This is a genomic window from Acinetobacter sp. YH12132 (assembly GCF_013418645.1).
GTDB lineage: Bacteria > Pseudomonadota > Gammaproteobacteria > Pseudomonadales > Moraxellaceae > Acinetobacter > Acinetobacter indicus.
Genome location: NZ_VPBR01000007.1, coordinates 1 through 57671 on the forward strand (window position 1 = coordinate 1; position 57671 = coordinate 57671).

The following is a 57671-nucleotide window of genomic DNA, read 5'->3' on the forward strand; positions in this document are numbered from 1 at the left end:
TAGAAAGTCAACATGCAATGTTGATTTTATTTCTAAACTTACCACCTAAACCAGAACTCAACCATTTTAGCTAAATCCTTGTTTATCAACAAGTTTTTATCAACATCACCGCCGATGGATGTGCATTTTACAGGATTTCAGAGGGGTTGCAATACCTTTTTTAAAACTTCTGAAACGTGTGTTTATTTTATAATCCAAAAAATTTATAAATAATTGTTTTATTTATAAAAAATATTTTAAGAAAAATATTCGTTATTTTATTTGGAAATATCAATTTATATTAAGCTATTGAAATAAATAAATTTTATAAAATTTTAAAAATAAAAAGCAGGACTTTCGCCCTGCTTTTTGTCTGCATTTCGAGCTAATTAGAATTTAAAGCTCATTCGTGCCCAATAATTACGGCCCACATTATTGAATTGCTCGTTGGCGGCTAAACCAATACCTGCATTCCCCATTTTATTGAGATGCTCGGTATACGTCTTATCCAGAACGTTGTCAATTCCCACAGAAAGATCAACCCCATCGGAAAGATGGTATGTGCCGTTTAAAGATAAGGTGCCGAAACCTGCGCTTTCTTTCAAGTCATAGCCCACAATATTGCCCTGGTTCTGGCTAATCCGGTTTTGACCATCTACGATTCGCCAATAGGCACCCAAGGTATAACGATCCTGGATATAACGTAAGTTTACACGGCCTTCAAGCGGTGCAATCTGTGGTAACGGCGTATTGTCAGTGGTGTTTTCACCCCAGGCATACATTGCGCTAACATCTGCCTGAATCGCATCGCTAAATTGATATGCCAGCCCCGCTTCTGCACCCGCAATCGTGGCATCGACATTCTGGGTATGTGCTTCCAGCATACCCATACGGCCTGTTGGCAGATAATCGGTCAGTACAAAATCCTGAATCAACCCTGCATATGCAGACACCCAGGAGCTAAATGCACCATGCTCATGCTGATAACCAAAATCTAGCTGTAGTGTTTTTTCAGTATCAATGTTTTTAAAGGTATTGGTATTGCCATTTCCTGAAACGGGACTAAACAGTTCCCAATAATCTGGCATCCGTTCTACATAACCTAAACCAATATAGGTTTTAGCATCATGATGAGGATGCTGGTTTTCCAAACGAATAAAACCGCTTGGTAAGGTTTCTTTACGTTGTTGAGCCGTTTGTACTGCGTCTACTTCGACCTGATCAACACGCACACCTGAAACCAACTTATTATGATCGTTGAGTTGATAGCTCAACTCACCAAAACCACCATAAGACTGAAACTCCATATCTGTTTTAACAGGCGAGTTCATACCTGGCATGGTTGCAGAATACATCCCTTTGCCATGTTTATTATTCTGGCTATCCACACCGGTAATAAACTGCAACTTTTCCCATTCATGAGTGACGGCCATTCGGGCATTTAAAGTACGGCGAGTCACATTCATGGCAGATTTAGCTTCTACCAGCTCTTTAGTCATGTGGTGTTCTGCCATTCCCACTTTACGCAGACTATAATTGTCCATCACATGATCATTAAAGTTATAGTTAATCTGCGCTTCAATTTTCTTGATCACATCAGTGATGTTCTGTTTTTCAATGCGTAAACCCAGACTTTCACGGGCAAATTTAGAACCATCCATCATCCGGCCAGCATACACCGCTTCACCATCGGCTTTCCCTCCGGTCAATTCAACCCAGGTGTCTGCATCCGGGGTCCAGCCCAGTGCTACATCAGCATTCCAACGTTCCCAGTCCGATGGCACGGTATTGCCCTCACCATCCTGATAGCTATTCGATACCGAACGGTTGCTATTTAGGCGAATATATTTCTGCTCGTCGCCTGCTGCAACCTCAATATTATGGTCCAGACGGCCAAATGAACCGGCCAGCACACTCAGTTGACCACGATAGTGCTGATCTTCATCAAACTGTTCCGGACGGCGCTCAAAAATCACGGTGGCAGCTGAACCGGTATTGGCATATTGCACGGTTTGTGGGCCTTTAATTACCGAAATCTGGTCATAACTTTCTGGTGAAATATAGGAGGTCGGTGAATCCATACGACTCGGACAGGCACCCAGGTTTTCTGTGCCATCGGTCAGAATTTTAATCCGCGAACCAAACATGCCCCGGAAAGTTACATCGCCATTGGTGCCGGCGCCACTGTTGACCGCGCTAAAACCGACAATACTTTGCAGATAATCTGCACCATCGGTGGCTGGAATCGGTTGAATTGGCTGTTTCGGATCGGCACGGACAATCAGGCCGTTGGCATCATTGCCCTGATGCGCAGTCATCACAATAGGTGCCAGACTTTGGACGGGTGTTGGGGTTTCTGCAAACACAACTGGTGAATAACAAGCAACACAAATCGCAGCCGCAAGAGGCTGTAAAAAGAATTTTGGCTGAGCCATTTTTCATTTCTCACTGGAATACATATAAAACACGGCTTAAGTCATTCAAGACCCAAGCAAAACAAACGCGGTTTTATGCAAACAGTGGCGGTGCCCTACCCTGAGGAATAAGAAATAGTCGTTGCAGTGCAAACCAGACATGCTGGAAAGCTTTTTCAAAAGCGATAAAACGCACTTGAATACGATCAAGCACTTCTTTCACACTGAGTTCTGGCGGTAAAACGAGATTGCCGTACACGGTACAGTACTGGCATTGATGATTGGCATCATGATGATTATGCCCGTCATCTGAAATGACTGGTTGATGCTGACTGTACAGATGTTCGGAATGGGCATGTCCATGCGCTGAATGATCAACCGGCAATAAAAGCGCACGCGTAATGGTTTCACAGACCGGTGCCACCTGATAGGCTTTCGGCAGCAAAGGCTGTAAAAAAACAGCAATCTGTAAAAATACTGCCATCAGTGAGAGCAGTAAACCACTACGAATCAACAAACATATATTCCTGCTTTTGACTGGCCCAAGTATAACAAAGCCCAATCGAAATTGGGCTGTTTTGTCCTGATCTTTTGGTCGCAGGGCTGTTTAGCGTTTAACCGCCACTTTCTGACGCTGACGCACCACTTTTTCGACTTTTTCACGGGCACGCTGGCGCTTTAATGGCGACAGATAATCGACAAAAAGCTTACCATTTAAGTGATCCATTTCATGTTGGATACAGACAGCGAGAAGTCCGTCCGCTTCTAACTCAAATGCTTGACCTTCAAGGTTAATTGCCTCAATTTTTACACGTGACGGACGCTCAACTTTGTCGTATATTTGAGGCACTGACAAGCAGCCTTCTTCATAAGGCTGGGTTTCTTCAGTCAATGGGGTAATTTTGGGGTTAATGAATACCATCGGTTGGTCTTTGTTTTCAGACAGATCCATAACAATCAGCTGAATATGACGGTCAACCTGCGTTGCAGCCAGCCCGATGCCGGGCGCTTCATACATGGTTTCAAACATATCTGCGGCGAGCTGACGAATTTCATCAGTAACTTCTTCGACGGGTTGTGCAATGGTACGAAGACGGGGATCGGGGAAACTTAAAATAGGTAATAAGGCCATATTACGTCCTCAGCTTTGCCATTGGTCAAATAACCGAATGAAGGAATGCTTCATCGAAAAAATGTATGTAAGATCGTTATTATAACGCAACTACATACATAATTTTAGGAATTATGATAATGAAAAAGGTTTTGAAGGGCACATCTTCTTTTCGTGCCTTGGGGTTAAAACAGCAGGCGCTGGCACTTGCTGTCTGTTTCAGTTTTGGGGTGGGCGCAGTCAGTACTGTACAGGCCGCACCGGCACGCAATATCAACCCACCGACCTTACAGGCCAATGCACCAAATGTGTATGTGGTGAAAAAAGGCGATACGCTGTGGGATATTTCCAAGAAGTTTCTGCAAAACCCGCTGCGCTGGCGTGAAATCTGGGCCAGCAACAAGCACGTGAAAAATCCGCACTGGATTTTCCCGGGAGATCGCCTGCTGATGTGTACCTATGATGGCCGCCCGATCATTGGTAAAGATGAAGGTGATGGCTGTGAAGGTATTATCCGTCGTTATACCGGTAACACCACCAGCCTGCAGCCGCAAATCCGGGTCGAGTCACTCAACAATACCATTCCGGTGATTCCACTGGAGTACATCCAGCACTGGCTGGAACGTACCAGCATTATTACCCCTGAATCTTTGCAACAGACGCCTTATATTTTAGGCACGGCGGATCAGCGTGTCCTGGCGGCCAAAGGCCAGAATGTCTATGCCCGCGGTCAGGGTCTGCAAGTTGGCCAGCGTTATGCTGTGTATCGTGAAGGCGAACCGTATATCTTCACCGATGCCAACGGTAAAAAATACAATGCCGGTCTGGAGCTGACTCAGGTTGCATCCGGTATTGCAGTACGCGGTGAAAATGATATTACCACCCTGGAACTGACCGATACCTACAATGCCGAAGTGCGTCGTGGCGATCGTGTGCTGCCAGAATATGACCCGATGTTACCAACCCTATTCTACCCGACCAATGCCGAACACATTGCAGCAGATGGCCAGGTGGTACGCGTGATGGGTTCAATTGGGACCGCGGCTAAACACAGTGTGGTCACCATTGACCGTGGTCAGGCGCACGGCGTGCAATCCGGTCATGTATTTGCTGTAACTCAAAAAGGCGAAGTGGTCACCGATCCGAAAACCCGTGAACGGGTGCAGCTGCCAGGCGAGCGTATTGGCTATGCCATGGTCTTTAAAACCTTTGACCAGCTCAGCTATGCCTATATTCTGGACAGCGAACTACCAATTAAAGTCGGGGCCGGTATTCAGCCACCGATTATGGAAGATTAAGACTGAGGGATGAGCCATGCTGAATACGATATCACCCGGTCATCTCGCAACGATTCGCCTGTGGTATCTGGTTCAGCATTCACTCCCCAGCTTTTATAAATTAATCCGGCACTTCGGTTCGGCGGCTGCGGCCACCGAAGCCGGCAACCTGCAGCGCTGGGCAGAACTGGGACTGCATCAGAACCATCTGCAACGCGCACGGGATTTTCATCAAGCACAGGCACAAGCCGACTTCCAGCACTTGCTGCAGCGCATCCAGCAACATACCGATTTTATTCTTATTCCCGAAGATGTCGGTTACCCCACCCAACTGCTGCCCTATACCGACAAGCCACCAATTTTATTTGGCCAAGGACAGGCACAACCTTTACTTCAGCCGCAAGTGGCAATTGTCGGCAGTCGCAAAGCCAGTCCGCATGGCCGGCAGGTGGCTTATGACTTTGCCTATTATTTAAGTGAAAAAGGCTTTTTTATTAACAGTGGCCTGGCGCAAGGCATTGATGAAGCAGCCCATCAGGGTGGCTTGAAACATCAACGTACCATTGCCGTGATGGGTACTGGTCTCGACCTCACCTACCCGGCCACACACCAGGGTCTGCGTGACCAGATTCTGCAACGGCATGGCACTATTATCAGTGAGTTCCTGCCACAGACCAAACCGCTACAGCAGCATTTTCCACGGCGTAACCGCATTGTCAGTGGACTTAGCCTGGGAGTGATTGTAGCCGAAGCCACGCTGGACAGCGGCTCGCTGATTACCGCCAAACTGGCGGCCGAGCAAGGTAAAACCGTGTTTGCCATTCCCGGTCATATTTACAGTGAATTTCATCAGGGCTGCCATCAACTGATTCGGGAAGGCGCGATTCTGGTTGATCATCCGGAACAGGTCATTGAAGATCTGGCCTTGCCAACCCAATGGCTGAGCCAGCAGCAGGCGACCTTATCCGCTACAGCATCTGCAGCTGCCCACCCGACCTTACCCGAACATCTGTTGGCCCTATACAGCCAGCTGGACTGGGTCGGTAAAAATATGGACCAGCTGGCCAGCGAACTGCAACAGGAAACCGCCCATTTAACCGCGCAGTTAATGGAACTGGAGCTGCTCGGAATGGCAATGCAGCAATCGGGGCTATATCTGCGTTGTCGTCCATCACAATAAGGTTCACAATAGTACACCCCGCATAACCTCGAAAGGTGTACCACATGATTACAACCTCTGTTGCCGAAGCAGCCACTTGTCTACAGCAAGGACAGGTGCTGGCCTATCCTACAGAGGCAGTTTGGGGTCTCGGCTGTGACCCGTATAACCAAGATGCATTCATGCAGATTCTGCAACTAAAACAGCGTCCGATTGAAAAAGGCGTGATTTTATTGGCCGGTCATATTTCCCAGGTAGAACATTTGCTGCACAACCTGGCCGAACCACAGCGTCAACAGGTGATCGACTCCTGGCTCAATCCACCCGCAGAGCGTGCTACCACCTGGTTGTTGCCGGCAGGTGAGCATATTCCCAGCTGGATTAAAGGCCAGCATCCTAAAGTCGCGGTACGTGTAACCACGCATCCGCTCTGTGTCGCGCTATGTCATGCCTTTAGCGGCTTTATTGTATCGACCAGTGCCAATCCGGCCGGACAGGAACCGGCGCGCTCCCTGCAAGAGGCCAGCCAGTATTTTGGCAATCAGCTGAATTATTTAAATGGCGATTTGGGACTCAGCCAGTTACCTAGCCGTATTCTGGATGCTGAAACCGGTGCCGTGATTCGTGACTGAAGATCGGGCCAGAAATGAAAGAAATTTCAGGCAAAAAAAAGCTCAACCATATAGGGATGGTTGAGCATAAAAAAGGATGTGTATCAATCACATCCAGAGGGTATCGAAATCTCTGGGCAAATCAGCAACAGTCGCTGATCTGCGATGGAGCGTATTATGGGTGAATAGTTTAAAAAAAACAAATATATTTTAGCTCTTAAAAAGCAGCTTAAACCTATGATTAATCAACCATTATTTGAAAAAGTTCAAATTATCTTGCTCTTTTTAAAGTGCTTTTTAAAGAAGCTAAAAGCTACTCTCCTCGACTAAAGTCTATTTGCCTTTATTCACGAGATCATTCAAGCAAAAAATTAAGTTTGTTTGTTCGTTTTTTAGGCAATTATTTAGCTTTCAGCAGCACTGGCGCCACAGTTTTTTTCTGGGCCAGCACAATTCCGAACAGAATAATCGCCCCACCAATACTGTGATAAATGGTCCAGGCCTCTTTTAACCAGACAAAGGCAATTAAAGCGGTAAACACCGGCATCAGGTTCATAAAGATACTGGTGCGGTTCGGTCCCAGACGCTGAATCGCCATCATCCACACCAAAGGGGCAATTAATGAAGGAAAAATACTGGCGTAGATCACGCTGCCGGCATTGGCCATATTGATAGCATCAAGACCCAACCAGGCCACAAACGGCAGGTGATACAGCAGTGCAAACAGAATCTGCACATACAGGCTCAGCATTAACGGAATCTGCAGCTGCCATTTTTTCAGAAAAACCCCGTAAAAGGCATAGAAAAACACGGCAATAATCATCAGCAGATCGCCCCACTGACCACCGGCATGCAGCAAGCCCCAAGGATTGCCCTGCCCCATCACATAGATCAGCCCGGCAAAGGACAACAGGCTGCCAATAATGGCGTAGCGATTCGGAATATCGCACAGAATCAGCATCGACACAAAAATGGTAAAAATCGGAATAAAGGCATTAATAATGCCCATATTGGTGGCGGTGGTGTAATGCGCAGCGGTATAGGCCAGTCCCTGATACAGCACCAGTCCAAAGGCACTCAGCACTGCCAGCTGTTTCAGATGCGGTACAATCAGGGCGCGTTCACGGATCACCCGCGGCAAAATAAACGGGGTCAGAATCAGAAAGGCAAAAAACCAGCGATAAAAACTGATGCTCACCGGCGAGATAAAGTCGGTCACATAGCGGGTCACGACAATATTCAGTGACCAGATCAGTACCGCGCTGACCGGTAAAAGAATGGCCCAAGACAGCATTTTTTCTTGCTGTGTCATATTCTGTTCCTTGTTGAGTCGATCGGCCTGAAGCAGACGCTGCTTCCTGCGCTGAATGAATGCCTTTTCACTTTATTTTTAAACTTTCCTTGTGCCCTCATTCTAGTCCAATTTAACTGCTTTGGGGCAGTTCGCGATGGTGAAATCTTGTGCTGCGTTCAAATTGCTCCATCACTCCACTTTGCTGGGATTCCGCACCTGCTTAAAATATGCCGCATTGACACAGCGCTATACAAAAATCTGCCAAAAGCCGCAGCAATAGGTCTTGCGGGATTGGGCAAAGCCCGTTACAACAGAGAACGACAATAAATCACTTTAGGATAAACACATGGCATCTGTATATGACATTCCGGTCGTGACCATTCAGGGTGAAGAAACCACACTGAACCAGTATCAAGGCAAGGTGCTGCTGATTGTAAACGTGGCTTCTAAATGCGGTCTGACGCCGCAATATGAAGGTCTGCAAAAGCTTTATCAGCAGAAAAAAGAACAAGGTCTGGAAATTCTCGGTTTCCCGGCCAATGACTTTCTGGCGCAGGAACCCGGCAGCAATGAAGAAATCCAGCAGTTCTGTTCGCTGAATTATCAGGTAGATTTCCCGTTATTCGCCAAAATTTCAGTGGTGGGTGAAGATAAACATCCGCTATATGCTCGCCTGACTCAAGCCATTCCTGAGCGAATCGGTGAAGGCCCGTGGTGGAAAGATCTGGTGGATTATGGTCTGACCCCAAATGAACCACCTGAAGTGCTATGGAACTTCGAGAAATTCCTGATCAATAAAGAAGGCGAAGTGGTGGCACGTTTTGCCCCAGATATTCAGGCCGATGACCCACGTATTGTCGATGCGATTAATGCCGAACTGGCGCGTTAATTGTTTACAGTAACAAAGAGGGTCGCGGCCCTCTTTTTTTATAGATCTAGACATCCATAAGCCACGCTCATCACACCGCCTGTTTGCCCTGGAAAATTGTTATTGCTTTGCAACAATCTGTTTTTTATTTAATTAAAGCCCCTATATTAAACTGCAAGATAAAAATTGTGATTGATCTTGCCATGAAACGCGCCTTTTCCCATTTTCTCCTGCCCTTTGGCCTGCTGACTTCAGCTCTACTTCTGGTCGGTTGTGACCAGCCCAGCGCTCCGGTTTCGGAAGCCGATCCGGACACTGAAATCACCTCCCAGCAGCAAAGCCCTGCGCCACAAGCCGATTTAAAAAGCGGCAATATGTTTTATATTGTGCGCGATGTGGCCGATATGCAGCTGAAAGCCGGTGAGTATGTCGAGCAGTTACGCCAGACCCAGACCGAGCTGCAACAGGCCGTCAACAGTCAGGATCATCAACAGCTACAAAGCGCAGCCAGCAAATTGCAACAGCAATTACAGGGCTTTAATAGCGCCTTAAACAGTTTGAATTTAAAAAGTCAGGAAATTGACAATATTCGCCAGAACATTCTGCAAGCCAATGAACAGGTTCTGGCTTCGCCATTTTTAAATGGTCAGATTGACCTCAGCAAAGTCGACTTTGCCAAAATTCAGCAGCAGATGGGCACAGTACAATCTGAGATGGTGAAACTGGCCAGCATCCTGTTACAGTCAGAGAATGCTGAAAATACTGAAAGCGCAAACACTGACACTGAAAATCAGGCAGCAACTGAATCCTGATCCTCGGGCTCACTGCCCATCTGGGTGGTGAGCTTGTCTGATTCAGACAGTTTCTGGTCTGATTCTGATAGTTAAAATTTAAAAAAAATAATGAGTTCATTTAAAAAATAAGAGGTCTGCCATGCAGCATCCACTGATTTATTCTGTTGTACCGGTGACATTCCGTTTAGATCTGAAAGATCCATTTATCTTCTGTGCCCATCATCTGGATCATTTTCCGGCTGGCAATGCCCAACTGGGTCCGCAAACGCCACCACAAAATAAAGAATACAATATGTATTATGGCAATGTGGTGCCCGGTTTCCCTGAGCACCCACATACCGGTTTTGAAACCATTACCTTAGTGGAACAAGGTGTGGTCGATCATTTTGATTCACTCGGCAATGCCGGTCGCTATGCCGCTGGAGATGTGCAATGGCTGACCACCGGCAATGGCGTCGAACACTGCGAGATGTTTCCACTCGTGCATGAAGACCAAGCCAACCCAATGGAACTGTTCCAGATCTGGTTTAATTCATCGCCTGAGCAGAAGCAACAGCCAGCTGATTATAAAATGTTATGGCGCGAGCAGATTCCGCATGTAATTGAAGCCAATGCGGCAGGCCAGAAAGCTGATATCCGGGTAATTTCCGGCCAGTTTAAAGAAACCGATGCCCTGCCACGCCCACCCCATTCATGGGCAGCGCCGGCTGAAAACAAGGTGAATATTTACCTGATTACCTTAGCGCCCGAAGCTGAAGTGACCATTCCAGCCACCAGCGCCAGTTCGACCCGCTTCTGTTATTTCTATCAGGGTAAGAGTTTAGAGCTTGAAGGTCAGCAGATGGACGTGAAACATCTGGCCGAATTGAAATCGGATGCCGAGATTCATTTAAAAGGTGGACTACTCGAATCCCGGATTCTATGGCTTGAAGGTGAACCAATTGGTGCACCGGTAGCCATGCGCGGGCCTTTTGTACTAAATAGTGAAGATGAACTGAACGCTGCCTTTAAACGTTACCGCGACACCCATTTCGGTGAATGGCCATGGCCGAGTCCAGCACCGGTGTTTGAACGTAAACAGCCGCGTTTTGCGACTTATCAGGGTGGTGAGCATAAGGAATATCCTGAACAGCTCTAAATTCTATTTTTATGAGAACAGCTTGGCATGTTTCAGGCTATTTTTATGAAAAATTAAACAATGAAATTATCAGGGTTTGGAAAAATGGATATAGAGCTGGGTTAAGTAAAGATGAATGAAGTCTTTAGATCAAAAGCAAGTGTTTGCGATTTACACCTTGCAGCAACCGCAAACACAGATGTGGAAATTATTATTTAGGAAGTTGAATAGAAGGCTTAGAACATTTGCCGCCTACTGCCAAACTGTATTTTTCAATCGCCTGCTGACCTTCAGTCTCATCAACCAATTTTACGTTTGCACCACCAACAAATACACCTGGTTTAATGTATTGTTGAACATAATAGTTTTTCCCACTTTGTGTAGTTACGTTCAGGTGATTAGGAGAAAACTCTGATTCTGTAGACACAATATGTGTTTTACCACCTTCTACCTCTGTATAAAAATAAACACCACGTGCAGTTTCACCCAAGCACTCACCATTAACCCAAATATCTTTCTTGAGTCCTGCACCTACAACGCTATTCGAGCGGTACACATAGATTCCTGCTTGACCTGCTTGTGGCGCTTGAATCTTTTTTTGTTGCTGCACTGCTTGTGGATCTGCTTTCGGAACCGAAGCACAACCAACAAAACCTAATGATAATAATAGCGGTAAAATAATTTTATTTGACACCCCAAATTCCCCTTATTTATTTTTTAAGAGCATGAGATATAACAAATATATAAGTTATTTACTAATATATTCCATTAAATAGTATTCATAAAAAAACCACCCTTTCGGGTGGTTTCTTCAATCTTAAACCAGCAATTACATTGCGCGGTTTTTGATTTTGCGGATCGTTTCCAACTGTGCAGCAGTTTCTGCCAAAGCAGCCAAAGCAGCAGCAGCGTCCAAATCGCTCTTTTGATTCGCCAGCAATTGTTCAGCGTGTTTACGCGCTTCAATAATTGCCGCTTCATCCAAGTTTTCTGCACGGACTGCAGTATCTGCAAGAACCGTAACAACGTGCGGTTGAACTTCTAGAACACCACCAGATACATAGATTAATTCTTCTGTACCATTTTCCAAAATAACGCGGATCGCGCCAGGTTGGAGCAAAGTTACCAGCGGAGCGTGGCCAGGCATAATACCCAACTCACCGCCAGCACCTTTTGCAATTAGCATAGTTACAGTGCCAGAGTACAAAGACTCCTGAACACTTACAACGTCACATTGCATAGTCGCCATGAGAACCTCCTAAATTAGGTAGCTAATTAAAGTTTCTCGGCTTTAGCAATCACTTCGTCAATACCACCAACCATATAGAACGCTTGTTCTGGGATGTGATCGTATTCACCAGCTAGAAGACCTTTAAAGCCACGAATCGTTTCTTTAAGCGGTACAAGTTTACCAGGCGCGCCAGTAAATACTTCAGCTACGTGGAACGGTTGAGAGAAGAAACGTTGGATCTTACGTGCACGGTATACAGTAAGTTTGTCTTCTTCTGACAATTCGTCCATACCAAGAATTGCGATAATGTCTTTCAGTTCTTTATAGCGTTGTAGAACGTTTTGAACTGCACGAGCAATTTCGTAATGCTCAGTACCAACTACCAGTGGATCTAACTGACGTGAAGTTGAGTCAAGTGGATCGATCGCAGGGTAAATACCTTGAGAAGCGATGTCACGGCTCAATACAACAGTTGCATCCAAGTGAGCGAACGTTGTAGCAGGCGATGGATCTGTTAAGTCATCGGCAGGTACGTATACCGCTTGGATAGACGTAATCGAACCAGACTTAGTTGATGTAATACGTTCTTGAAGAACACCCATCTCTTCTGCAAGTGTAGGCTGATAACCTACTGCAGATGGCATACGGCCTAGAAGTGCTGATACTTCAGTACCTGCTAGTGTATAACGGTAGATGTTGTCAACGAACAATAATACGTCACGGCCTTTACCGTTTTCGTCTTTTTGATCACGGAAGTACTCAGCCATCGTCAGACCAGTCAACGCTACGCGTAAACGGTTACCAGGTGGCTCGTTCATCTGACCGTAGACCATTGCTACTTTGTCTAGAACGTTAGAGTCTTTCATCTCGTGATAGAAGTCGTTACCTTCACGAGTACGCTCACCAACACCAGCGAATACAGATAAACCTGAGTGCGCTTTAGCGATGTTGTTGATCAACTCCATCATGTTTACAGTTTTACCAACACCGGCACCACCGAACAGACCAACTTTACCACCTTTCGCGAACGGGCAAAGTAAGTCAATGACTTTAATACCAGTTTCTAGAAGGTCAGTAGAAGCCGCTTGTTCTGCATAAGAAGGCGCTTGACGGTGAATTGGTAAACGCTCTTCAGTTGCAACTGGACCAGCTTCGTCGATAGGGCGACCAAGAACGTCCATGATACGACCAAGTGTCGCTGTACCTACTGGTACAGAGATCGGCGCGTTAGTGTTAGTTACGTTCAAACCACGTTTAAGACCTTCAGTAGATCCCATCGCAATTGTACGTACAACGCCGTCACCAAGTTGTTGCTGAACTTCTAAAGTAGTTTCAGTGCCATCAACGTGAAGAGCGTCATAGATCTTAGGAACGCTGTTGCGTTCAAACTCGACGTCGATAACCGCGCCGATGATCTGAATGATACGACCGCTACTCATTGCTGTCTCCTCAATTCAAAATAATGTTAAACGGCAGCGGCACCACCAACGATCTCAGAAATTTCCTGAGTAATCGCGGCTTGACGCAGCTTGTTATAAATAAGTTGTAGGTTCTTGATAAGCTCACCTGCGTTATCTGTCGCAGCTTTCATTGCGACCATACGTGCAGATTGCTCACAAGCGATGTTTTCAATCACACCTTGATACACCACAGACTCAATATAACGAACCAATAAACCATTCAGCAGTTCTTCTGCTTCTGGTTCATAGATATAGTCCCAACCGTATTGACGGTTCAGGGTCTTGTCTTCTTCAGCAGCTGCTAAAGGAACAAGTTGTTCGATTTTTTGATTTTGAGTCATGGCATTGACAAAGCCGTTGGACACCAGATAAATACGATCTAACTCGCCTTTATCATAAGCGTCTAACATCACCTGTACAGAACCAGATAACTGTTCAAGACTTGGTGTATCACCTACGTTTGTAGTTGCACCTAGTACTTTACCGCCGTAGTTTTTAAAAAACGAAACCGCTTTTTGACCAATTAAAGCAAATTGAACTTCAATTGACTGCTCTTGTTGCTGTTGTACGTGTTTGACCACTTTTTTGAACAGGTTAATGTTCAAACCGCCTGCCAAACCACGATCTGAAGAAACAATGATATAGCCAACGCGCTTCACAGGACGCTCAACCATATAACGGTGTTTATATTCAGGATTCGCTTGTACCAAATGAGCAATTACACGGTGCATATTTTCGGCATACGGACGGCCTTGAGCCATGCGCTCTTGCGCACGACGCATCTTAGAAGCAGCTACCATTTGCATCGCTCGAGTAATCTTCTGCGTGCTCTTGATACTAGCTACTTTGGCGCGAATTTCTTTTAAGTTTGCCATACGCTTAACCTAGTATTCGAAGGCCCTTTCGAGCCCTCGAAGGTTGATCCGTGAACCAAACCAACACTAATTAGCAAAGTGCTAAATTAGTAAGTTTGAGTCGCTTTAAAGCTTTCAATACCTGCTTTGATTGCAGCTTCGATGTCTTTGTTGTAATCACCAGTTTCATCGATTTGTTGCATTAACGCAGCGTGCTCTGAACGGAAGTAAGAAATTAACGCAGCATCAAAGTCTACGATTTTCTTCACTTCAACGTCAGCCATGTAGCCTTCGTTAGATGCATAAACTGAAACAGCCTGGTCAGCAATTGAGTAAGGCGCATATTGTTTCTGCTTCATTAACTCAGTTACGCGTTGACCATGTTCAAGTTGCTTACGAGTTGCTTCGTCAAGGTCAGAAGCGAACTGAGCAAACGCTGCCAATTCACGGTATTGCGCCAAAGCGGTACGGATACCACCAGACAATTTTTTGATGATCTTCGTTTGAGCCGAACCACCAACACGCGATACAGAAATACCGGCGTTCACCGCAGGACGAATACCCGCGTTGAATAATGATGTTTCAAGGAAGATCTGACCATCAGTAATCGAAATTACGTTAGTCGGTACGAATGCAGATACGTCACCTGCTTGAGTTTCAATAATCGGCAATGCAGTTAATGAACCAGTTTGGCCTTTAACTTCACCGTTAGTGAATTTCTCAACATAGTCAGCAGATACGCGAGAAGCACGTTCAAGTAGACGAGAATGTAGATAGAATACGTCACCTGGGTAAGCTTCACGACCTGGTGGACGACGAAGAAGCAATGAAATTTGACGGTAAGCAACAGCTTGCTTAGACAAATCATCATAAATAATTAACGCGTCTTCACCACGATCACGGAAGTATTCGCCCATTGTACAGCCAGCATAAGGCGCCAGATACAGCATTGCTGCTGGATCAGCTGCAGCTGCTGCTACAACAGTGGTATACGCCATAGCGCCAGTTTCTTCCAGCTTGCGTACTACGTTCGCGATAGTCGATTGTTTTTGACCAATTGCTACGTATACACACTTAATGCCAGAGTTTTTCTGAGCGATGATCGCATCGATCGCCATAGCTGTTTTACCAGTCTGACGGTCACCAATGATCAACTCACGCTGACCACGGCCAACTGGGATCATTGTATCTACTGATTTATAACCAGTTTGTACAGGTTGATCCACTGATTGACGCCAAATTACGCCTGGTGCTACTTTTTCTACAGCATCAGTTAATTTCGCATCAATTGGGCCTTTACCATCAATTGGGTTACCCAAAGCATCTACGACACGGCCTAAAAGTTCTGGACCAACCGGAACTTCTAATACACGACCTGTACAACGAGCTTTTTGACCTTCTTGAAGGCCTAAGTAGTTACCTAAAACAACGACGCCCACTGAATCCTGTTCTAGGTTCAGTGCCATACCGTATAAGCCGCCGTCGAATTCGATCATTTCACCGTACATTGCATCAGCAAGACCGTGAATGCGCACAATACCGTCGGATACCATAACAATGGTACCTTCGTTTTTAGCGGTCGCGCTGGTGTCCAGATCGCCGATACGCTGTTTAATGAGCGCACTGATCTCGGATGGATTCAGTTGTTGCATTGCGCTATACCTCAATCTTTTTAAAGTTCAGTCTTCTTATATGCAATTACGCAAGAAGACGAGTCCGCATTTTTTCAAGCTTGTTAAGCGCAGAATCATCTATCACTTGGTCGCCTGCACGAATAACAACACCCGCGATTAACGCCGGGTTGACTTCTACTACAATAGAAACCGTGCTGTTGAAACGCTTTTCCAGCGCCGCTTTCAACACTTGTTCTTGGTCAGCAGACAATGGGAAAGCCGATTCAATTACGACGTCCACATTGTTGTTATTCTGTGATTTGAGCTGTTCATATTCTGCTTGAATTTCAGGCATTAAAGACAAACGATCATTTTCAGCAAGCAAAGTCAAAAAATTTGACAATGCTGCAGTCTGGTCTTCACCTAAAACTTTTGCAAAAACACTCACCTGCTCTGCAGGAGTAAGCTCAGGGCGATTTAAGTAAGCTGAAAATGCTTCGTCTTGTACCGCAGCACTGAGCAATGCTAGTGCTTGTGACCAACTGTCAGTTGCACTTTGCTCAGAGGCATAAGCATATGCTGCTTTCGCATATGGGCGTGCCAACGTCAAGAGTTCAGCCATATTTCGCCTCGCTTAAAGTTTAGCAGCCAGCTGGTTCAGCATGGCATTGTGAGCTTCTGCGTCAACTTGCTGGCTAAGAATTTTCTCAGCACCGGCAACTGCCAAAGCAGCGACTTGTTGACGTAATTCTTCGCGAGCAGCATTGATTTCAGTATCAACAGCTTCTTTCGCCTGTTGACGGATACGCTCACCTTCAGCAGATGCTTGAGTACGCGCTTCTTCGACCAATTGTGCTGCACGACGGTTCGCTTGTTCGATCAATTGAGCCGCTTGTGCTTTCGCTGCGTCTAGCTCTGCCTTAACTTGTGCTTGCGCATCAGCAAGGTCAGCTTTTGCTTTTTCAGCAGCATTTAAGCCATCAGCGATGCGACGCTGACGCTCACTAATCGCATTGATTAGTGGTGGCCATACAAACTTCATGCAGAATGCGACGAAAATCGCAAATGCAATCGCTTGGCCAATCAATGTGAGGTTGATATTCATTGCTATTCCTCAAATAGTGGATTTTTGGGAATTAAGCTGATTAACCTACAAATGGATTAGCGAAGATGAAGAACAAGCCAATACCAACACCGATCATAGGCACAGCATCAAGAAGACCCGCGATTAAGAACATACGAGTTTGAAGTTGTGGAGCCAATTCTGGTTGACGAGCAACAGCTTCAAGGAAGCGACCGCCCAAAAGACCAAAACCAATCGCAGTACCTAAAGCACCGAAAGCGATCAAGATAGCAGATGCAATTGCAACTAGACCTAAAGTGAGTTCCATGAAAAATTCCTCAGAGGTTAGGTTTTATACCAAATTAAGTTAAAAAATTGTGTGCCCAACCGCCCGATGACAGTTAGGCCATACCATTAATGCTTTTCGCTTGCCATGCTCATGTACACGATTGTCAACATCATGAAAATGAATGCTTGTAGCGTAATAATCAAAATGTGGAAAATCGCCCAAGGCACAGACAATGCCCACTGGATCCAGAACGGTAATAACGCGATAAGAATGAAGATTAACTCACCCGCATACATGTTACCGAACAGTCGTAGAGCCAATGAAACTGGTCGCGCCAAGAAAGTAGTCAATTCCAACAATAAGTTGAATGGAATTAAAAGCACTTTAGCAACTGGATTACTTGGGTTAAATGGGTTAAGTGCCAACTCACCAACGAAGCCGCCAACACCTTTCTCACGAATACTATAGAAAATAATTAAGAAGAATACAGAAATAGACATACCTAAGGTAATGTTTGGATCTGTAGTCGGAACAATTTTAAAGTAAACCTGATGAGGGTCCACACCCAGCATAGATGCAATCGCCTGTTGAGCTACATAAGGAATAAAGTCAACAGGGATTAAATCCATCAAGTTCATGAGGAAAATCCACACGAAAATGGTTAATGCTAAGGGTGCAATTAATCGAGACTTCCCATGGAAGGTATCACGTACACTTGAATCTACAAACTCGATAATCACTTCAATTACTGACTGGAATTTACCAGGCACGCCTGAATTTGCAGCTTTCGCGACAATCCAGAACAATAAACAGAAGATCAGACCAAGTCCGATAGACCAACCCATTGAATCCAAGTGAATAGCAGTGAACCCCATCTGTTGAGCTTCTTCAGCAGACTCAGCCAACTTCCATGAACCGTCTGGCATTTTGCCGTACGTCATGTTGGTCAAGTGATGCTTGATATACTCGGTCGAAGTAAGGGCATGTTCTTCAGCAGCCATAAATCACACCTGGTCAATGTCAAAAACAAAAGAGGGAACGAATATCGCGTGCTGCTTGATATCTCGCTCATCTCCTAAAAACTTTTCAATTTTTGCTGCGCCTATACTCGTTTTTGTAGACGTGACACCCAAAACGGAGCGACCCACGACATGGCCTGAACGAGAATAAAACCACAAAACAATGCAACCGGAGACAACGGCTCGACATTGCTTAAAATTAAAATGAATCCTACGATCACAATCGCAAACTTACCGAGCATGCCCCTATACATGTTCGACAGAACTTGTTTAGATGCTCTCGCGCCTGCTGCGCGGAACGACTGCCAGGAAAAATAACAACTTGCAACCCAACATACCAATGCACCAAGTGCGGCACTCAAGGCGGCTGTAGCATCTTTGAATATCCAGGCAATCAATGCAGCAACAGGTATCATGAATGCTTGCAAGAAGACCAAAGCTTTCGCTAATCGTCGGTCAATCAAGCGACTAGTTCGGCTCATTTACTTTCCACTCACAGCATAAATGCTTGACAAGTTTAACTGATGATCGTTTTTTATCGCAGGCATTATAGAGTTACACCCCTGAACATGCAATCTTTTCCCGATCTTAGTCGTATTTTTTTGCACAACTGTAACCGTATTGTCATAATTCAAATTTGCCGCCAAAACGCGCTATTTTTGCGCATTTATTACACATTTTTGCGTTTGGGTAGCCAATTTCTGCCAGGCCTGCACAAAGTCCCCTGCCCCACTCATACTTTCGTCGACCATTTGAAACACAATCGGATTCAGGCGCTGATACTGGCTCTTGCTGGCATGACCTTCGGCCAGTAAACACATTTTCGTGTTTGGACGATGATCATTCATATATTTAATTTGCGCCACCGTCGGAGCGACATGCGGATCATGGGTCAGTGCGCCGGCAAACTTCAGGTTCAGCGGACGTTCCAGATATTGATAGGCATCATGATAAGACCAGTAGGCTTTGGCCGAGGCTTTGCTTTTAAACTTGTCTGCGGTCAGGAGCAGCTCTTGGGCAAAGGCACGGGCATTGGCCCAGTACTGTTCACGCTGCTCAGGTACCTGCTGGGAACGCAAGGCCGCAATAAAAAAGCCAATACGAATGGCATTGTTCGGATCAAGCCAGACATGCGAGTCGACCGTATCTTTTAATGCTGCACCACGAGGGCTACGCTGTGGTAGCGTTTGCAAAATGCCAGAATCTAGCAATGAAATAGCTTTGCTCTGATTGCTGAACAGTTTTTCTAGAGGCGCTTCATGCGCTTTGCCCAGCCAGATCACCAGACCTGCATCCTGAATGGTCTTGCGATGTGCAGGAGTCAAACTGACATCATGTCCGGTCTGGTCGGCCAATAATAAGGTCGGGGTTTCTATGCCTTGTGTAATTTCCTTGGCAATCAGATAAATCGGCTGTGTCGAAATAACAAGACTTTGAGACCAACTCAAGGTACTGAACAAAGCCAGAGCACAGAAGGCGAAAAAACGGGACATGAGCGCAAAATCATAAAACAGGATAGATGTTATATTATAACAAAATAACAAAAATACCTATGTATAATCGAATCTGACTATACTTCATGTTAAAATTTAATGTCCGATTTTCCTCCTACATTTCCTTGGGGTAGCTATGAGCTTATGTTCTCATGAACATCATGATGCATTACATGGCGTGCACGACCATCAAAATATTGAGCAGCGTCTTGCTGAAGCCGAAAGTCTCTGTGCCGCCACAGGTGCTCGCCTGACCCCACTTCGTCGTGAAGTGCTGGAACTGATTTTAAATGCCTCGGGCCCGATGGGGGCATACGACCTGCTGGCCAAAATTAAAAGTGAGTCAGATCGTCCGGCGGCACCACCAACCGTGTACCGCACCCTCGACTTTTTATTAGAAAAAGGGCTGATTCACCGTTTAACTTCTATTAATGCCTATATTCCCTGCTGCCATCCGCGCGAAGGCCATCAGGCGGCGTTTTTAATTTGCACCGAATGCAAAGTGGTCAAAGAAGCTTCTGCGCAGGGTTTACTGCAGCAACTGGCAGAGCTGTCGGCTTCGGACCACTTCACCGCCCATCACAGTATTATCGAGATTTCTGGTTTATGTCAGCACTGCGCCAGCAAACGCTAAGTCCTGCGCCGCTGATTCGCCTTGAACAGATTCAAGTCCGGATTGATGAGCGTGATATTTTAAAACAGGTCGATTTCTCTTTGCATGAGAAAGAAATTGTCACGCTCATTGGTCCGAATGGTGCCGGCAAATCGACGCTGATTAAAGTCATGCTCGGTATTGTCAAACCCACGGCTGGCAAAGTACTGGCCGATAAAAAACTAAAATTCTCCTATGTGCCGCAGAAATTCAATCCTTCACACAGCTTGCCGTTAAGGGTCAAGGATCTGCTGGCTTTAGAAAAATGTAGCAGCACGTTAAAAGCAGAAATTATCCGCGATACCGGTATTGCCAAGCTGGAAAATTCCAAAGTGCAGCAATTGTCAGGTGGTGAACGGCAGCGGGTATTACTGGCCCGCGCCTTATTGCGCCAACCCGATGTGCTGGTGCTGGATGAACCAATGCAGGGGCTGGATATCCAGTCGGAAGCCGAGCTGTATGACTATGTGCGTAGCCTACCAGAAAAATATGGCTGTGCCGTGCTGATGGTCTCACATGATCTGCAATGGGTCATGCAAGGCACGCATCGGGTGGTATGTTTAAATAAACACATTTGCTGTAGCGGCTTGCCCGAAAGCGTGCAGCAGCATCCGGAATATCAGGCCATTTTTGGCACCAACCGGGTGTTCTATCAGCATCATCATGATCATTGTGCGCATGGCGACCATGCCGAGCCGTGTCAGCATGATTCCCGTCCCCATATTCACCCTGAACCGGAAGTCTAAACCATGATGGATTGGTTATCGTTATTACTTCCGGCCTGGATCATGGGCACTTTACTGGTGTTTCTGACCGCGCCACTCGGCTGTCTGATGCTGTGGCGCCGGATGTCTTTTTTTGCCGATACCATGGCACATGGCACCTTATTAGGCGTGGCCATTGCCGGCGCCTTGAGCTTACCGCTGTGGATGGGCGTTACATTTTTAGCCTTATTACTGGTTGGTATTCTTTGGATTCTGCATGATCCGCGCTTACCGAATGATGCCCTGCTGGCCTTATGCTCTGCGACCCTGCTCTGCTCCGGTCTACTGTTTATCCAGCACATTCCAAGCCTGCGCCCGGAACTGCTCAGCTACCTGTTTGGTGATCTGCTCACTATCTCCTGGGCCGATTTACCCATCTTTGCGCTGGTGATTGCCGGTGCACTGAGCGTTTTATACAAATACTGGCAAGCCCAGATTCAGATTGCCATTGATCCGGATATTGCCGCCAGTGAAGGTATTCATGCCCAGTGGCAACGTCTGATTTTTATGTTGTTGCTGGCCCTGTTTACGGTTTTGGCATTACGCGCGGTCGGTTCACTGCTGATGGGTGCGCTGCTGGTGATTCCAGCGCTCACGGCACGACTGCTGGCGCATTCTCCGAAACAGATGGTGATTTGGGCTTTTGTGATTGCGCAAATTGGGGTAACGGTTGGTTTATGGTCCAGCGCCGGCTTAAATACCTCGACCGGTCTAACTATTGTGCTGACCATGGCGGTGATTTTTACCCTGATCTTTACCGTGCAGAAATTTAAAAAACTGGCCTAAACAATCAACCGAAAGGTTCCATCTAGCCCTCTCCTCTTTATCGTCGAGAGGGGAAAATCAACTGTTATTGATGCACCAGACTCAATAAAAACGCAGCGCCAGCAAACAGACCAGCAAACGTCCGGTTCATGACTTTCTGCTGACGCGGTGACTTTAACAGTCTTAAAACCTTGGCTGCCAATCCGGTATAGCCCGCCATCACAATCAGATCAATCGTAATCATGGTCGCCGCCATAATCAGATATTGAATCCACTGCGGTTTGGATAAATCCAGAAATTGTGGCAAGACAGCCAGCAAAAATACAATCGCTTTCGGATTGCTCATATTCACCAGAAAACCGTTCAGCAGCAGTCGTCCAGCTGATTTCTGTGGTAAATCCTGCCGGATTTCAATCGAGTGTACCGGCGCTTTCCATTGCAGATAGGCCAGATACAGCAGATACGCTACCCCGAACCATTTCACTGCCAGAAAAGCCCAAGGCGTGGTCGCAAATAGCACGCCCGCGCCGGCCGCCACAATCGCAATCTGTACCAGCAGCGCCAGTTGCAGCCCGATGGCATTCCAGTAACCATGACGAAAACCGTAATTCAGCCCACTCGACATCGAGGCAATCGCACCTGCGCCCGGCGACACACTAATCACCCAACAGGCCAGCATATAGGCCAGCCAAATCTGATAAGACATGGTAATTCACCACAAAAATGACAGATTATTATATGACGATTCATCTTTTAAGTGCGCAGTAAAGAGGCAATAAAAATCTGATCCAGAGACTGTTAAGCTGCTACCGGTTCAGGCACAATAGTTTTAGTGATTGATTATTAAAAACTTAGGAGCCATGAATGACAGCTCAATCTGTAATCTTGCCATTACCTTCAGATCATGCCCGTTTTATTGTTTTACGTTTAAAAGATTTAACTCTTGAGCAATTAAAAGAAAAATTAGCTGATCTTTTTAATACCCGTGATCGCCTGATTACCCAGCATCCTCATGCACAAATTAAAACTGCCGTGGCCTTTGGACCTGAACTTTGGGCACAACTGTACTCCCAAACTCCAGCTGGCTTTAAGCAGTTACAACCGATTGAAGGCGCATTCCAGATGCCTGTCGTACCGACAGATGTACTCATTCATATTGCCAGTGCCCGTGCGGATATCTGTTTTGCCCTGAGCCAGTCTTTCTTTGAGGGTATTCAGGATCAGGTTGATGTTCTGGATGAGCGGGTCTGCTTCCGCTATTTTGATGGCCGCGACATGACCGGCTTTATTGATGGCACAGAAAACCCGCAATTCCCGGATGACCGTGCTGAAGTCGCTTTACTGGGCGAAGATGCCGGCATTTTTGAAGATGGTTCCTTTGTCTTTGCCCAGCGTTATGCACATGATTTAGATAAATGGAAACGTCTGAAAGTCGATGCACAAGAACAAGTGATGGGTCGCACCAAACTTGAGTCGATTGAGCTGGATGATGAGGTGAAACCTGACAATGCCCACGTCGCCCGTACCGTGGTTGAAGATGATGAAGGTGAAGAAATGGAAATTCTGCGTCATTCCCTACCATATGGTGATGGGCAAGGTGACCAAGGCTTATTCTTTATTGCCTATACCAAGGATTTAACTATTCTGGATGCGATGCTTGAGCGTATGTTTGGCACCTCGGGAGATGGTATTCATGACCGTTTACTACATTTTGTGACCGCTTTAGATGGGGCTTACTACTTCGCTCCAAGTGAAGAGTTGCTGGAAACGGTGTTGGAAGGATAATTTATAAAGCCGACGAGAGTCGGCTTTTTTAGTAATAATTTAAAGTTATCAGCTAGCGTTTAATTTCTCAGAGTGATATTTAAATTAAATATTAATTTCAAAAACAGGTTGCGTTAATTTTATTTAAATTAAATCTAGTTTCATCGAGATCTTTAACTTCTTTATTAATTGGCGTATATGTTGCCCCCCAAAATTCATTACCTTTTGAGATAAACGTAAAACTGGCTACCTCTCTATTATCCTCTAATTCTTTATAGGTTGTTTCCAATGCTTTTGACTCATCATCATAAATAACAGTTTTTACTTCCTTTAACTTATGAAAGGAAGTAAAAGGTCTATGGATTATTCTAGAGTTGTATCTATCAAAAGCAATTTCTATCTTCGATGTATCATCCTTTAGACAATAGTATACTTCAGATATAAGTGTTTCACTTGTTTTTGCACAAGATATCATTGAAAATAAATAAATTATTATAAATATAAGCTTTTTAACCACTTAATTTTCTCCTAGCTAATACTTCTGCTCTTTCCTGTGTGTAGCCATATCTCTTAGGTGGTTTAAATTTTTGATTCTTGGAAAGTTCAATAAATCTTGCATAACCTTTTCTTGCTTCACTTAATGATTTTGTACATCCAATTTTCTTGTATTCAGGGTCATGCCACAACCCCCAACCAAATACCTCACCAACCATATCATTAACTATACTATTCTCTAATTTAAAATCATCTAACGAACTTAATAAAGATTGATCAATTATTTTACAATTCCCAACTTTTAAAATTTTAAAGGCTCTCAATAAATATGCTTTTCTATTTTCTCTACCCCCATGATTATCATTATCAAAATGATTAAAACCACCATTAATTATTGCAGAAACACCTATCAAATCATTTTTTAAAGCAAGTTCATTTAGGTCTCTAGCTTTACCCTTCCTCCAAAACCATGCTGCAGAATCAACAGCATACTTAGGACTAGAAATTTTAACTCTATTTACTCCTGTAAAGTCTTCACCTTTAAACTTACCATAAGCAATATAATTATCTTTCCAAGTTAATTGAATAAGCCCTCTTCCTTTATATCCACCATAGTTATTTTTTTCATATTCAGCCGAAACTCGCTCTTCTAAATACTTGTACTCACTAGTTTCTAAAAATGTTTGTGAAATAAAATAGGCCTTTTGTATACATTTATCTATTTTATAAATTTTAAATGAATCATTAATTGGTGCTATAAATTTAGATAAGTGCTTTGTACTTCCTACTGCCAAAGCCTTTAAATCATCCAAAGTGATATCTCTTCCACATGCACAATCATGTAGCTTTATATTCTGCTCAATTATTGGCTCATTTTTTTCAGTCAAACCTTTAACAATATCAACATCTAGATGTAATTTAATAGCTTCCTCTTTAACTCTTTTGGCCACATAACTTACTGGATCTAAAGGTTTTCCATCTGGTTTGAGTACAGTAAATTGTAATCTCTGCCCAACCATACTTATTAACGGCAGTTTTCCATTGGAAATCGAATAAACCTTTTTCTTCCCGGTAGCTACAATTAACATCTCAATATTTGTTTTTTCAATAACGTAATTACTACCTTCACGATCTACAAGCGTTAGTGTAGAAGTACTTTTAAACTTTTCATAGGGTTCATCTAATTGAATCAGAATAGGTTTTTCTGTGCCATTACCTGAATTAAGCGATCTTTTTAAAACAAACTCATCATTCGATGTTAAGGCTAAAAATTCAATATCACGATTAGCCGAAGAGAGGACTTCAACTCTTCCTTGATCATCTGTAATACGTTCAAAACTTTTCTTTCCCTTTGGTCGTGTTTGTATCGGAAAATTAGCCATAATCTTTCCATGAACATCAACCACTTGAAAAGGTGTTACCACCAAACCATTCTGAGAAATCGTACTATTCATTTGTCGATATTCTTCAATGGTGTTAGGTAACTGAATTTTTATAGGATGCTCTGAAGAGGAGAGTGTCGAAGAATTAATGACCTTCACCACAGTATAATCAGATGCCTTCGGTGGTTTTGCTAAAATTTCTACCATCCGATTAGGAGAAGCTTGAAAGACAAATAAGCCATCTGTATCGGTTTTCTTCAGATTCTCTCTCGATGAATTTTGATAACGTGATTTCACCTTCAGATTTCTGACATATCGTCCAGATTTATCATAAAACTTAGAGGTAATGGTCACCAGTTTACTCATGATTCAATATCCTCGTGTGTAGACACCTCATCCTCCTGATCTTCTTCTATTTCTTCGAGCAAATAATCAATCTGTTCATCACTCAATGCTCCACTCAAATGTGTATGCAAAGAGTTAAAGCCCAGTGCAATAAAGTCAGTTGACTGCGGCGTATAGAACCTAAAAGTACTCAATTGATGTTGTTCATTTAATATGGATTTATTGGTTTTCAGAAGCTTTCCATCAGTTTGATCAATCACAAAAATTTCTTTTTCTCCTGCAGATGAGCTATTCCATTGATAATTGATTTGATTACTAAACAATGTTGCCATCTGAGGTAAGCTCATCTTCGGTTCAACCACATTCTGTGGCTGTAAAAACAGATGCTGCCCTGCTTTCACCTCGAACTTGCCACCCGTGGTCGGTAACACGCCTGAACCACTAATCTCAATCTGACTTCCTCCAGCGACCAATATAATTTTTTTACTCGCCTTGACTTCAATCCTGTCTTCCGTCGAAATAATTTGCACCCCCTTTCTGGCAATAAGATCTGCCCCATCACCCTGTGCCTGAATCTCGACTTTGCCTTTACCGGCATATAAACGTGCACCGTCTTGTGCTGCAAACAGGCTTAGTTTCTGGCTGGCATGGGCAATCAAAGACTGCTGCGTACTCAGGTTAATACTCTCTCCGGCACTATGACTGATCTGACCATCAGCAGAGAGATGTACATCTTGCTGGCTACTTAGGGCAATAGAGTTTGGTGCGCTAAGAATCATTAAGGCCTGTTTAAAAGCAGCAGCTTTATTTTCATCCTGCTGTTCGATCTGTTCCAGGAAGTTCTTTAAGTTATCGAGAACTTCTAAAGGATCGGTCTGCTGGTTTTTGGCCACTTCACTTAAAGCTTGGGCATTGTTCAGTGAGCCTTCAATCTGGGATTTGGCCTCACTGGTATCAAGATGATTGCCTTCGGCTTGTGCCTGTGGATGGGTCGAAATCAGTAAGCCTTCTCCAGCACGTACTGCACCCCACTGATCGGTTCTCAGTTCAAAACCTTCACCCCGACCATCACTTTCGGCGCTGGCTTTGGGATGACTTAAGTTCCCCAGGTTCAGTTGGGTCGCACCATGGCTGCTTTGCAGCTGGGCAGAAATCTGCTTCGGAGTATCATCAAAACGCAGCTGGTTAAAGCCACTGCCTTCAATTTCCTGTGAGCGGATCCCGCTGAGTTTTTTGGTGTCGGGTAGTTGGCCTTGTTGGTCGAATTGGGTTGGCGAGCGTTCTGCTTCATGTAAACGACCAACCACGAAAGGCCGGTCGATGTTACCGTCAAAGAAGTCGATCACCACAATTTCATTAATCCGTGGCAGGAAACGTGCCCCGTAGCCTTCTCCGGCCCAAGGCGTCAGTACATCGACCCAGGCGGAATCGGTGTCATTGTCATTACTGCCGGCCCCGCCATCATGCTGATGGTCATCACTGCGGGTAAACAGGAAACGGACTTTAATCCGTCCCCATTCATCGACATGGATGCTTTCGCCAGCAGGACCGACTACCCGGGCGCGCTGTGGATGAGCCGCCGGTCGGTGCTGTAGTGGATGGTATTCCGGGACGGTGCGGATGTTGCGACGTTGTAAGGTTAAGGTATTGCCTTGACGTTCATCCGGGTGTTGTTCGTGTTGAAAACTAAAATGGCTATGCCAGTGGCTCTGGCTGAGTAGCTGGTTAATCTGCTGTTTGAGGTCTTTAGGTAAGTTGTTCTGGTTATAGAACTGTTTGCCGGTAATTAGAAATTCTTTGTCTGCTGCGCTGTGCTGGTCAATTTCCGGGTGTTCATTCAGTTCAAACCAGTAGCCAACCTGGGCATCACGGACGGTGGAGTGGGCACTAAAGTATTTGGATTGCAGGTCGTGGTAGTGACTGAGGTTCTGGTTCAGTTTGTCCAGCTGGTTATTAGAGGATGCGGTGGCCTGGTCTTCACCATTTAAATCCTGCATCCAGGCCGGGCTGATCTGCCAGGCTTGTTCCAGGCTCAAGCTGGCATTGTCCTGATTATGGCTGTGCTGGTGTTTGCTTTGCACTGAACCGGCGCCTTCTTCCTGACTCAGGCTGTCTGACTGCCAGCGTTGCAGATGTACGGCCGTCGGTTGCAGGCTGCGCTGGGCAATCAACTGGGTGATGCTATCTAATTGTTCGGTGGCACTGGAGCGATGAAAGCGGATGCTGCGGCGGTTTAAGGCACTGTACTGGCTGTTGTCATCAATCAGGCGCAGTTTCTGGGCCTGTATCGGGCTGCTGGAATGTAAGACCTTTAATTGGGCTTCATCAATCAGCCAGTTAATGCCTTCACTGCGCCAGAGCCGGGTCAGGAAGTCATAGTCGGTTTCATTGGACTGCATGATAAAAGGACGCACATCCAGTTCCTGGGTCAGTCCGGTTAAGTCCAGGGTTAGGCTGGCGGCAAAGAGCGGGCTTTTGTTTTGCCATTCTTTAAACAGAATTTCACTGACCTCACGCACGCTTTTATTCATAAACACGCGGCTGTTACGGCGTTTATGCCAGAGTGCTGTGGGATCTTCCAAGGTGAGTTTATAGAGGGTGAGTGAACCATCACTCTGGCCTTGCGCGGCTGCGGTGATAATACCGCTGCTGCGAAACAGCTGGCCCTGGTCGGTGACCTGATCGACGGCGACCTGTGCGCCAATAAACTGTTTTAACGGAATCTGCGCGTTGGTCGAAAGACAGATCAGTTCGGCATGTAAACCGTCATTGAGCTGGTGTTCACCGTCGATGCGCTGTAAAAAAACATCGGCATTTAAGGCCGGCTGAGAAAATTGAATATGGAGGGCACGTTTTTGTGGGCTGAGGCCGGCCTGCTCCAAGGCAGTATGGATATGAACACGGGTTATCATTGTTATAAAAGCTATTGTTTTAATTTGCCCCGATTCTAAACAATGCTTATTTTTTAATCCAGTCTCCCGCTTTCATTTCGGGGCTACAAACCGCCTGTTTCCGACCAGTTGCGATCAACAGCTGCCCTAAAAAAAAGGAGCCGAAGCTCCTTGTTGTGTTTGTCTATATTTTAGAAGGTAATCCGGCGATAACTGCGGTATTCCGGTTTCCAGAAATTCGCCTCAATGGCCTCTGCCAGTAACTCGTCACTGATTACTGGTGCTACACCGGCCAGCATCGCCGCTTTAGCCACTTTAAAGGCAATAATTTTCGAAACCTTCTGGATTTCATTTAAATCCGGCAGCAGATCGGCCGCTGGATCGAGCAGCATCGGCGAACAGTCTGCCAGTGCATTACTCGACGCCATCAGCATACTGTCTGTGACTCGGGTCGCGCCCGAGGCGACTACACCCAAACCAATACCCGGGAAAATATAGGAGTTATTACACTGTGAGATATGATAAATCTTGCCATGATAATTCACCGGTGCAAATGGACTACCAGTTGCAATCAGCGCCTTACCTTCAGACCATTGCAGGATATCAGCCGGCACCGCCTCAACCCGTGAGGTTGGATTCGACAGTGGCATTACAATTGGTCGCTCACAATTTTCCGTTAGTGTGCGAATAATTTCTTCGGTAAACAGCCCCGGCTGACCCGATACACCAATCAATACCGTTGGTTTGGCATGTTTGACTACATCGAGTAGTGAAATCATGTCATCGGCATTGCCCCAGGCTGCAACCCGTTCAGGCGGCTGTGCCAGTTTGCGCTGGAAGTCCAGCAGATTCGGCTGGTTTTCGGTGATCAGGCCAAAACGGTCAACCATAAATACCCGCGCACGCGCTTCGGCATCGCTTAAACCTTCATACATCATCTGCGCAATAATCTGCTCGGCTATGCCGCTACCAGCAGAACCGGCACCGAGGAAAGCCACCACCTGATCTTTCAGCTGTTTACCAGCGGCACGTGAGGCAGCAATTAAACTGCCCACCGAAACGGCTGCGGTGCCCTGAATATCATCATTAAAGCAGCAAATCTGGTCACGATATTTGTTTAACAACGGCATGGCATTGTTCTGAGCGAAATCCTCAAACTGGATCAGCGCTTTTGGCCAGCGGCGCTGGATCGCGGCAATCACTTCATCAACAAAGGCATAGTATTCATCGCCGGTAATCCGCGGCTGATTCCAGCCCATATAAATTGGATCATCCAGCAGTTGCGGGTTGTTAGTACCTACATCTAAAGTAATTGGCAAGGTATAAGCCGGGCTGATCCCACCACATGCGGTATATAAGGATAATTTGCCAATCGGAATGCCCATCCCGCCAATCCCCTGATCACCAAGACCTAAGATGCGCTCGCCATCAGTGATTACAATCACCTTCACGTTTTTCTTGTTCACATTTTGCAGAATGTCATCAATATGGCCGCGGTCCGGATAGGCCAGGAAGATGCCACGATGACGGCGGTAAATATCAGAAAAACGCTGGCAGGCCTCACCGACCGTTGGGGTATAAATAATCGGCATCATTTCACTTAAGTGATGCTCAATTAAGTGATAGAACAGGGTTTCGTTGGTGTCCTGAATATTTCGTAAATAAATATGCTTGTTGATGGCATCGTTAAACGACACATACTGCTGATAGGAGCGCTGACTCTGTTCTTCAATGCTCTCGATGGCATGTGGAAGTAAACCGTGGAGATTAAAATGGCGGCGTTCCTCTTCTGTAAATGCACCGCCTTTATTAAGCAAAGGCAGCTCCAGAAGCGTGTTTCCGGCATAAGGGATGTAAAGCGGTTTTTTGGTGGCTGAATTCGCTGATGTCATTTCCGATCTCATTATTCGATGATCCAGAAGGAGGCTCAAAGCAAAAGTTCCTCTGGGAGATAAGCTAGCTTAGCCCGTTTTGAGGACAATGGGGTATTTAGAAAATTGATAATGATTTGTGGATAATTTAGGTACTGAATAAATTTGTCCAATCGGGCATCCAGTCACGAAATAACGCTTTCCCGAAGCTCAAAATGCGGTTTTTTATGCCCAAATCAATCCCCTGCCTGTTTAGCTTACAAATCCTCGACCCATCAGGATGTAGTTTTTCGCTGTTTTTCTGTTACATGCAGCCAGTGCAGATTTTTCAATTGGCCTCAATTTGGGTATGCTCTGGGGCAAAACACAACGACATATTTAAAAATCATGTATATCAAGCCATGGATTGCACTGGGCGGTTTGGCCGCTGTGCTGGGTGTAGGCGGCTGCCAGACCCTTTCCAATACCACTGAAAAAGTCAGCGATCAGGTGACCGGTTTATTCTCCGCTAAAGACAAAGCACCGAAAATCGACAAAGATGGCGTGGTGGATATCAGTAAAAAAACCCTGGAGCAATTGGAAAAATTTACTGCCAGCATGCCGACTCAACAATGGGTCTATATTGAAAATGAACAGCTGGGACGCTATCAGCTGAAAAACAAGGCTCAGGATGGAGTGATTCTGACTCTGGCCCTGCACTGCAAGATCAGCAGCCAGCGACCGACCTTCTCGCTCAGCAATGCCGAAGGCAAACCTCTATTAAAGGCTTATGATCCGAATGCCGGACAGATCCAGTTCCTGCTCGACAATCAGAATTATGGCAATCCTTTTAATGTACATACCGATGAGCCATTGAAACGCTTCCAGGCAGCCATTGCGCAGGCCAAGGTGATCAAGATTTTTAATGCCTCCCGGCTTTATACCTTCCAGAATGGCAATGCCGATCTGCTGAGTAAACCGGTGTCCTGTCAGGAGTCTGGCACATCGGGCTAAATACTATTTGGGTGTGCCCGGCATATCCACCAGCATCGCGGTAAACCGGCGCACCAGCGGCAACACCACCAGCACCACCGGAAAGGCAATGGCCCAGGAAATCATCCAGTTCTGGAACCACAGTGTGATCAGTCCTTCGACCCAGCCCAGCGCACGCAGCATATTGACCATTGAAATAATACCGCTCATCAGGCCAGACAGCAGCAGCGGCATAATAATGCCCGCCCATTTTGCTGGCAGTTTAGGAATATTGGCGATGATTACAGGACGTTTGGCGTGCATGCATGCTCCTACAGCGGGACAAATCCGTCATTGATCAGGTTATTTCATGGCCATGTTAGCATTTTCAGGCTACAGATGGCGCAGAATGTCGGACAATCTTCATTCACTACAAATGGGTTCACCTAAAGACAGTGAAATTTGCTATATTTGCTGTTTTTCTGCGACATTTATTTTTCGACTGATTATGAATACGGCAATCCAAGCAGCTCTTGAACATGCAGTGCAATCCCTTCAAGCAGAAGGTGTCCTCCCAGCAGACTGGAACAACACCAGTAATTTGACGCGAACCAAAGACCGAAGCCACGGTGACTTTGCCTCAAATATCGCCATGATTGCCTCTAAAGCTGCGGGCATGAAGCCGCGTGATCTGGCCGAAAAAATTCTGGCTGCATTGCCAGAAGTGGCAGATATCAGCAAAGCAGAAATTGCCGGTCCGGGGTTTATCAACTTCTTCTTAAATGCCGACCAGCGTTTTGCCATTCTTGATCAAATTCAGGCGCAGCAAGACCAGTTTGGCCGCACCAAGGTCAACGCGGGCAAACGTATTCAGGTTGAATTCGTTTCTGCCAACCCGACGTCCAGCCTGCACGTGGGTCATGGTCGCGGTGCCGCTTATGGCATGACCGTTGCCAACCTGCTCGAAGCCACTGGCGCAACCGTAGATCGTGAATACTATGTGAACGATGCCGGCCGTCAAATGGATATTCTGGCAACATCAACTTACTTACGTTATCTGGAACTGACCGGTCAGGAACTGGTGTTCCCGAAAAATGCCTATCAGGGTGATTACGTCAAAGAAATCGCGCAAAGCATTATCGACCAGGATGGTGATGCTTATGTACGTCCAGTGGCCGATGTCTATAAAGATGTACCGGAAGATGTGCAGTATGCAGCCGAGCCGGATGCAGAAGGCAACAAGGTGGTCCTGTCTGGCGACAAAGAAAAACACATTGATGGTCTGATTTTCAATTCACAGACTTTAATTGGTGAAGGCTATCGCGTATTCCATCAGGCCGCTTTAAAAGCCATTCTGGATGACATTAAAGATGACCTCGGTGAATTTGGCGTAACCTTTAACCAGTGGTTTAGCGAAGCCTCTTTAACTGAAAAAATTGATGAAGCGCTGCAAACACTGGATCAGCGTGGTTATCTGTATGAGCAAGAGGGCAACATCTGGTTTAAATCGACTGAGTTTGGCGATGAAAAAGACCGCGTGGTCAAACGTCGTAATGGTCAAACCACTTATTTCGCTTCAGACATTGCGTATCACCTGAACAAATTACAACGTGGCTATACCGACCTGATTGATATCTGGGGCTCTGACCACCACGGTTATATCTCTCGTGTAAAAGCCGCGATTGATGCGATGGGGTATGATTCGAAAAAACTGACTGTTTTACTGGTACAGTTTGTGAGCTTATGGCGCGGCGGCGAGATGGTTCAGATGTCTTCCCGTTCTGGCCAGTTCGTGACCTTGCGTGACCTGCGTAAAGAAGTCGGCAACGATGCAGCACGTTTCTACTACGTCATGCGTAAATCTGAACAGCACATCGACTTTGACCTGGATTTAGCAGTCTCACAAAGCAAAGACAATGCGGTGTATTACATCCAGTATGCACATGCGCGTATCTGCCGTATGCTGGAAAAAGCGGCCAGCACAGGCGTGAATTTTAATGCGCTTGACGCGCGTCAGTTTGCGGCCAAGCTGGAACTGGAGGCTGAAACTGAAATTCTGGCCAAGCTGGCGGCTTATCCTGAAATCGTGACCCGTGCTGCCAATGCCTGCGAACCCCATCAGGTTGGTAACTACTTGAAAGAATTAGCAGCTTTATTCCACGGCTGGTATAATGAACACAAAGTGCTCAATGATGATGCTGCGCTTACTCAAGCCCGCTTATTGCTTTCAGTAAACGTACAACAAACCTTGCGCAATGGTTTAGAATTATTAGGTGTTTCTGCACCTGAAAGCATGTAAACCAAGACATTCTTCTGCTGGGCAGGCGTACCATCACGCACCTGTCCAGCCAATCAGCCAATAATCAGAATAAAGAGGTTCCCTCGTGTTTGGAAAAACGCAACGCGGTGTATCAGAACGACCAAATAAGCCCAAAAAACCACTCATTCCGACCTGGTTAGGCACACTGGTGGTGATTCTGGTCGTGTTATGTTTCGCAGTGGCCTTAATGCTGTGGAAGCCGTGGGAACCTGTGCCACCAAAAGGCCAGATCACTTCTGAACATTATCAGGAAGACACCAACAAGGATTACCGCTTCTATGACCTGCTGCCCCAGCAACAGGTAACACCAATTCCGGAGCAGGCCGTACCTGAAACCCAGGAACAGACGGCAGTGGTGATTGTCGAAGCGCCAATTGTTGAGCCGGCAGCGCCCGCAGCCGCCAGTGAAGCGACGGCGGGCATCACGCCCACTGAACCGCCCGTGGCCGCGCCTGCCAGCTATATTCTGCAGGTCCGCAGCTATACCGATCCGGATGCCGCCGATGCACGTCGAGCTGAAATTATTCTGAATGGTCTGTCCGCCGATGTGGTCAAAACCGTAGAAAGTGGTGAAACCTGGTATCGGGTAATTTCGGGGCCGTATACCTCTGCAGAGGCGGCGCTAATTGCCCAGCAAACCCTGCAACATAGCGGGATTGATTCGATTGTGGTGAAACGCCAATAATAAAAAAGATGCGCAAGCATCTTTTTTTATAGCTTCAAATTTTGTTTAGGCCAACTGTGCCTCTAGCTTCTGTTCACGAGCGAACGCCCGCTGATAGCCCTCGCGCTGTGCCAGTCGCTGCAGATAACGCTCAATCTGCGGATATTTGCCATCAGTACGGCTTTGCAAGGCCTGTAGCGGAAAGGCCATCTGAATATCGGCAAAGGAAAATGTGCCGGCAAAATAGTCATGTGTGGCCAGATAATCTTCCAGAAACTGGATATGATCTTTGAGTCGCGGCTGAATAAAACCCTGCTGGATACCTTCACTGACTTTTGCTGCCACCGGACGAATCAGCCAGGGTGCGCGCTGCGGCACTTTACTGGCCACCAGCTGCATCACCAGCAATGGCATCAGTGAACCTTCGGCATAGTGCATCCAGTAACGGTACTGCTGCTGATCGGCCGGATGTGTTGGCTTGAACTGCTGCGCCGGATCATACTGTTCCTGTAAATACTCTAAAATCACCGCAGATTCGGCAATCGGCTGCTCACCATCTGTCAAAATTGGTGCCTTACCCAGCGGATGCACCCGTTTTAACTCGGGTGGTGCGGCAAAACTCGGTAAACGGCGATAAAATTCAATCTGATAAGGCTGGCCCAGTTCTTCTAAGGCCCACAAAATACGAAAGGAACGCGACTGTTCCAGATGATGCACAGTAATCATAATGACACTCTGATTGTTTTTCTTGAAATAAAGAACCACCGGCCACCTTGACCGGTTGCGGCAACTCAGCATCATCAGGCCCACCCATCGATCGCGACGCTTGGGCCTGAAGTTCAATTCATCATGCCTGCTTAACGTGAAGCACGCATTTTATCTGGCAGGGCCGGTGCTTCCAGCCGTGGCCCATTATAATCTGGAATGCTGCCAAAACGCGGGTCCTGATTGACCCACTGGTCACGTGCCTCGCTCAGCTCGTCCTGGGTACGTCCGACAAAGTTCCACCATAGTAAAATCGCGGATTCAAATGGCTCACCGCCCAGTAACAGTACGCGTGCACCCTGGTGCAGTTCAATCTCAATGTCCTGCAGACCCGGCTCCAGCACCACCATATTGTCTTCGTTCAGTTCATGCTGGTTAATATGCGCCGTGCCTTCCAGCGCCATAAAGCCATATTCAAAGGCCGGATTCAGCTGAAGCCGGGTGCGCACCGTTTCTGCCGCAGTTAAGTCCACTGCCAGTAACGGGCTATGCACCTCAACCGGCGAGCGGGTTTCCAGAAACTCCCCGACCAGCACGGTAAATTCAACCCCATCTCGTGACACCACCGGTAATTCAGGATAATGGTCAAAACGCGATGGCATATTGCGCTTGGCATCCGGCAAGGCAATCCACAGCTGGGCCGCATGCATGTGGGTTTCCTGCTCTGGCGCGACTTCGGTATGCGAAATCCCCTGCCCGGCTGTCATCAGGTTGACCTGTTTCGGCCGGATCAATTGTTTGGAGCCGATACTATCGGTATGCATGAGGGTGCCTTCAATCATCCAAGTAAAGGTTTGCAGGCCAATATGCGGATGTGGTCCGACATCCAGCCCGTCACCCTGCGGAAAGCTGACCGGACCGGCATGGTCTAAAAAGCACCAGGCGCCAATCATGCGTTTATGACGGCTGGGCAAGGCGCGTTTAATGACGGTGCCCTGCCCGATTTCTGCACGGCGCAGCGGCACTTCCTGAATAAACTGCTGGATATATTTTTCACAATCGTCTGAATGGGACAGTTCGGTATAGTTGGCATTGGTCATAGTTGTATCCTAACTCTGGCGATGTTCCATGTCGCTCATCTTGTTGTTTATCTTATACGCGGATGCTGCATGAGTTTGCTATAGTTCAGTTAATATGCAGCATTCTCCTGGCAGAACAATCAAAAAATCGCTTTTTGTTGTAAGGATTCATGTGAGCACCAGCGCACAATTTCCTCTCTTTTCCTGCCGTTTTGAGGCTTTTTTTCAGCAAATTACCCATATTTAGGGAGGTCTTTTTTTAATCGCGAAAGCTATACTATTACTTTGATTTTATTAAAGACTTGGGGCAATTCTATGAAGATGGGAAATCGGATTAGAATGTCGACGAATTCAACAGATCTTGCACCCGATGATTCTGATCGACATATTTTACAAGCGTCAGAGTGCGACCTGGAAAGTCGTCAGGCCCTGGAACAGGCCCTGCAAGATCCGGCTGCCCGTATTCCGCCCCAGTTTGAAGACTATTTTTATAAATTCCAGACCATTCACCAGAAGCTGTATTTACAACAGGTCAATCACATTGGCCAGCTGGCATTTTTACTGTACTTTTTCGCCGATTATTTTGTACTGCCCGATGTCAGTCTGCTCTCCGGTATCGCCAGAGTCATCGTGATTGTACTGGCCATCAGCATTAATTATTTCCTGTTCAAATATGTGAAAGATATCCGGATCCATGACCAGATTTTACCGGTCGGCACGCTGGTTTGTGCCGGCCTGTGGTTTTATCTGATGTCCTTGTCGAACAGCCCCTATATCGATATCTATATCTATGCCTCGGTCATTTTTGTGGTGCTGGCCAATTTGTGTATTCAGGTGCGCTTTAAGCCGGCGCTATATACCTCGTTTTTAATCAGTACCGTGGTGTTTTTAGGCGTATCTAACTTAACCAGTGCCATTGAAACCATTATTTTTGCGCTGGTCTATCTGCCAATCTGGCTGTTCAGTTTATATATCAGCTGGACCAATACCCTGAATGCACGGCGCAATTTTCTCAGAACCATGCTAAATGACTGGAATTTCCATATTCTGCAAGAGTTGGCGCATACCGACGAGCTGACCCAGCTCAGCAACCGCCGCCAGTTTGTGCATATTGCCGAGCATAAGGTACATGAATGGCCGCAGCATGCTTCGACCTGCCTGCTGATGTTTGATGTCGATTATTTCAAGCAGATTAATGACACCCATGGTCATGACGTCGGCGATCAGGTGCTGCAGACCATTGCTGATATTGCCCGTAAGGAAATGCGGCGCAAGGATATTCTGGCGCGTTTTGGTGGCGAGGAATTTACTGCTTTACTCACCGAAACCAGTCTGCAGGATGCACTGCTGATTGCCGAACGTTTAAGAACCAAAATTGCTCAGCACCGGATTTATATTGGCCAGAATATCAGCCTGAATTTTACCGTTTCGATTGGGGTATCTGAACTTAAAGCCGAGCAGCCCGATTTAACCACATTAATTAAAGAAGCTGATGTTGCCTTATATGCGGCCAAACAGCATGGGCGTAATTGTGTGCTGCACTATGATATTGGCATGAGCAAACCGAAAAAACCGGCCTGCCCATCCAATATTTCCTGGGTGGTTTAAATACAAAAAGAGCGCCGAGGCGCTCTGCAAAATGAATTAGAAATTATCTTCATCAAAACGGTCTTGGTCGATTTTATAGATATGGAAACTCCGTTCTATCTGTACCCCTAAACCAAATTCAATCATCAAGGAGGTCAGCTTATTGCCATCAATTAAAACAATACCTGATTTCTTCGCAGACTCAATTGCCTCTTTACTAAAACTTGAAGTTGTAATGAAAACACCCTTCTTGGCGACCTGATCTGCCAAAGCGCCTTTAAACTGCTGAATATCAGGACGCCCCACGGTATTTTCCCAGCGTTTTGCTTGAATATAAATTTTATCCAGACCTAAGCGATCTTCGCTGATTACACCATCAATTCCACCATCATTCGTTTTTCCAATTGCTTGCGCTGCATCTTGATGTGAACCGCCATACCCCATAGCGACAAGAAGATCGACAACAAGTCGTTCAAAAAATACAGAGGATCTATTTTTAACCAGAGCTAATAAATCACTTTTTAATGATTCATTTAATAATTTTGAGTTCTTATCAATAATCTCTTCTGGTAAATCCTCATCTAGCTCTACCTCAACAGTAGAATTTATTAATAATAGAGTTGGACTTCTAAACTCCTTAAAACTATCAAATTCAGAAAGAGTTTTACTAGAAAACTTTTCAATTTTAGTCAAATCAAAATTTAGCCCTAGTGGAGTCAAAGTAAAGTTACTAGGAGATGTATACTCTAATAAACCGGCTTTCTTAAGATAAGTTTTCGCCCACTGAAAACGATATTTAATTAAATTCTTCCCATTTTGCATTTTTAATTGTTTATCAGCTTCGGTTAATTTCAATTCTTTTGAAATTAAAAATAGGGCTTCTTCATTACTGATTTCATTTTTATAAATCTGCATGACTTTAATTAAGGGTTTCATTAAATCGTAATGGGTATACATATCATCGTTTTAATTAACTATTTTGATATATATTAAACAAAAAAAGAGCGCCTAAGCGCTCTTTTTTAAATAATTTTGGGCTTTAAACGGCTGGGCACCTTGCGCCCATTTTAAAAGCAATGCTTTAAAATGGGCTCATGGCGTAATTCAGGCACAAAGCAATGCTTCGTAAAACCCCACTGCCGCGGGCACAGCCCTTGGCGTAATTCAGGCGGACAGCAGTACTGTCCGAAAGCCCTGAATTACTCCCATTCAATTGTTGCAGGTGGTTTAGACGATACGTCATATACCACACGTGAAACGTCTTTAATCTCGTTCATGATACGAGTTGAAATACGATCTACCAGATCATATGGCAGGTGCGCGAAACGTGCTGTCATAAAGTCAACTGTTTCAACGGCACGCAGGGCAACAACCCAGGCATAACGACGGCCATCACCCACCACCCCAACAGATTTCACTGGCTGGAATACAGCAAAGGCTTGTGCAGTTTTGTCATACCAGCCGCTGGCACGCAGTTCCTGCATAAAGATGTCATCAGCCAGACGTAAAATGTCGGCATATTCTTTTTTCACTTCACCCAGAATACGCACGCCCAAACCTGGACCCGGGAATGGATGACGGTAAATCATGCTGTGTGGCAGACCTAAAGTGGTGCCCAGTTTACGTACTTCATCTTTAAACAGGTCACGTAACGGTTCAACCAGTTCAAAAGCCAAATCATCCGGTAAACCACCCACGTTGTGGTGTGATTTAATTACATGCGCCTTGCCCTGTTTGCTGGCGGCAGATTCAATCACGTCTGGATAAATCGTACCTTGTGCCAGGAATTTCACACCATCTAATTTACGTGCTTCTTCAGCAAACACTTCAATAAATTCACGGCCAATAATCTTACGTTTCGCTTCAGGATCAGTGACCCCTGCCAGTGCAGACAGGAAACGATCTTCCGCATCGGCGCGAATCACGCGGATCCCCATGTTGTCAGCAAACATTTGCATAACCTGGTCGCCTTCGTTTAAACGCAGCAAACCGTTGTCTACGAATACACAGGTCAACTGATCGCCAATTGCTTTATGCAGCAATGCAGCAACCACAGAAGAATCCACACCGCCTGACAGACCCAGCAGTACTTTTTCATCGCCAATCTGTTCACGTAGCTGTTCTACACGCAGGTCGATAATGTGCTCTGGTGTCCACAGACCGCGACAGCCACAAATCTGGTGTACGAAGTTCGACAGTAATTCCGCACCTTTAGAAGTGTGCGTTACTTCCGGGTGGAACTGGATGCCGTAGAAACGACGTGTTTCGTCAGATACCATGGCAATTGGGCAGCTTGGAGTTTGCGCTGTCACCTGGAAACCTTCCGGAATACGGGCAACTTTATCGCCGTGGCTCATCCAGACATGCAGCTGGTTTTCACGGTCTTGCAGGTTACCAATCAGCTGGTCACGCACCACGATGTCTACTTCTGCATAGCCAAACTCATGGACAGTACCTGGCTCAACTTTACCGCCAAGCTGTTCGCACATGGTTTGCAGGCCATAACAAATGCCCAATACCGGCACACCCAGTTCAAACACCACTTGTGGTGCACGCGGGCTGCCTTCCTGGTGAACGCTTTCAGGTCCACCCGACAAGATGATACCGTTTGGATTAAATGCACGAATGTCTTCTTCAGACATGTCATAGGCATACATTTCAGAATATACGCCAGCTTCACGAACACGACGTGCGATGAGCTGACTATATTGAGAACCGAAATCCAGAATCAGGATACGATCTTCAGTAATTTGAGTATTGGTAGTCATGACAAACAACTATAAGAGGCAAACGAATATAAGCGCCGTATTCTAGCATTTTTTCTGCGCATTAAACACAAGATTCAGATCAGTCTGTGCGGATCCCCGAATCAGGCCGCTACCGGCAGATATTCCCGCCCCTCTTCTTCAATAGTATTTTTTATTTATTGGGCAAAAAAATAAGGCAGCCGGAGCTGCCTGTACTGAATGACGGGACATTATTTCCCTGCATCACATCTTATTTTTCAATCAGATGATCCAGACTCAGTTTACCTGCACCTTGCAGCACCAATAGCAGGAAACCACCTGAAATCGCCAGGTTCTTCATCAGGTTAACCGCATCTTCCGGTGCGCCATGGAACATAAATGCAGTCAGCAAACTGAATACTGCCAGTGCCAATGCCACCAGACGGGTTTGCAGACCCAGTAAAATTGCCAGACCACCACCCAGCTCCAGCAGAATCACCAGCGGTAACAGGCCACCCGGCACCCCCATCGCTTCCATATAGCCCACCGTTGCGCTATAGCCGGCAATTTTGCCCCAGCCCGACACAATAAAAATATAAGCCAGCAAGACACGCGCCAGTAGCAGCGACAGGTTGTTCAAAGCAGGGGTTTGAAAGATTTTGGCAACTACAGTATTTGGATTAAACATGAGAGAACCTACAGCAGATCAGTAAAAAGATGCTGCTATCTTAGGGACTGGCCGAATATCAAAAAATCACCATTTCAAAGATGTATCGTTGCAAATTTAGAATGATGACAGCGGAAATTTATTTACGTTTTTCTACTGACTTTCACCAACCGGACTGATAGGATTTGACTACATTTCTGCTTGTTTTTCCCTCATGGAACTGATTGATTTTATCCTGCATGTTGATGCGCATTTACTTGAGTTCATTACCAATTATGGGGTCTGGATTTATGCCATCCTGTTTCTGATTATTTTTGTTGAAACCGGTCTGGTGGTGATGCCCTTTTTACCGGGAGACAGCCTGTTATTTGCAGCCGGTGCGCTGGCGGCCTCGACCGGTGCCATGGATCCGTGGTTATTGGGCGGCTTACTGTTTATTGCCGCTGTCTTGGGCGATACCCTGAACTATCATATTGGTAAATATATTGGGCCACGGGTATTTGAAATTGAATCACGCTTTATTAATAAAAAACACCTAATTGCTACCCAGCAATTCTTTGCCAAGCATGGCGGTAAAACCATTATTTTTGCCCGTTTTGTGCCTTTTGCCCGCACCTTTGCCCCTTTTGTTGCCGGTGCCGGGAGCATGAACTATAAATACTTTCTGACCTATAACGTAGTGGGCGCTTTCTGCTGGATTGGCTCATTTATTACCCTAGGTTATCTGTTTGGTAACATGCCAATTGTGAAAGAGAATTTTACCTATCTGATTTTTGGCATCATTATTTTAAGTGTCTTGCCGGGGGTGATTGGTTTTGCCCGCCAGAAGCTGAAAAAGCAGGTCCGCGCTTAAGCGAAAAAGCGCAGAATAACCGGAAAAGCACACAGCACCAGCAACATGGCCGATCCTTTATACAAGAGATCGGCTTTTATTTGCTTGGATTCTCCCGACAAAATCGCGCGACCAAAAGACATCCAGAACATTGCGGTCGGCAACAGCACCAAACAGAACACTGCATAGACCATCAAGAAATTGGTCGGATTATCCCAGGTTTCAGTCGGTAAAATCCCGGCAGCAAAAAGTAGTGCCTTGGGATTTTTTAAGGTGGCAAAAAACAGCTGATGCGGGCGGATAGACGGGTTGAGCTGGTTATGCTTGACCAGATGCGCATGCTTCCACAAATGAAAAGCCGTCCACAGCACATATAGTGCGCTCAAGCCATGCAGAATATGGCTTAAATACGGCCAGATTGGGACGGTCAGATGAATCAGCAGCGCCCACAAACTGATGGCATATAAATAGCCAAGCAGCTCGGCAGGCACAAATAAACTGGTTCTGGCAATTCCATGTTGATGTGCTGAACTTGCAAGCAAAGCATTGGTTGGTCCCGGAATAAGCAGAACCGCAATCATTGCCAGCACAAACAGCCAACTTTCAATCATAGACACCTGAGATTACCTGAAATTAGGCGCACACCTTATATTAATTTGATAAAAACTGACAAGTTTTTCTCACGACTGGGAGGATATTTGGACAGATAAAAAAGCCTTTATTTTTATTTAAATTTAAGATTTTTAATAATTTTTTCTGAAACATTTTGCTAAGATTTTTCACGCCGTGACTCGCATAAACTGCCAGCCCAGCGTGAAAAATGCGAAGCCTTACCTGGCCTGCTTGGTGCGTACAACAATTGGACAGCCTTTAAAACGCGCCGCCTGCACAATGGCTTCCTGCTCGCCCAGCACCCGTGCCAGTTCGGTATTTTTGGTATTCGATGATTGTCCCATATTGACCGAAACACTTGGGCCAATGCCCCAGCCGCCACGACTGCCCCAGCCTCCGCCAAGACCCACCCCCACACCAACACCGGTCCGTTTAGGTGCCTGTACGCCCTGATCAATATAGGACTGAATCCGGTTATATTCGCTTTGCAGCTGCTGGCAGTTCAGCGCCTGATAATGTGTAGGCGAGACATAAGTCGGTTTAACCGTCGTGGCACAGGCACCCAGCAGCAAGGTTCCGGCAGCCAGCAGGCTGATATACAGTGTTTTCATGCCCATCTCAGGATTGTTTCTGTTCAATCTCATTGAACAACGATTGATAGGCCTGCGTCAATTTATGATCTGTAGCAAAATGAATAAGCGGCAGATTTTTATGATGCGACTCTTTCATGATGACTGAGGGTGGCAGCATGCTGTTAAATACCGGTAACTGCTCCTCTTTCAGCTGCTCGACCACTTCTCGTGGCAGCTTGGCCTGGGCCTGGAACTGGTTCACCACAATGCCTTCAATCTCCAGCTCGGCATTATGATCTTCCTGGGTTTCCAGCACATTTTCAATCAGGCTGTGCAGGGCACGTTTGGAAAACACATCGCAGTCAAACGGAATTAATACCCGGTCAGCCGCAATCAGCGCCGATAAGGTAAAGAAGTTAAACGCCGGCGGTGTATCAATAAAGACCCGCTCATAACGCCCGGCCAGTGAGGCCAAGGCATCCCGCAATTTATAGATTTTATGTTTGCTTTCTAAGGCATGGGCCAGACTGCCCAGGTCCGGACTGGCTGGAATTACATCCAGATTTGGAAAGGGCGATTGATGCACATAGGCTTCCAGACCTTTGGCGCGGCTTTTTAAGATCGAGCCCAAGGCATTGCCAATTAAGCCTTTGCTTTGGGTATTGCCCAGCACTTCTTCAAAATAGTTCTGGATATTTGGCTCTAGTGCCGGCTTATGGGTGGAATAGGTGGCATCATCCCCCAGTAAATACTGGCTGGAGTTGGCTTGCGGGTCCAAATCAATGACCAGGGTTTTAAAGCCCTGATGGGCACTGATAGCGGCCAGATTGACCGTAATACTGGATTTTCCAACGCCGCCTTTCTGGTTAAAGACCACACGTGTTCGCATGTCTATCCCTCTGATTTTATATTCTAATTGGCTCAAGTGTAGCGAAGTATAGCCGAGAGATAGACATTATTGTCGAACAATTAACCAAAACTTGGCTTGATCATTACCAAGGCGATAATCGCCAGTAATGCAACCAGGGCTATGCCCCAGCCGGCGCGGCGTTGCACCAGTAAAATACTGTCCGTTTTACGGTAGGCTTTCATTAACGAAGACAGCATCACCAGGAATAAAATGATTTTGGCATAAAACCAGGTTTCGACCTGAAAATCCTTTAATGCCAGCAGCACAATTCCGGTTACTACTATCAGCGTAACCGATAAATGTTGTAGCGCCACCCATAGTGTGCGTCCGGCCGGATTGGGCTGGTTGCCCTGCACGCCTTTAAATAAGGTCAGGCCACGGGCCAGCAGAATGACCAGCAATACGCTGATGCTGGTCATATGAATAATTTTAAGTAAAAGTTGGGTTTCCATGAACTGTTCTGATCTCTATTTCTTGTTCCGGGTTATTGTTTCGGGGCGTGGGCACATTCCGGGCTTGAGGTATCCTGTCCTTGCCATTCATCCTGAACAAAGGCATGAATTGCCAGCGCATGAATCTTGCTTGGACTTAACAGATCACCGACCGCGGCATAGACTTGTTGATGACGCTGCACCAGACGTAAACCGGCAAACTGTTCACTGACGATTACCACCTTAAAATGAGATTCCTTCCCCGGATAATAGCCGCCGTGACCAGAAGATTCATTCACCACGTCTAAATGTGTCGGGTTCAGGGTGTGTAAGCGTTCAATCAGTTGTTGTTCTATGCTCATGATCATGCATCCAAAAAGGCCTGAGATTAATCTTAGTATACCCTGTTCTTTTTGCGATATTGTGGCGACCGGCTGAAAACCGGCTTTTTCCCGCCTGAACCGCCGCTATTGGCTGATTTCACAGCAGAAATCATCTAAACCTTGGTCAAAATGGCTTTTATTTATGCAATCAGCACAAGTTTTTTCACAAAGTTATTGACCCTGTTTTTGCATAATGTATTATACACCGCATGCGGGAATAGCTCAGTTGGTAGAGCACAACCTTGCCAAGGTTGGGGTCGCGAGTTCGAGTCTCGTTTCCCGCTCCAAATTCTTTTTTGTTCATTTTTTAAAGTAAAAAATTGATCGACCCTGCGGGAATAGCTCAGTTGGTAGAGCACAACCTTGCCAAGGTTGGGGTCGCGAGTTCGAGTCTCGTTTCCCGCTCCAAATTCAAAAAGCCCTGATCGAAAGATTGGGGCTTTTTTATTGCCTATTCTAAAATTTTTGAACCTCACCCCAAGCCTGTTCGCCATTCCTGTTTTATCTGGCTGATTTAAATCGTAGTCTAAATGTATAAAAGCGTTTTTAAAAAAATTCCTGGTTTTTGCGGCTTGCTGTTTATATTTTTTTACAGATCAATTGCTTAAATATTCTGCACAATTCAAGCTTTTTCCAGACACCGGCCCTTTTCAAGCCAGCAACCACTGTGTATAACAATGAAGCAGACCGGGAAACGGATAAGCATAGGCAAAACCTACGAAAAAGCGTTAGACTATGCCACAATTAATGTCATGAAAATGTCCGTTGAGACAAAAAGAAGGTGAAGGTTGATGCCGCTCAATACAGTTGAAGAGCTCGTAGCAGATATCCGTGCAGGAAAAATGGTTATCCTGATGGATGATGAAGATCGTGAAAATGAAGGCGATTTAGTCATGGCTGCCACGCATGTTCGCCCGGAAGACATCAACTTTATGATCACCCATGCCCGCGGTCTGGTCTGCCTGACCTTAAGCCGTGAGCGTTGCCAGCAGTTAAACCTACCCTTAATGGTCGATGCCAACGGTGCTCAGCATGGCACCAACTTTACCCTGTCGATTGAAGCCGCAGAAGGCATCACCACCGGAATTTCCGCGGCTGAACGTGCGCATACCATTCGCACGGCGGTTGCTGCTCATGCCAAACCGGCCGATATTGTCCAGCCGGGTCATATTTTCCCGCTGATGGCGCAACCAGGTGGTGTGCTGCACCGCGCCGGACATACTGAAGCCGGCTGTGACCTGTCCCGTTTAGCCGGTCTAGAACCTGCTTCGGTGATTTGTGAAATTATTAAAGAAGATGGCACCATGGCGCGCCGTGCCGATCTGGAAGTGTTTGCCGAAAAACACGGTCTGAAAATGGGCACCATCGCCGACCTGATCCATTACCGCATGACCAATGAACAAACCGTTGAGCGTCTGGATCAGCAGACTATTGATACCGAATATGGCAGCTTTGACCTGTATCGTTACCGTGAACTGGGTAACCCGGATATTCATCTGGCGCTGGTCAAAGGTGAGCCAAAAGATGGCGTGACCACCGTCCGTGTGCATGGGTTTAATCCGACCCGTGACCTGCTAAAACTGAACAAGCAGGATGGTGAACCGGCCTGGAACCTGGACCGTGCCTTAAAAGAAATCGCCAGCAGCGATCGTGGTGTACTGGTCTGGATTGGCCAGCGTCATCTGCAGGATTTAGGTCCGGCACTGGACAGCTTAAATGCACCGAAGAAAAGCAAATCCAATGCGGCGCTGTCTCAGCAGTATCAGACCATTGGTGTCGGTGCACAGATTTTACGTGATTTAGGTGTTGAAAAAATGAAGCTGCTTAGCTCGCCATTACGTTTCAATGCCTTGTCGGGCTTTAACTTGGAAGTGGTGGAATACGTCACCGCACAACAAACAACTTAAGAAATCATCGAGGTTTGCTATGGCAGTTCGCCGTATTGAAGGTATGTTACATCTCGCGAGCGAAGGCCGTTACGCGATTTTAGTTGGTCGTTTTAATAGCTTTGTGGTGGAACATTTGCTGGAAGGTGCCATCGACACATTGAAACGTCATGGTGTATCAGAGGATAATATCACTGTTGTTCATGCACCAGGGGCGTGGGAACTTCCGGTTGTTGCGAAAAAACTGGCAGCATCTGATCGTTTCGATGCCATTATTGCACTGGGCGCGGTGATTCGTGGCAGCACGCCTCACTTCGACTTTGTTGCAGGCGAATGTGCCAAAGGTTTAGGTGTGGTTGGCCTGGACACTGGCTTACCGGTCATTAACGGTGTATTGACTACGGATAGTATCGAACAAGCGATTGAACGCTCGGGTACAAAAGCAGGTAATAAAGGTAGCGAAGCTGCTTTAACTGCAATTGAAATGGTTAACTTGTTAAAGGCTATTTAACGCTATGTCGCAAACACTTCAAGCAACTTATGCAGCAAAACGTAAAGCACGTCGTTTTGCTGTACAAGGAATTTATGAATGGCAGATGAGCCACAATCCGGTGCACGAGATTGAAGCACGCACGCGTGTCGAAAATGCCATGCACAAAGTGGATCTCGGCTATTATCATGAATTGTTGACTCAAGTGGTTGCCAATCATGAAGCATTGGATGCGCTCTTAATCCCTGTGCTTGACCGCGAAATTGATGCCCTTGACGGCGTTGAACTCGCAACCCTTCGTCTGGGCGCCTATGAATTGAAAGAACATCTGGAAATTCCATATCGCGTGGTTTTAGACGAAGCCATTGAGCTGGCAAAACATTTTGGCGGTGCAGACAGCCATAAATACATTAACGGTGTTCTTGACCGTTTGGCCAGCTCATTACGTGCAGCAGAAAAACAGCAATCTAAATAATTGACAGATTGATGCGATGGCTGAGTTTTCCATTATTGACACCTATTTCAATCGGCAGCACGTCAGTTCTGTCGACTTAGGTGTTGGTGATGACTCAGCCGTGCTGACTCCTCCCCCACAGCAACAGCTGGTGATTTGCGCCGACACGCTGGTTGCTGGACGACACTTCCCACTAGAGACTGATCCACATGCCATTGGCTGGAAATCTGTTGCAGTCAATCTCTCCGATATTGCTGCCATGGGTGCCACGCCGCACAGTATTCTACTGGCCTTGAGCCTACCCCAAATTGATCACGACTGGCTGAAAGCCTTTAGCCAAGGTCTGTATGATTGCTGCGATCAATTTGGGGTGCGCTTAATTGGTGGAGATACCACCCAAAGTCCACATTTAACCTTATCCGTGACCGCCTTAGGCTGGATGGATACCGGTCAGGCGATTACCCGCGCCGGTGCCCAGCCGGGTGATTATATCTGTGTCAGCGGCACCGTCGGTGATGCCGCCTTTGGCCTGAAGCATCCAGGTCATGCACTGCAGCAGCGTCTGGATTATCCAACCCCGCGCTGCGAACTGGGCCAGCAACTGAAAGGTCTGGCCTCGAGCATGATTGATGTTTCAGATGGTCTGGCCCAAGACTTGGGACATATTCTTAAAGCCTCAAAGGTTGGCGCCACCCTAGATCTGGATCTGTTACCGCTCAGCGACACTCTGCGTCATTTACCTGACACACAGCGCTGGCAATATGCGCTGGCTGGCGGCGATGACTATGAACTGTGCTTTAGCATCAGCCCGCAGCATTTTGAACAACTTTTACAACAACCGCTGAATGTCCGCGTTACCAAGATTGGACAAATTCATGCAGCACCCGAACTTCATTTTGTGCAGAATGGCGTAGATCATTCGCTCCAATTCCAGGGATACCAACACTTTGCCTAAACCTGCCATTCATTTTAAAGCGATGAGCTGGCCCGACCGCCTGGTTGTCTTCTGTGGGGTCGGGTTTGGATCAGGCCTGTTACCCAAAGCTCCCGGCACCTTCGGCTCAGCCTTTGCGCTGCTGTTTATTCCGCTGTGGCTGTGGCTGGGTTTTGCCTATTCGGTTGTGGCGATTCTGCTGATGTCACTGGTCGGGATTTATATCTGCGGGCAAACCGCACGGGTGATGGGCGTCCATGATGATGGCCGTATTGTTTGGGATGAATTTGCCGGACAGTCGATTACCTTTTTACCGCTGATCTATTTTGGCCAGATGAATACACTATGGGTCATTGCAGGCTTTGCCCTGTTCCGGCTGTTTGATGTCTGGAAACCCTGGCCCATCCGGGTGATTGACCGTCAGGTCGATGGCGGCTTTGGGATTATGCTGGATGATCTGATTGCCGGACTTTGGGCAGCAATCTGTATTTTAATTTATCTTTATTTTATTTTGGTTTAGCAATAACTAGGATTATACATGTCTACCACCGTGATTATTCTTGCCGCAGGGAAAGGAACGCGTATGCGCTCCAGCCTTCCGAAAGTGCTTCAACCCCTTGCAGGACGCCCGCTTCTGGGTCACGTGATTGAAACGGCACAACAATTACAAGCAGATAATATTATTACCATTTATGGCCATGGCGGCGAACAGGTACAACAGGCCTTTGCCCATGAAACGGTTCAATGGGTGGAACAGGCCGAGCAGCTCGGGACCGGACATGCGGTCCAAATGGCGCTGCCGGTACTGGGTCAAGATGGTGTTTCAATTATTCTATCCGGTGATGTGCCGTGCATTAGCCAGGCCACCTTAGAGCAACTGGTCGAGGCCAGTCAGGCTACCGGCATTGGTCTGGTCACGCTGACCCTACCAGATGCGACCGGTTACGGCCGTATTGTACGTGACAATGGCCAGATTCAGGCCATTGTTGAACACAAAGATGCTTCTGAGACACAGCGCCAGATTCAGGAAATCAATACCGGCATTTACTGCGTCAGCAATGCCAAACTGCATCAATGGTTACCAAAACTGTCCAATGACAACGCACAGGGCGAATACTACCTGACCGATATTGTGGCCATGGCCATTGCCGATGGCATGCAGGTGGCTTCAGTGCAGCCGGAACGTGCCTTTGAAGTCGAAGGCGTCAATGACCGGGTGCAACTGGCCGCATTAGAACGTGAATTTCAAAGCTTCCAGGCCAAACAGTTAATGCAGCAAGGCGTGCATCTGATTGATCCAAGTCGTTTTGACCTGCGTGGCAACCTAACCGTGGGCAAAGACGTCCGTATCGACATCAATGTGATTATTGAAGGTGAAGTTGAGCTCGGCGATCGCGTTGAAATTGGCGCAGGCTGTGTGATTAAAAACAGCAAAATTGCGGCCGGCACCAAAGTCCAGCCGTATAGCGTCTTTGAAAATGCTATTGTCGGTGAAGATGTACAGATTGGTCCATTTGCCCGCTTACGTCCGGGTGCGGTGCTGGCCAATGAGGTGCATATTGGCAACTTTGTTGAAGTCAAAAACACCCAGATTGGTGTCGGCTCCAAAGCCAATCACTTTACCTATTTAGGCGATGCAGAAGTCGGTGCCGGTTCCAATATTGGCGCAGGCACTATTACCTGTAACTATGACGGCGCCAATAAATTTAAAACCATCATCGGTGATGCAGCCTTCATTGGCTCAAACAGCTCGCTGGTGGCACCGGTAACCATTGGCAACGGCGCAACGGTGGGTGCCGGCTCGGTAATTACCCGTGACGTGGCTGACCATAGCCTGGCCTTTGAACGCTCAAAACAGTTGAGTAAAGATAATTATCAACGTCCCCAAAAACTGAAAAAATAAGAGGAAAAGATTATGTGTGGTATCGTCGGTGGCGTTGCAGAACGTAATATTAGCAATATCCTGATTGAAGGCTTAAAGCGTCTGGAATACCGGGGCTATGACTCTGCCGGTCTGGCGCTAATCAATGGCGGTCATGTATTACGTGAACGTCGTGTCGGGAAAGTGGCCAATCTGGAACAGGCAGTTATTGAAGCCGAATTAACCGGTTCGTTGGGGATCGCACATACACGCTGGGCGACTCATGGCAAGCCAACTGAAAATAATGCCCATCCGCATATTTCAGGCAATGTGGCGGTGGTGCATAACGGAATTATTGAAAACTTCCAGGAACTCAAAGATGATCTGGAAGCGCTTGGCTATGTGTTTACCTCGCAAACCGATACCGAAGTGGTTGCGCATCTGGTCAATGATGCCCTGAAATCAACCCCAAGTTTACTGGAAGCGGTGAAACAGGTGGTGCCGCAGCTCAAAGGCGCCTATGCACTCGGTATTATCCATACCGACCACCCGGATGAGCTGATCACGGTTCGTGAAGGTTCACCACTGGTGATTGGTGTCGGGATTGGCGAAAACTTTATCAGCTCGGACCAGCTGGCGTTGTTGCCAATCACCAACCGCTTTATTTATCTGGAAGAAGGCGATATTGCCCGTTTAACCCGTGAAACCATCGAAGTTTTTGTTGATGGTCAGCTGGTGAACCGTCCGGTGAAAGAGCTGGATGCGACGGTCAGCAATGCCTCTAAAGGTGAATACAAGCACTACATGCTCAAAGAGATTTATGAGCAGCCAGAAGCGATTCAGCAAACCATTTCTCAGGCCTTAAATGGCAATGCGCTGCGTGAAGACTTTCTGGCCCAGGCCGAGCAGGACTTCGCCAACATCCAGCAGGTGCAGATTATTGCCTGCGGTACCAGTTACCATGCCGGCATGATTGCCAAGTACTGGTTTGAACAGCTGATTGATGTACCATGTCAGGTCGAAATTGCCAGCGAATACCGCTATCGCACGCCGGTAATTGTTAACAATACCCTGTATATCTGCATTTCCCAGTCGGGTGAAACCGCCGATACCTTGGCTGCACTGCGCGATACTCAAAAACGTGCTGCAGCCAAAGCGCTGAATATCTGCACCATGGCAATTTGTAACGTAGCCACTTCATCAATGGTGCGCGAAACCCATCACAGCCTGTTAACTTTGGCGGGACCGGAAATTGGCGTGGCATCAACCAAAGCCTTTACTACACAGCTGGCTGCGCTGATGCTGCTGATTCTGAAAATTGGTCAGGTCAAACAGAGCATTGCAGACAGGACGGTTACCGAGATTATCGCGGAATTATGGCATACGCCAAAAGTGATTCTGGATACTCTGCAGCATAACCCGGCGACTCTGCACTTATCTGAGCTGTTTGTGGAAAAGAACCACTGCCTGTTCCTCGGCCGTGGCACCCAGTTCCCGATTGCGCTTGAAGGTGCCCTGAAGCTGAAGGAAATTTCCTATATTCATGCCGAAGGTTATGCCGCCGGTGAACTGAAACATGGTCCGCTAGCTCTGGTCGACAATGAAATGCCGGTGGTGATTCTGGCACCAAAAGATGACATGCTGGATAAACTGAAATCCAACATGGAAGAAGTACAGGCTCGTGGTGGCGAGCTGTTTGTCTTTGCCGATGAGCACAGCGGCATTAAAACCAAAGAGCGTCAGCATGTGGTACATATTCCATCAATCAGTGCGGTGCTGGCGCCAATTGTCTACAGCATTCCGGTCCAGCTGCTGTCCTATCATGTTGCGGTACTGCGCGGTACCGATGTGGATCAGCCACGTAACTTGGCCAAATCGGTGACGGTAGAATAAGCAAAACAGAAAAAGGCTGGTTCATGTTTTTGAGTAATAAAGTTAAATACTAGGTAATAAATAAAAACAAATACTTATGTAAAAAAAGGATGAAACTTTATTACTCTCATATATTCACCGGCCTTTTTTCTTCTGCATGGAGAACAAATAATGACCCAACTGACTTGCTTTAAAGCTTACGATATTCGCGGCAAACTGGGCAGCGAACTGAATGAAGAGATTGCCTATAAAATTGGCCGTGCCTATGGACAAATTTATCAACCTAAAACTGTGGCGATTGGCTGCGACATCCGCCTCAGCAGTGAAGATTTAAAACAGGCCACCATCAAAGGCCTGAATGATGCAGGCGTCAATGTCCTTGATCTGGGCATGACCGGCACCGAAGAAGTCTATTTTGCCGCCTTCCATCTGGATGTCCAGGGCGGGATTGAAGTCACTGCCAGTCACAACCCGATGGACTATAACGGTATGAAACTGGTACGCGAGAATGCCCGTCCAATCAGTGCCGATACCGGCTTAAAAGAGATTCAGGCCTTAGCAGAAGCCGGTACATTTACCGAAGTTGCAGTCAAAGGAACCACGCAATCCTACAATATTTTGCCGGAATTTGTAGATCATCTGATGACCTATATTGATCCGGCCAAGATTCGCCCAATGAAGCTGGTGGTGAATGCCGGCAATGGTGCTGCCGGTCATGTGATTGATGCGATTGAAGATAAATTCAAGGCCCTGAATGTTCCGGTGGAGTTTGTCAAAATTCACCATGAAGCCGATGGTACGTTCCCGAATGGGATTCCGAACCCGATTCTGGTAGAAAACCGCGACAGCACCCGCGAGGCAGTACTGGCACACAGTGCAGATCTGGGCATTGCCTGGGATGGCGACTTTGACCGCTGCTTCCTGTTTGATGAAAAAGGCCAGTTTATTGAAGGCTATTACATTGTGGGGCTGTTAGCACAGGCTTTCTTGCTGAAACAGGCCGGTGAAAAAATTGTGCATGATCCGCGTCTGGTCTGGAACACCTTTGATGTGGTGGAACAGTATCAGGGCGAAGCAATCCAGTCCAAATCTGGGCATGCCTTTATTAAAGATGTGATGCGTGAGCACAATGCGGTGTATGGCGGAGAAATGAGTGCCCACCACTATTTCCGTGACTTTGCATATTGTGATAGCGGCATGATTCCGTGGTTACTGGCGATTGCGGTGCTGTCTGAAACCGGTCAATCTTTATCGAGTCTGGTGGAAGAGATGATTGCCAAGTTCCCCTGCTCAGGTGAAATTAATTTTAAAGTGGCCGATACCCAGGCCACCATTCAAAAGATTTTTGAGCACTATGCCGATCAGAACCCGGCCATTGACCAGACTGATGGCGTAAGTCTGGATTTTGGTGCCTGGCGTTTTAATGTACGGGCCTCCAATACCGAACCGTTATTGCGTTTGAATATTGAAAGTCGCCGTGACCAGCAACCCAAACCAATGCAAGACTATGTCGATGAATTGACCCGTTTGATTCAGGCTTAACACAAAAAATGGAGCGTAAATGCTCCATTTTTTTATTGTACTAGGATGAAGGTGTGACTAACGATAGCCATTGGGATTCTGTTTTTGCCAGTTCCAGCTATCAGCCAGCATATCTTCTAGTGACAATTTAGCCTGCCAACCAAGCTCAGTTTGTGCACGCTGGCAATCAGCATAGAAACTGGCTAAATCTCCATCACGTCGTGCTGCGAATTCAAAGGGAATTTGCACAGCATTAACAGCCTCAAAAGTTTCTTTAATCTTCAGCACTGAAATTGGTTGTCCGGTCCCAATGTTCCAGGCCCGGCAGCCAGACTCAGTCAGGCGATTCTCAACAGCTAAAACATGAGCCTGTGCCAGGTCGACGACATGAATAAAATCTCGCTCACATGTACCATCCTGAGTTGGATAGTCATTGCCAAAAATAGAGAGTTTTTCACGACGACCCACGGCCACCTGGGTCACATAAGGCATCAGGTTATTTGGAATCCCTTGCGGGTCTTCGCCAATCTGACCACTTTTATGCGCGCCGACCGGGTTAAAATAACGTAATAAGGCAATCGACCAGCGCTCATCTGCAATCGCCAGTTTTTCCAACATTTGTTCGATCACCAGTTTGGTATAGCCATAATTATTATTTGGCATACTTAATGGCATATCTTCCTGATAAGGCGATGGATTATATTCCCCATAAACTGTCGCAGACGAGCTAAAGACCAGTTTAAACACCCCTGCGCGTTGCATTGCCTGCGCCAGGCTGATAGACCCGGCAATATTATGCTCAAAATAAGCCAGTGGAATGTGCTGACTTTCCCCCACTGCTTTAAGGCCGGCAAAATGAATCACCGCATCAATCTTGTGCTGCTGGAACAGCTGATCCAGACCGGCACCATCCCGAATATCCCCTTCAATAAAATGAAGACTTTTCTGGGTCAGTGCTTGTACCCGTTGTAATGATTCTGCCGAACTGTTCGACAGGTTATCCAGCACCACCACCTGGTGCCCGGCATTGAGCAGCTCCAGACAGGTATGCGAACCGATATAACCGGCTCCACCGGTAACCAGAATATTAGCCATCTGATTTTCCCAATAAAATTTGTAATAAACCCTGTGTCGAAGCGTCCAGTGCCGATACATCCTGCTGCTGGCCATTTAAAATCGGCAACAGCTGATTGGCAATTTCCTTGCCCTTTTCCACGCCCCACTGATCAAAGGGGTTAATATTCCAGATTACCGACTGGACAAAGACCTTATGCTCATACAAGGCAATCAGCATGCCCAAGCTATACGGATTCAATTCCTGAATCAAGAAGGTTGAACTCGGCTGATTACCGGCATATTGCTTATACGGTGGCAGACTGGCCAGCTCGGCCTGATCTAGCGCCTGATTGCCAAAAGCCAGTAAGCGCGATTGCGCCAGACAGTTAGACAGCGCCAGATGGTGCTGTTCGACCAGCGCCTCTGCACTTTCGGCATAGGTAAACTGGTTGGCATTGTAGCGTTTGACCGGTGCAATAAAGTCACAGCTGACCGCCTGTGTGCCCTGATGTAGCAGCTGATAAAACGCATGCTGGGCATTCGGTCCTACTTCACCCCAGACAATCGGACAGGTATCCAGCTCAACCGCTTCGCCACTGCGCTGAATCGATTTACCATTCGATTCCATTTCCAGCTGCTGCAGATAAGAAGCAAAATATTTTAAGCGGCCATCATAGGGCAAAACTGCATGGGTCTGAATATCCAGGAAATTATTGTTCCAGATCCCGAGCAGACCCATCAACACCGGAATATTCTGTGCAAAGGGTGCGGTCTGGAAATGCTGATCCACCGCATAGGCACCCGCCAGAAAGGCTTTAAAACCTTCCACCCCAATAATTAGCGCAATTGGCAAGCCGATACAGGACCAGAGGGAATAACGGCCACCGACCCAATCCCACAGCAGGAACTGGTTTTCTGGCGCAATGCCCCATGCGGTCATTTTATCGGGCTTGGTCGATACCCCAACAAAATGATGCTGTAATACACGTGCCTGTTTGCCCAAGGCTTTTTCCAGCCATAAACGGACGGTTTGCGCATTGGATAAGGTATCAATGGTACCAAAAGATTTAGAGGAAATAATAAATAGCGTGGTTTCCGGACGCAGCTTATGCAGCAGATCCGAGAGCTGGCTGCCATCCATGGTCGAAACAAAATGTACGCTCAGCGGCTTGGCACTTGGATGTTTAAAATCGGACAGCGCCTGAGTCGCCATCAAAGGCCCCAAATCTGAACCGCCGACGCCGATATTGACCACATCCTGAATTACTTCACCAGTGGCACCGCGGCATTGTCCGGCATGAATTTTTTCCACCAGCTGATACATGCGCTGTAGCTGGGTCTGTACCTGCTGTGCCAGTTCCGGATGAGTACTGTCCTGTTCCGGCAAACGCAGCGCCCAATGCATCGCTGCACGCTGTTCGGTATAGTTAATCGGGTCAGTGGAAAACAGGGTGTTGATCCAGCCCGATAAGTCATGTGCCTCAGCAAAGTGTATCAGCTGCGCCAGTACTTCGGCATCAATACGCTGCTTGCTATAATCAAAAACCAGCGATTTTAAACGTACGGAGAAGTGCTCGAAACGCTGCGCATCCTGGGCAAATAAATCGGTTAAATGGCGCTGTTCAAACTGATTTTTTAAAGTCTGTAACTGTAATAACAGTGAATCACGCGTATGTAGCGCTGCTGAACTGCTCATTAGCGTCCTACTCCCATATAGGCAAAGCCTTGCGCTTTGACAAATTGCGGATCATAGATATTACGTCCATCTAAAATTAGTGGATGCTGCATACTGTTGAGCAAAGTTTTATAGTCCGGACTCCAGTAATGTTTCCAGGCGGTTAACAGGCACAGCGCATGGCTGCCTTTAACAGCTTCATACTGGTCCTGGCACAAGATCAGGTCATCGCGTTCGCCATACAATGCCTGAATTTCCGGCAAGGCCTGCGGATCGTGTAATTTAACCGTGAGCCCTTGCGCCCAGAGTGCCTTGAGCATGGCGTGAATCGGCGAATGGTGCACGCGTGAAGTATTTTCCTTAAAGGCTGCACCCCAGATGGCAATGGTTTTGCCTTTTAAATCACCCTGATAATAGTTCCACAGTTTGCGAAACAGCAGTTCTTTTTGCTGCTCATTAATCTCCCAGACCTGGGCTAAAAGCTGACTTTTGACCCCGGTGGTTGACACGGTATTGGCCAGGGTCAGGACATCATGTGAGAAGTTTTCCCCACCAAAACCGGCGCCCGGATACATATAGGACGCGCCAATCCGGCTATCAGCCGCCATGCCCTGACGCACATGTTCAATATCAATACCCAGTTTTTCGGCCACCACAGCCAAGTCATTGATATAACTGATTCGGGTTGCCAGCATGCCGGAAATACTCAACTTGGTAAATTCCGCATCCAGCACCGGCATAAACAGGTATTGCTGCTTGCGCGGGAATAAAGGGCGTAAAAACTCCTGCACTTTACTCTGTACCTGCGGGTTCATACAGCCCACAGTCAACTGTTCCGCTTGAGTAATACTGGCCAGCGCATTGCCTTCCTGGCTCATATCCGGCAAATATACCCAGTCATCTTCAGG

General features: G+C 46.6%; 57 protein-coding genes and 2 tRNA genes (1 of these 59 running past the window's edge). 25 read left to right on the forward strand and 34 right to left on the reverse strand.

What is annotated here, in order from left to right; translation table 11 throughout:
* Positions 1-368: 368 nt before the first annotated feature.
* From FTU67_RS08950 to def, 3 genes are all read right to left on the reverse strand, one after another.
* Complete coding sequence (locus FTU67_RS08950; RefSeq protein ID WP_180061647.1) at positions 369-2414, reverse strand: TonB-dependent copper receptor; 2046 nt, start codon at positions 2412-2414, stop codon at positions 369-371.
* Between the two features lie 73 nt (positions 2415-2487).
* Positions 2488-2910: a DUF2946 family protein gene (locus tag FTU67_RS08955; protein ID WP_016658991.1), complete on the reverse strand. Its 423-nt coding sequence runs from the start codon at positions 2908-2910 to the stop codon at positions 2488-2490.
* Positions 2911-3000: 90 nt separating this feature from the next.
* On the reverse strand, positions 3001-3525 hold the full coding sequence (gene def, locus FTU67_RS08960; protein WP_005181462.1) for a peptide deformylase: 525 nt from the start codon (positions 3523-3525) through the stop codon (positions 3001-3003).
* A 119-nt stretch (positions 3526-3644) separates the two neighbouring features.
* Between def and FTU67_RS08965 the strand changes: the two genes are divergently transcribed.
* From FTU67_RS08965 to FTU67_RS08975, 3 genes are read left to right on the forward strand one after another with little or no spacing between them, the layout of a single operon-like run.
* Positions 3645-4802 carry a LysM peptidoglycan-binding domain-containing protein gene (locus FTU67_RS08965; RefSeq protein WP_180061648.1) on the forward strand — a complete coding sequence of 386 codons (1158 nt, stop codon included), beginning with the start codon at positions 3645-3647 and terminating at the stop codon, positions 4800-4802.
* A 16-nt stretch (positions 4803-4818) separates the two neighbouring features.
* On the forward strand, positions 4819-5961 hold the full coding sequence (gene dprA / locus FTU67_RS08970; RefSeq protein WP_180061649.1) for a DNA-processing protein DprA: 1143 nt from the start codon (positions 4819-4821) through the stop codon (positions 5959-5961).
* A 44-nt stretch (positions 5962-6005) separates the two neighbouring features.
* Positions 6006-6572 carry an L-threonylcarbamoyladenylate synthase gene (locus FTU67_RS08975; RefSeq protein ID WP_005181449.1) on the forward strand — a complete coding sequence of 189 codons (567 nt, stop codon included), beginning with the start codon at positions 6006-6008 and terminating at the stop codon, positions 6570-6572.
* A gap of 379 nt (positions 6573-6951) precedes the next feature.
* On the opposite strand, the gene FTU67_RS08980 is transcribed toward FTU67_RS08975, so the two are convergent.
* Entirely contained in the window at positions 6952-7863 is a 912-nt protein-coding gene (locus FTU67_RS08980) for a DMT family transporter (protein WP_180061650.1), read from the reverse strand.
* 328 nt (positions 7864-8191) lie between these two features.
* Between FTU67_RS08980 and FTU67_RS08985 the strand changes: the two genes are divergently transcribed.
* The 3 genes from FTU67_RS08985 to FTU67_RS08995 all read left to right on the forward strand — a co-directional run bounded on the left by FTU67_RS08985 (position 8192) and on the right by FTU67_RS08995 (position 10645).
* Positions 8192-8734 carry a glutathione peroxidase gene (locus tag FTU67_RS08985; protein ID WP_005181445.1) on the forward strand — a complete coding sequence of 181 codons (543 nt, stop codon included), beginning with the start codon at positions 8192-8194 and terminating at the stop codon, positions 8732-8734.
* Positions 8735-8916: 182 nt separating this feature from the next.
* Positions 8917-9525, forward strand: coding sequence for a hypothetical protein (locus FTU67_RS08990; RefSeq protein ID WP_127800678.1), 609 nt, complete (start codon positions 8917-8919; stop codon positions 9523-9525).
* A 121-nt stretch (positions 9526-9646) separates the two neighbouring features.
* Positions 9647-10645 carry a pirin family protein gene (locus tag FTU67_RS08995; protein WP_168405856.1) on the forward strand — a complete coding sequence of 333 codons (999 nt, stop codon included), beginning with the start codon at positions 9647-9649 and terminating at the stop codon, positions 10643-10645.
* 190 nt (positions 10646-10835) lie between these two features.
* On the opposite strand, the gene FTU67_RS09000 is transcribed toward FTU67_RS08995, so the two are convergent.
* The 11 genes from FTU67_RS09000 to FTU67_RS09050 all read right to left on the reverse strand — a co-directional run bounded on the left by FTU67_RS09000 (position 10836) and on the right by FTU67_RS09050 (position 19646).
* Positions 10836-11318, reverse strand: a complete 483-nt coding sequence (locus FTU67_RS09000; protein ID WP_005181435.1) for a DUF2846 domain-containing protein — start codon at positions 11316-11318, stop codon at positions 10836-10838.
* A gap of 135 nt (positions 11319-11453) precedes the next feature.
* Positions 11454-11873 carry a F0F1 ATP synthase subunit epsilon gene (locus FTU67_RS09005; protein ID WP_005181432.1) on the reverse strand — a complete coding sequence of 140 codons (420 nt, stop codon included), beginning with the start codon at positions 11871-11873 and terminating at the stop codon, positions 11454-11456.
* A gap of 26 nt (positions 11874-11899) precedes the next feature.
* Positions 11900-13294: a F0F1 ATP synthase subunit beta gene (atpD, locus tag FTU67_RS09010; RefSeq protein ID WP_005181429.1), complete on the reverse strand. Its 1395-nt coding sequence runs from the start codon at positions 13292-13294 to the stop codon at positions 11900-11902.
* A 26-nt stretch (positions 13295-13320) separates the two neighbouring features.
* The gene (gene atpG / locus FTU67_RS09015) at positions 13321-14190 is read right to left on the reverse strand and encodes a F0F1 ATP synthase subunit gamma (protein WP_005181426.1); all 870 of its coding nucleotides are present in this window, start codon (positions 14188-14190) and stop codon (positions 13321-13323) included.
* A gap of 86 nt (positions 14191-14276) precedes the next feature.
* Positions 14277-15821 (reverse strand): F0F1 ATP synthase subunit alpha, encoded by a 1545-nt coding sequence (atpA, locus tag FTU67_RS09020; RefSeq protein WP_005181412.1) that lies wholly within the window; start codon positions 15819-15821, stop codon positions 14277-14279.
* Positions 15822-15867: 46 nt separating this feature from the next.
* Complete coding sequence (locus FTU67_RS09025) at positions 15868-16404, reverse strand: F0F1 ATP synthase subunit delta (protein WP_005181408.1); 537 nt, start codon at positions 16402-16404, stop codon at positions 15868-15870.
* A gap of 12 nt (positions 16405-16416) precedes the next feature.
* On the reverse strand, positions 16417-16887 hold the full coding sequence (locus FTU67_RS09030) for a F0F1 ATP synthase subunit B (protein WP_005181403.1): 471 nt from the start codon (positions 16885-16887) through the stop codon (positions 16417-16419).
* A gap of 40 nt (positions 16888-16927) precedes the next feature.
* Complete coding sequence (gene atpE, locus FTU67_RS09035) at positions 16928-17173, reverse strand: F0F1 ATP synthase subunit C (RefSeq protein WP_000424060.1); 246 nt, start codon at positions 17171-17173, stop codon at positions 16928-16930.
* An 86-nt stretch (positions 17174-17259) separates the two neighbouring features.
* The gene (gene atpB / locus FTU67_RS09040; protein ID WP_004970145.1) at positions 17260-18135 is read right to left on the reverse strand and encodes a F0F1 ATP synthase subunit A; all 876 of its coding nucleotides are present in this window, start codon (positions 18133-18135) and stop codon (positions 17260-17262) included.
* A gap of 101 nt (positions 18136-18236) precedes the next feature.
* On the reverse strand, positions 18237-18635 hold the full coding sequence (locus FTU67_RS09045; protein WP_005181400.1) for an ATP synthase subunit I: 399 nt from the start codon (positions 18633-18635) through the stop codon (positions 18237-18239).
* 171 nt (positions 18636-18806) lie between these two features.
* The gene (locus FTU67_RS09050) at positions 18807-19646 is read right to left on the reverse strand and encodes a metal ABC transporter solute-binding protein, Zn/Mn family (protein WP_016658982.1); all 840 of its coding nucleotides are present in this window, start codon (positions 19644-19646) and stop codon (positions 18807-18809) included.
* 136 nt (positions 19647-19782) lie between these two features.
* Between FTU67_RS09050 and FTU67_RS09055 the strand changes: the two genes are divergently transcribed.
* Genes FTU67_RS09055 through znuB form a run of 3 tightly spaced genes read left to right on the forward strand, consistent with a single transcriptional unit; the run spans position 19783 to position 21848 of the window.
* Positions 19783-20280, forward strand: a complete 498-nt coding sequence (locus tag FTU67_RS09055) for a transcriptional repressor (RefSeq protein WP_005181393.1) — start codon at positions 19783-19785, stop codon at positions 20278-20280.
* Entirely contained in the window at positions 20253-21044 is a 792-nt protein-coding gene (znuC, locus tag FTU67_RS09060) for a zinc ABC transporter ATP-binding protein ZnuC (RefSeq protein ID WP_016658981.1), read from the forward strand. Before FTU67_RS09055 ends, znuC begins: the two co-directional genes overlap by 28 nt.
* A gap of 3 nt (positions 21045-21047) precedes the next feature.
* On the forward strand, positions 21048-21848 hold the full coding sequence (gene znuB, locus FTU67_RS09065) for a zinc ABC transporter permease subunit ZnuB (protein ID WP_168397947.1): 801 nt from the start codon (positions 21048-21050) through the stop codon (positions 21846-21848).
* Between the two features lie 64 nt (positions 21849-21912).
* On the opposite strand, the gene FTU67_RS09070 is transcribed toward znuB, so the two are convergent.
* Positions 21913-22533 carry a LysE family transporter gene (locus FTU67_RS09070; RefSeq protein WP_005181385.1) on the reverse strand — a complete coding sequence of 207 codons (621 nt, stop codon included), beginning with the start codon at positions 22531-22533 and terminating at the stop codon, positions 21913-21915.
* Positions 22534-22691: 158 nt separating this feature from the next.
* Here FTU67_RS09070 and FTU67_RS09075 point away from each other — a divergent pair, with 158 nt between their 5' ends.
* Entirely contained in the window at positions 22692-23612 is a 921-nt protein-coding gene (locus FTU67_RS09075) for a Dyp-type peroxidase (RefSeq protein ID WP_180061651.1), read from the forward strand.
* A gap of 97 nt (positions 23613-23709) precedes the next feature.
* Here the strand turns inward: FTU67_RS09075 and FTU67_RS09080 are convergent, their stop codons facing one another.
* The 4 genes from FTU67_RS09080 to FTU67_RS09095 all read right to left on the reverse strand — a co-directional run bounded on the left by FTU67_RS09080 (position 23710) and on the right by FTU67_RS09095 (position 30596).
* A complete protein-coding gene (locus FTU67_RS09080; RefSeq protein ID WP_034598110.1) occupies positions 23710-24108 on the reverse strand; it encodes a hypothetical protein in 399 nt (132 codons plus the stop codon).
* On the reverse strand, positions 24101-25834 hold the full coding sequence (locus tag FTU67_RS09085; protein WP_005181377.1) for a hypothetical protein: 1734 nt from the start codon (positions 25832-25834) through the stop codon (positions 24101-24103). The genes FTU67_RS09080 and FTU67_RS09085 overlap by 8 nt, the downstream gene beginning before the upstream one ends.
* Positions 25831-28725 (reverse strand): type VI secretion system Vgr family protein, encoded by a 2895-nt coding sequence (locus FTU67_RS09090; RefSeq protein WP_180061652.1) that lies wholly within the window; start codon positions 28723-28725, stop codon positions 25831-25833. Before FTU67_RS09090 ends, FTU67_RS09085 begins: the two co-directional genes overlap by 4 nt.
* A 170-nt stretch (positions 28726-28895) precedes the next feature.
* Positions 28896-30596, reverse strand: coding sequence for an NAD-dependent malic enzyme (locus tag FTU67_RS09095; RefSeq protein ID WP_016658973.1), 1701 nt, complete (start codon positions 30594-30596; stop codon positions 28896-28898).
* A gap of 366 nt (positions 30597-30962) precedes the next feature.
* Between FTU67_RS09095 and FTU67_RS09100 the strand changes: the two genes are divergently transcribed.
* Positions 30963-31568, forward strand: coding sequence for a hypothetical protein (locus FTU67_RS09100; protein ID WP_168405673.1), 606 nt, complete (start codon positions 30963-30965; stop codon positions 31566-31568).
* A gap of 3 nt (positions 31569-31571) precedes the next feature.
* Here the strand turns inward: FTU67_RS09100 and FTU67_RS09105 are convergent, their stop codons facing one another.
* Positions 31572-31850, reverse strand: coding sequence for a DUF2798 domain-containing protein (locus tag FTU67_RS09105; protein WP_168369829.1), 279 nt, complete (start codon positions 31848-31850; stop codon positions 31572-31574).
* A gap of 184 nt (positions 31851-32034) precedes the next feature.
* Between FTU67_RS09105 and argS the strand changes: the two genes are divergently transcribed.
* Positions 32035-33825 carry an arginine--tRNA ligase gene (gene argS / locus FTU67_RS09110; RefSeq protein WP_127799285.1) on the forward strand — a complete coding sequence of 597 codons (1791 nt, stop codon included), beginning with the start codon at positions 32035-32037 and terminating at the stop codon, positions 33823-33825.
* A gap of 85 nt (positions 33826-33910) precedes the next feature.
* Positions 33911-34531 (forward strand): SPOR domain-containing protein, encoded by a 621-nt coding sequence (locus FTU67_RS09115; protein ID WP_005181359.1) that lies wholly within the window; start codon positions 33911-33913, stop codon positions 34529-34531.
* Between the two features lie 45 nt (positions 34532-34576).
* Here the strand turns inward: FTU67_RS09115 and FTU67_RS09120 are convergent, their stop codons facing one another.
* Complete coding sequence (locus FTU67_RS09120) at positions 34577-35236, reverse strand: glutathione S-transferase family protein (RefSeq protein WP_005181356.1); 660 nt, start codon at positions 35234-35236, stop codon at positions 34577-34579.
* Positions 35237-35367: 131 nt separating this feature from the next.
* Complete coding sequence (locus FTU67_RS09125; protein ID WP_104498406.1) at positions 35368-36315, reverse strand: pirin family protein; 948 nt, start codon at positions 36313-36315, stop codon at positions 35368-35370.
* A gap of 318 nt (positions 36316-36633) precedes the next feature.
* Here FTU67_RS09125 and FTU67_RS09130 point away from each other — a divergent pair, with 318 nt between their 5' ends.
* Positions 36634-37902 (forward strand): GGDEF domain-containing protein, encoded by a 1269-nt coding sequence (locus FTU67_RS09130; protein ID WP_180061653.1) that lies wholly within the window; start codon positions 36634-36636, stop codon positions 37900-37902.
* Between the two features lie 36 nt (positions 37903-37938).
* Here the strand turns inward: FTU67_RS09130 and FTU67_RS09135 are convergent, their stop codons facing one another.
* The 3 genes from FTU67_RS09135 to FTU67_RS09145 all read right to left on the reverse strand — a co-directional run bounded on the left by FTU67_RS09135 (position 37939) and on the right by FTU67_RS09145 (position 41295).
* Positions 37939-38817: a restriction endonuclease gene (locus FTU67_RS09135; RefSeq protein ID WP_373685117.1), complete on the reverse strand. Its 879-nt coding sequence runs from the start codon at positions 38815-38817 to the stop codon at positions 37939-37941.
* Between the two features lie 263 nt (positions 38818-39080).
* Entirely contained in the window at positions 39081-40649 is a 1569-nt protein-coding gene (gene guaA, locus FTU67_RS09140) for a glutamine-hydrolyzing GMP synthase (RefSeq protein WP_016658965.1), read from the reverse strand.
* Between the two features lie 229 nt (positions 40650-40878).
* The gene (locus tag FTU67_RS09145) at positions 40879-41295 is read right to left on the reverse strand and encodes a DoxX family protein (RefSeq protein ID WP_016658964.1); all 417 of its coding nucleotides are present in this window, start codon (positions 41293-41295) and stop codon (positions 40879-40881) included.
* Positions 41296-41488: 193 nt separating this feature from the next.
* On the opposite strand from FTU67_RS09145, the gene FTU67_RS09150 reads away from it, so the two are divergent.
* Positions 41489-42127, forward strand: a complete 639-nt coding sequence (locus tag FTU67_RS09150) for a DedA family protein (RefSeq protein WP_005181345.1) — start codon at positions 41489-41491, stop codon at positions 42125-42127.
* On the opposite strand, the gene FTU67_RS09155 is transcribed toward FTU67_RS09150, so the two are convergent.
* The 5 genes from FTU67_RS09155 to FTU67_RS09175 form a co-directional block, all read right to left on the reverse strand.
* Positions 42124-42717: a LysE family translocator gene (locus FTU67_RS09155; RefSeq protein WP_168391291.1), complete on the reverse strand. Its 594-nt coding sequence runs from the start codon at positions 42715-42717 to the stop codon at positions 42124-42126. The two genes, FTU67_RS09150 and FTU67_RS09155, sit on opposite strands and share 4 nt — an antisense overlap.
* A gap of 219 nt (positions 42718-42936) precedes the next feature.
* On the reverse strand, positions 42937-43329 hold the full coding sequence (locus FTU67_RS09160) for a hypothetical protein (RefSeq protein WP_104472480.1): 393 nt from the start codon (positions 43327-43329) through the stop codon (positions 42937-42939).
* 7 nt (positions 43330-43336) lie between these two features.
* On the reverse strand, positions 43337-44179 hold the full coding sequence (locus FTU67_RS09165) for a ParA family protein (protein WP_005181342.1): 843 nt from the start codon (positions 44177-44179) through the stop codon (positions 43337-43339).
* 80 nt (positions 44180-44259) lie between these two features.
* Entirely contained in the window at positions 44260-44652 is a 393-nt protein-coding gene (locus FTU67_RS09170; protein WP_160241736.1) for a SirB2 family protein, read from the reverse strand.
* 32 nt (positions 44653-44684) lie between these two features.
* Positions 44685-44993 (reverse strand): BolA family transcriptional regulator, encoded by a 309-nt coding sequence (locus FTU67_RS09175; protein ID WP_016658959.1) that lies wholly within the window; start codon positions 44991-44993, stop codon positions 44685-44687.
* Positions 44994-45225: 232 nt separating this feature from the next.
* On the opposite strand from FTU67_RS09175, the gene FTU67_RS09180 reads away from it, so the two are divergent.
* The 10 genes from FTU67_RS09180 (at position 45226) to FTU67_RS09225 (ending at position 54053) form a co-directional block, all read left to right on the forward strand.
* A tRNA-Gly gene (locus tag FTU67_RS09180) sits at positions 45226-45301 on the forward strand.
* 45 nt (positions 45302-45346) lie between these two features.
* A tRNA-Gly gene (locus FTU67_RS09185) sits at positions 45347-45422 on the forward strand.
* 383 nt (positions 45423-45805) lie between these two features.
* The gene (gene ribBA / locus FTU67_RS09190) at positions 45806-46921 is read left to right on the forward strand and encodes a bifunctional 3,4-dihydroxy-2-butanone-4-phosphate synthase/GTP cyclohydrolase II (protein WP_104505832.1); all 1116 of its coding nucleotides are present in this window, start codon (positions 45806-45808) and stop codon (positions 46919-46921) included.
* A gap of 19 nt (positions 46922-46940) precedes the next feature.
* Positions 46941-47411, forward strand: coding sequence for a 6,7-dimethyl-8-ribityllumazine synthase (gene ribE / locus FTU67_RS09195; RefSeq protein ID WP_005181338.1), 471 nt, complete (start codon positions 46941-46943; stop codon positions 47409-47411).
* A 4-nt stretch (positions 47412-47415) separates the two neighbouring features.
* On the forward strand, positions 47416-47865 hold the full coding sequence (nusB, locus tag FTU67_RS09200; protein ID WP_005181335.1) for a transcription antitermination factor NusB: 450 nt from the start codon (positions 47416-47418) through the stop codon (positions 47863-47865).
* 16 nt (positions 47866-47881) lie between these two features.
* Complete coding sequence (gene thiL / locus FTU67_RS09205; RefSeq protein ID WP_163143227.1) at positions 47882-48799, forward strand: thiamine-phosphate kinase; 918 nt, start codon at positions 47882-47884, stop codon at positions 48797-48799.
* 22 nt (positions 48800-48821) lie between these two features.
* Complete coding sequence (locus FTU67_RS09210) at positions 48822-49298, forward strand: phosphatidylglycerophosphatase A (protein ID WP_162182857.1); 477 nt, start codon at positions 48822-48824, stop codon at positions 49296-49298.
* 18 nt (positions 49299-49316) lie between these two features.
* The gene (gene glmU, locus FTU67_RS09215) at positions 49317-50681 is read left to right on the forward strand and encodes a bifunctional UDP-N-acetylglucosamine diphosphorylase/glucosamine-1-phosphate N-acetyltransferase GlmU (RefSeq protein ID WP_180061655.1); all 1365 of its coding nucleotides are present in this window, start codon (positions 49317-49319) and stop codon (positions 50679-50681) included.
* Between the two features lie 12 nt (positions 50682-50693).
* The gene (gene glmS, locus FTU67_RS09220; protein ID WP_180061656.1) at positions 50694-52532 is read left to right on the forward strand and encodes a glutamine--fructose-6-phosphate transaminase (isomerizing); all 1839 of its coding nucleotides are present in this window, start codon (positions 50694-50696) and stop codon (positions 52530-52532) included.
* A gap of 150 nt (positions 52533-52682) precedes the next feature.
* Entirely contained in the window at positions 52683-54053 is a 1371-nt protein-coding gene (locus tag FTU67_RS09225) for a phosphomannomutase CpsG (RefSeq protein ID WP_180061657.1), read from the forward strand.
* A 57-nt stretch (positions 54054-54110) separates the two neighbouring features.
* On the opposite strand, the gene galE is transcribed toward FTU67_RS09225, so the two are convergent.
* The 3 genes in view from galE to FTU67_RS09240 are tightly spaced (each overlapping or abutting the next) and all read right to left on the reverse strand, a layout consistent with a single transcriptional unit that may run on beyond the window.
* Complete coding sequence (galE, locus tag FTU67_RS09230; protein ID WP_180061658.1) at positions 54111-55127, reverse strand: UDP-glucose 4-epimerase GalE; 1017 nt, start codon at positions 55125-55127, stop codon at positions 54111-54113.
* Positions 55120-56784 carry a glucose-6-phosphate isomerase gene (pgi, locus tag FTU67_RS09235; protein WP_180061659.1) on the reverse strand — a complete coding sequence of 555 codons (1665 nt, stop codon included), beginning with the start codon at positions 56782-56784 and terminating at the stop codon, positions 55120-55122. The genes galE and pgi overlap by 8 nt, the downstream gene beginning before the upstream one ends.
* Positions 56784-57671 carry the 3' portion of a nucleotide sugar dehydrogenase gene (locus FTU67_RS09240; protein WP_180061660.1) on the reverse strand. Its footprint extends 369 nt past the window's final position, so the window shows 888 of its 1257 coding nt (coding positions 370-1257); its start codon lies beyond the right edge, outside the window; its stop codon occupies positions 56784-56786. The genes pgi and FTU67_RS09240 overlap by 1 nt, the downstream gene beginning before the upstream one ends.

What these genes read in the sequence shown, in the direction of transcription:
- FTU67_RS08950 (WP_180061647.1), bottom strand. Translation starts at nt 2,414, where the DNA reads ATGGCTCAGCCAAAATTCTTTTTACAGCCTCTTGCGGCTGCGATTTGT.
- def (WP_005181462.1), bottom strand. Translation starts at nt 3,525, where the DNA reads ATGGCCTTATTACCTATTTTAAGTTTCCCCGATCCCCGTCTTCGTACC.
- FTU67_RS08965 (WP_180061648.1), top strand. Translation starts at nt 3,645, where the DNA reads ATGAAAAAGGTTTTGAAGGGCACATCTTCTTTTCGTGCCTTGGGGTTA.
- dprA (WP_180061649.1), top strand. Translation starts at nt 4,819, where the DNA reads ATGCTGAATACGATATCACCCGGTCATCTCGCAACGATTCGCCTGTGG.
- FTU67_RS08975 (WP_005181449.1), top strand. Translation starts at nt 6,006, where the DNA reads ATGATTACAACCTCTGTTGCCGAAGCAGCCACTTGTCTACAGCAAGGA.
- FTU67_RS08980 (WP_180061650.1), bottom strand. Translation starts at nt 7,863, where the DNA reads ATGACACAGCAAGAAAAAATGCTGTCTTGGGCCATTCTTTTACCGGTC.
- FTU67_RS08985 (WP_005181445.1), top strand. Translation starts at nt 8,192, where the DNA reads ATGGCATCTGTATATGACATTCCGGTCGTGACCATTCAGGGTGAAGAA.
- FTU67_RS08990 (WP_127800678.1), top strand. Translation starts at nt 8,917, where the DNA reads ATGAAACGCGCCTTTTCCCATTTTCTCCTGCCCTTTGGCCTGCTGACT.
- FTU67_RS08995 (WP_168405856.1), top strand. Translation starts at nt 9,647, where the DNA reads ATGCAGCATCCACTGATTTATTCTGTTGTACCGGTGACATTCCGTTTA.
- FTU67_RS09005 (WP_005181432.1), bottom strand. Translation starts at nt 11,873, where the DNA reads ATGGCGACTATGCAATGTGACGTTGTAAGTGTTCAGGAGTCTTTGTAC.
- atpD (WP_005181429.1), bottom strand. Translation starts at nt 13,294, where the DNA reads ATGAGTAGCGGTCGTATCATTCAGATCATCGGCGCGGTTATCGACGTC.
- atpG (WP_005181426.1), bottom strand. Translation starts at nt 14,190, where the DNA reads ATGGCAAACTTAAAAGAAATTCGCGCCAAAGTAGCTAGTATCAAGAGC.
- atpA (WP_005181412.1), bottom strand. Translation starts at nt 15,821, where the DNA reads ATGCAACAACTGAATCCATCCGAGATCAGTGCGCTCATTAAACAGCGT.
- FTU67_RS09025 (WP_005181408.1), bottom strand. Translation starts at nt 16,404, where the DNA reads ATGGCTGAACTCTTGACGTTGGCACGCCCATATGCGAAAGCAGCATAT.
- FTU67_RS09030 (WP_005181403.1), bottom strand. Translation starts at nt 16,887, where the DNA reads ATGAATATCAACCTCACATTGATTGGCCAAGCGATTGCATTTGCGATT.
- atpE (WP_000424060.1), bottom strand. Translation starts at nt 17,173, where the DNA reads ATGGAACTCACTTTAGGTCTAGTTGCAATTGCATCTGCTATCTTGATC.
- atpB (WP_004970145.1), bottom strand. Translation starts at nt 18,135, where the DNA reads ATGGCTGCTGAAGAACATGCCCTTACTTCGACCGAGTATATCAAGCAT.
- FTU67_RS09045 (WP_005181400.1), bottom strand. Translation starts at nt 18,635, where the DNA reads ATGAGCCGAACTAGTCGCTTGATTGACCGACGATTAGCGAAAGCTTTG.
- FTU67_RS09050 (WP_016658982.1), bottom strand. Translation starts at nt 19,646, where the DNA reads ATGTCCCGTTTTTTCGCCTTCTGTGCTCTGGCTTTGTTCAGTACCTTG.
- FTU67_RS09055 (WP_005181393.1), top strand. Translation starts at nt 19,783, where the DNA reads ATGAGCTTATGTTCTCATGAACATCATGATGCATTACATGGCGTGCAC.
- znuC (WP_016658981.1), top strand. Translation starts at nt 20,253, where the DNA reads ATGTCAGCACTGCGCCAGCAAACGCTAAGTCCTGCGCCGCTGATTCGC.
- znuB (WP_168397947.1), top strand. Translation starts at nt 21,048, where the DNA reads ATGATGGATTGGTTATCGTTATTACTTCCGGCCTGGATCATGGGCACT.
- FTU67_RS09070 (WP_005181385.1), bottom strand. Translation starts at nt 22,533, where the DNA reads ATGTCTTATCAGATTTGGCTGGCCTATATGCTGGCCTGTTGGGTGATT.
- FTU67_RS09075 (WP_180061651.1), top strand. Translation starts at nt 22,692, where the DNA reads ATGACAGCTCAATCTGTAATCTTGCCATTACCTTCAGATCATGCCCGT.
- FTU67_RS09085 (WP_005181377.1), bottom strand. Translation starts at nt 25,834, where the DNA reads ATGAGTAAACTGGTGACCATTACCTCTAAGTTTTATGATAAATCTGGA.
- FTU67_RS09090 (WP_180061652.1), bottom strand. Translation starts at nt 28,725, where the DNA reads ATGATAACCCGTGTTCATATCCATACTGCCTTGGAGCAGGCCGGCCTC.
- FTU67_RS09095 (WP_016658973.1), bottom strand. Translation starts at nt 30,596, where the DNA reads ATGACATCAGCGAATTCAGCCACCAAAAAACCGCTTTACATCCCTTAT.
- FTU67_RS09100 (WP_168405673.1), top strand. Translation starts at nt 30,963, where the DNA reads ATGTATATCAAGCCATGGATTGCACTGGGCGGTTTGGCCGCTGTGCTG.
- FTU67_RS09105 (WP_168369829.1), bottom strand. Translation starts at nt 31,850, where the DNA reads ATGCACGCCAAACGTCCTGTAATCATCGCCAATATTCCTAAACTGCCA.
- argS (WP_127799285.1), top strand. Translation starts at nt 32,035, where the DNA reads ATGAATACGGCAATCCAAGCAGCTCTTGAACATGCAGTGCAATCCCTT.
- FTU67_RS09120 (WP_005181356.1), bottom strand. Translation starts at nt 35,236, where the DNA reads ATGATTACTGTGCATCATCTGGAACAGTCGCGTTCCTTTCGTATTTTG.
- FTU67_RS09125 (WP_104498406.1), bottom strand. Translation starts at nt 36,315, where the DNA reads ATGACCAATGCCAACTATACCGAACTGTCCCATTCAGACGATTGTGAA.
- FTU67_RS09130 (WP_180061653.1), top strand. Translation starts at nt 36,634, where the DNA reads ATGTCGACGAATTCAACAGATCTTGCACCCGATGATTCTGATCGACAT.
- FTU67_RS09135 (WP_373685117.1), bottom strand. Translation starts at nt 38,817, where the DNA reads ATGAAACCCTTAATTAAAGTCATGCAGATTTATAAAAATGAAATCAGT.
- guaA (WP_016658965.1), bottom strand. Translation starts at nt 40,649, where the DNA reads ATGACTACCAATACTCAAATTACTGAAGATCGTATCCTGATTCTGGAT.
- FTU67_RS09145 (WP_016658964.1), bottom strand. Translation starts at nt 41,295, where the DNA reads ATGTTTAATCCAAATACTGTAGTTGCCAAAATCTTTCAAACCCCTGCT.
- FTU67_RS09150 (WP_005181345.1), top strand. Translation starts at nt 41,489, where the DNA reads ATGGAACTGATTGATTTTATCCTGCATGTTGATGCGCATTTACTTGAG.
- FTU67_RS09155 (WP_168391291.1), bottom strand. Translation starts at nt 42,717, where the DNA reads ATGATTGAAAGTTGGCTGTTTGTGCTGGCAATGATTGCGGTTCTGCTT.
- FTU67_RS09160 (WP_104472480.1), bottom strand. Translation starts at nt 43,329, where the DNA reads ATGAAAACACTGTATATCAGCCTGCTGGCTGCCGGAACCTTGCTGCTG.
- FTU67_RS09165 (WP_005181342.1), bottom strand. Translation starts at nt 44,179, where the DNA reads ATGCGAACACGTGTGGTCTTTAACCAGAAAGGCGGCGTTGGAAAATCC.
- FTU67_RS09170 (WP_160241736.1), bottom strand. Translation starts at nt 44,652, where the DNA reads ATGGAAACCCAACTTTTACTTAAAATTATTCATATGACCAGCATCAGC.
- FTU67_RS09175 (WP_016658959.1), bottom strand. Translation starts at nt 44,993, where the DNA reads ATGAGCATAGAACAACAACTGATTGAACGCTTACACACCCTGAACCCG.
- ribBA (WP_104505832.1), top strand. Translation starts at nt 45,806, where the DNA reads ATGCCGCTCAATACAGTTGAAGAGCTCGTAGCAGATATCCGTGCAGGA.
- ribE (WP_005181338.1), top strand. Translation starts at nt 46,941, where the DNA reads ATGGCAGTTCGCCGTATTGAAGGTATGTTACATCTCGCGAGCGAAGGC.
- nusB (WP_005181335.1), top strand. Translation starts at nt 47,416, where the DNA reads ATGTCGCAAACACTTCAAGCAACTTATGCAGCAAAACGTAAAGCACGT.
- thiL (WP_163143227.1), top strand. Translation starts at nt 47,882, where the DNA reads ATGGCTGAGTTTTCCATTATTGACACCTATTTCAATCGGCAGCACGTC.
- FTU67_RS09210 (WP_162182857.1), top strand. Translation starts at nt 48,822, where the DNA reads ATGAGCTGGCCCGACCGCCTGGTTGTCTTCTGTGGGGTCGGGTTTGGA.
- glmU (WP_180061655.1), top strand. Translation starts at nt 49,317, where the DNA reads ATGTCTACCACCGTGATTATTCTTGCCGCAGGGAAAGGAACGCGTATG.
- glmS (WP_180061656.1), top strand. Translation starts at nt 50,694, where the DNA reads ATGTGTGGTATCGTCGGTGGCGTTGCAGAACGTAATATTAGCAATATC.
- FTU67_RS09225 (WP_180061657.1), top strand. Translation starts at nt 52,683, where the DNA reads ATGACCCAACTGACTTGCTTTAAAGCTTACGATATTCGCGGCAAACTG.
- galE (WP_180061658.1), bottom strand. Translation starts at nt 55,127, where the DNA reads ATGGCTAATATTCTGGTTACCGGTGGAGCCGGTTATATCGGTTCGCAT.
- pgi (WP_180061659.1), bottom strand. Translation starts at nt 56,784, where the DNA reads ATGAGCAGTTCAGCAGCGCTACATACGCGTGATTCACTGTTATTACAG.